The sequence below is a fragment of the Micromonospora halotolerans genome (assembly GCF_032108445.1).
GTDB lineage: Bacteria > Actinomycetota > Actinomycetes > Mycobacteriales > Micromonosporaceae > Micromonospora > Micromonospora halotolerans.
Genome location: NZ_CP134876.1, coordinates 4466814 through 4524484 on the forward strand (window position 1 = coordinate 4466814; position 57671 = coordinate 4524484).

Annotated in this window: 49 protein-coding genes and 1 tRNA gene (2 of these 50 cut by a window edge); 35 read left to right on the forward strand and 15 right to left on the reverse strand. The window is 74.2% G+C overall.

Translation table 11 applies throughout. The features are described from left to right. Both RMN56_RS21170 and RMN56_RS21175 read left to right on the forward strand, forming a co-directional pair. Positions 1-137, forward strand: partial view of an anthranilate synthase component I gene (locus RMN56_RS21170; protein WP_313719250.1) — the 3' end only. The gene continues 1417 nt to the left of window position 1, outside the view; 137 of the gene's 1554 nt are visible here — the last part of the coding sequence; its start codon lies beyond the left edge, outside the window; it ends in the stop codon at positions 135-137. Beyond that, the gene (locus tag RMN56_RS21175) at positions 134-697 is read left to right on the forward strand and encodes a Trp biosynthesis-associated membrane protein (protein ID WP_313719251.1); all 564 of its coding nucleotides are present in this window, start codon (positions 134-136) and stop codon (positions 695-697) included. The genes RMN56_RS21170 and RMN56_RS21175 overlap by 4 nt, the downstream gene beginning before the upstream one ends. 19 nt (positions 698-716) lie before the next feature. Here RMN56_RS21175 and RMN56_RS21180 read toward each other — a convergent pair whose 3' ends face one another. Beyond that, positions 717-989, reverse strand: a complete 273-nt coding sequence (locus RMN56_RS21180) for a hypothetical protein (protein ID WP_313719253.1) — start codon at positions 987-989, stop codon at positions 717-719. A 490-nt stretch (positions 990-1479) separates the two neighbouring features. Between RMN56_RS21180 and trpC the strand changes: the two genes are divergently transcribed. Genes trpC through trpA form a run of 3 tightly spaced genes read left to right on the forward strand, consistent with a single transcriptional unit; the run spans position 1480 to position 4365 of the window. Then, the gene (trpC, locus tag RMN56_RS21185; RefSeq protein WP_262282596.1) at positions 1480-2283 is read left to right on the forward strand and encodes an indole-3-glycerol phosphate synthase TrpC; all 804 of its coding nucleotides are present in this window, start codon (positions 1480-1482) and stop codon (positions 2281-2283) included. A 41-nt stretch (positions 2284-2324) separates the two neighbouring features. Beyond that, the gene (gene trpB, locus RMN56_RS21190; protein ID WP_313719255.1) at positions 2325-3557 is read left to right on the forward strand and encodes a tryptophan synthase subunit beta; all 1233 of its coding nucleotides are present in this window, start codon (positions 2325-2327) and stop codon (positions 3555-3557) included. A gap of 4 nt (positions 3558-3561) precedes the next feature. Next, a complete protein-coding gene (gene trpA / locus RMN56_RS21195; RefSeq protein WP_313719257.1) occupies positions 3562-4365 on the forward strand; it encodes a tryptophan synthase subunit alpha in 804 nt (267 codons plus the stop codon). A 97-nt stretch (positions 4366-4462) separates the two neighbouring features. Here trpA and RMN56_RS21200 read toward each other — a convergent pair whose 3' ends face one another. Beyond that, a complete protein-coding gene (locus tag RMN56_RS21200; RefSeq protein WP_313719259.1) occupies positions 4463-4990 on the reverse strand; it encodes an NUDIX hydrolase in 528 nt (175 codons plus the stop codon). A 102-nt stretch (positions 4991-5092) separates the two neighbouring features. Here RMN56_RS21200 and lgt point away from each other — a divergent pair, with 102 nt between their 5' ends. Continuing rightward, positions 5093-6298, forward strand: a complete 1206-nt coding sequence (gene lgt, locus RMN56_RS21205; RefSeq protein ID WP_313719260.1) for a prolipoprotein diacylglyceryl transferase — start codon at positions 5093-5095, stop codon at positions 6296-6298. An 11-nt stretch (positions 6299-6309) separates the two neighbouring features. Continuing rightward, the gene (locus tag RMN56_RS21210) at positions 6310-7497 is read left to right on the forward strand and encodes an FAD-dependent oxidoreductase (RefSeq protein ID WP_313719261.1); all 1188 of its coding nucleotides are present in this window, start codon (positions 6310-6312) and stop codon (positions 7495-7497) included. Positions 7498-7558: 61 nt separating this feature from the next. On the opposite strand, the gene RMN56_RS21215 is transcribed toward RMN56_RS21210, so the two are convergent. Then, on the reverse strand, positions 7559-8404 hold the full coding sequence (locus RMN56_RS21215; protein ID WP_313719262.1) for a GNAT family N-acetyltransferase: 846 nt from the start codon (positions 8402-8404) through the stop codon (positions 7559-7561). 146 nt (positions 8405-8550) lie between these two features. On the opposite strand from RMN56_RS21215, the gene gltB reads away from it, so the two are divergent. From gltB to RMN56_RS21230, 3 genes are all read left to right on the forward strand, one after another. Beyond that, positions 8551-13215 carry a glutamate synthase large subunit gene (gltB, locus tag RMN56_RS21220; protein ID WP_376787213.1) on the forward strand — a complete coding sequence of 1555 codons (4665 nt, stop codon included), beginning with the start codon at positions 8551-8553 and terminating at the stop codon, positions 13213-13215. Further along, positions 13208-14716, forward strand: coding sequence for a glutamate synthase subunit beta (locus RMN56_RS21225; protein ID WP_313719263.1), 1509 nt, complete (start codon positions 13208-13210; stop codon positions 14714-14716). The genes gltB and RMN56_RS21225 overlap by 8 nt, the downstream gene beginning before the upstream one ends. Before the next feature lie 213 nt (positions 14717-14929). Beyond that, complete coding sequence (locus tag RMN56_RS21230) at positions 14930-16489, forward strand: MFS transporter (RefSeq protein ID WP_313719265.1); 1560 nt, start codon at positions 14930-14932, stop codon at positions 16487-16489. Between the two features lie 231 nt (positions 16490-16720). Here RMN56_RS21230 and RMN56_RS21235 read toward each other — a convergent pair whose 3' ends face one another. Next, entirely contained in the window at positions 16721-18256 is a 1536-nt protein-coding gene (locus tag RMN56_RS21235) for a M1 family metallopeptidase (RefSeq protein WP_313719267.1), read from the reverse strand. A 202-nt stretch (positions 18257-18458) separates the two neighbouring features. Between RMN56_RS21235 and RMN56_RS21240 the strand changes: the two genes are divergently transcribed. Beyond that, positions 18459-19244 carry an SGNH/GDSL hydrolase family protein gene (locus RMN56_RS21240; RefSeq protein WP_313719269.1) on the forward strand — a complete coding sequence of 262 codons (786 nt, stop codon included), beginning with the start codon at positions 18459-18461 and terminating at the stop codon, positions 19242-19244. 76 nt (positions 19245-19320) lie between these two features. Here RMN56_RS21240 and RMN56_RS21245 read toward each other — a convergent pair whose 3' ends face one another. Then, entirely contained in the window at positions 19321-20781 is a 1461-nt protein-coding gene (locus RMN56_RS21245; protein WP_313719270.1) for an MFS transporter, read from the reverse strand. A 263-nt stretch (positions 20782-21044) separates the two neighbouring features. Here RMN56_RS21245 and RMN56_RS21250 point away from each other — a divergent pair, with 263 nt between their 5' ends. Together RMN56_RS21250 and RMN56_RS21255 are read left to right on the forward strand one after the other, a co-directional pair. Then, positions 21045-21638, forward strand: a complete 594-nt coding sequence (locus tag RMN56_RS21250) for a TetR/AcrR family transcriptional regulator (protein WP_313719271.1) — start codon at positions 21045-21047, stop codon at positions 21636-21638. A gap of 85 nt (positions 21639-21723) precedes the next feature. Continuing rightward, the gene (locus RMN56_RS21255; protein ID WP_313719272.1) at positions 21724-24396 is read left to right on the forward strand and encodes a type 1 periplasmic-binding domain-containing protein; all 2673 of its coding nucleotides are present in this window, start codon (positions 21724-21726) and stop codon (positions 24394-24396) included. 49 nt (positions 24397-24445) lie between these two features. On the opposite strand, the gene RMN56_RS21260 is transcribed toward RMN56_RS21255, so the two are convergent. Continuing rightward, positions 24446-25867, reverse strand: coding sequence for an alkaline phosphatase PhoX (locus tag RMN56_RS21260; protein ID WP_313719273.1), 1422 nt, complete (start codon positions 25865-25867; stop codon positions 24446-24448). A 192-nt stretch (positions 25868-26059) separates the two neighbouring features. On the opposite strand from RMN56_RS21260, the gene RMN56_RS21265 reads away from it, so the two are divergent. The 3 genes from RMN56_RS21265 (at position 26060) to RMN56_RS21275 (ending at position 29904) form a co-directional block, all read left to right on the forward strand. Continuing rightward, positions 26060-28576, forward strand: a complete 2517-nt coding sequence (locus RMN56_RS21265; protein WP_313719274.1) for an FtsK/SpoIIIE domain-containing protein — start codon at positions 26060-26062, stop codon at positions 28574-28576. Continuing rightward, on the forward strand, positions 28573-29487 hold the full coding sequence (locus tag RMN56_RS21270; protein ID WP_313719275.1) for a hypothetical protein: 915 nt from the start codon (positions 28573-28575) through the stop codon (positions 29485-29487). Before RMN56_RS21265 ends, RMN56_RS21270 begins: the two co-directional genes overlap by 4 nt. Before the next feature lie 153 nt (positions 29488-29640). Next, the gene (locus RMN56_RS21275; protein WP_313719276.1) at positions 29641-29904 is read left to right on the forward strand and encodes a DUF6244 family protein; all 264 of its coding nucleotides are present in this window, start codon (positions 29641-29643) and stop codon (positions 29902-29904) included. Between the two features lie 22 nt (positions 29905-29926). On the opposite strand, the gene RMN56_RS32880 is transcribed toward RMN56_RS21275, so the two are convergent. Next, on the reverse strand, positions 29927-31276 hold the full coding sequence (locus RMN56_RS32880) for a pentapeptide repeat-containing protein (protein ID WP_313719277.1): 1350 nt from the start codon (positions 31274-31276) through the stop codon (positions 29927-29929). Between the two features lie 209 nt (positions 31277-31485). On the opposite strand from RMN56_RS32880, the gene RMN56_RS21285 reads away from it, so the two are divergent. Beyond that, on the forward strand, positions 31486-32313 hold the full coding sequence (locus RMN56_RS21285; protein ID WP_313719278.1) for a lipase family alpha/beta hydrolase: 828 nt from the start codon (positions 31486-31488) through the stop codon (positions 32311-32313). A 50-nt stretch (positions 32314-32363) separates the two neighbouring features. Here RMN56_RS21285 and RMN56_RS21290 read toward each other — a convergent pair whose 3' ends face one another. Both RMN56_RS21290 and RMN56_RS21295 read right to left on the reverse strand, forming a co-directional pair. Beyond that, positions 32364-33941, reverse strand: a complete 1578-nt coding sequence (locus RMN56_RS21290) for a GMC family oxidoreductase (protein WP_313719280.1) — start codon at positions 33939-33941, stop codon at positions 32364-32366. A gap of 76 nt (positions 33942-34017) precedes the next feature. After that, positions 34018-34884 (reverse strand): aldo/keto reductase, encoded by an 867-nt coding sequence (locus tag RMN56_RS21295; RefSeq protein WP_313719281.1) that lies wholly within the window; start codon positions 34882-34884, stop codon positions 34018-34020. Between the two features lie 194 nt (positions 34885-35078). Here RMN56_RS21295 and RMN56_RS21300 point away from each other — a divergent pair, with 194 nt between their 5' ends. From RMN56_RS21300 to RMN56_RS21330, 7 genes are all read left to right on the forward strand, one after another. Then, positions 35079-35444 (forward strand): YciI family protein, encoded by a 366-nt coding sequence (locus RMN56_RS21300; RefSeq protein ID WP_313719282.1) that lies wholly within the window; start codon positions 35079-35081, stop codon positions 35442-35444. Positions 35445-35538: 94 nt separating this feature from the next. Further along, a complete protein-coding gene (locus RMN56_RS21305; RefSeq protein WP_313724817.1) occupies positions 35539-35940 on the forward strand; it encodes an FAD-binding protein in 402 nt (133 codons plus the stop codon). Between the two features lie 168 nt (positions 35941-36108). Continuing rightward, positions 36109-37557 carry a pyruvate kinase gene (gene pyk / locus RMN56_RS21310; protein WP_313719283.1) on the forward strand — a complete coding sequence of 483 codons (1449 nt, stop codon included), beginning with the start codon at positions 36109-36111 and terminating at the stop codon, positions 37555-37557. Next, positions 37554-38438: an acyl-CoA thioesterase gene (locus RMN56_RS21315; protein WP_313719284.1), complete on the forward strand. Its 885-nt coding sequence runs from the start codon at positions 37554-37556 to the stop codon at positions 38436-38438. The genes pyk and RMN56_RS21315 overlap by 4 nt, the downstream gene beginning before the upstream one ends. 70 nt (positions 38439-38508) lie before the next feature. Next, on the forward strand, positions 38509-38979 hold the full coding sequence (locus RMN56_RS21320; protein WP_313719285.1) for an RrF2 family transcriptional regulator: 471 nt from the start codon (positions 38509-38511) through the stop codon (positions 38977-38979). A gap of 153 nt (positions 38980-39132) precedes the next feature. Beyond that, positions 39133-40125, forward strand: a complete 993-nt coding sequence (locus RMN56_RS21325; RefSeq protein WP_313719286.1) for a sulfite exporter TauE/SafE family protein — start codon at positions 39133-39135, stop codon at positions 40123-40125. A 394-nt stretch (positions 40126-40519) separates the two neighbouring features. Further along, complete coding sequence (locus RMN56_RS21330) at positions 40520-42778, forward strand: rhamnogalacturonan lyase family protein (RefSeq protein WP_313719287.1); 2259 nt, start codon at positions 40520-40522, stop codon at positions 42776-42778. Between the two features lie 167 nt (positions 42779-42945). On the opposite strand, the gene RMN56_RS21335 is transcribed toward RMN56_RS21330, so the two are convergent. Beyond that, positions 42946-43956 carry an LLM class flavin-dependent oxidoreductase gene (locus RMN56_RS21335; protein ID WP_313719288.1) on the reverse strand — a complete coding sequence of 337 codons (1011 nt, stop codon included), beginning with the start codon at positions 43954-43956 and terminating at the stop codon, positions 42946-42948. 45 nt (positions 43957-44001) lie between these two features. Next, positions 44002-44481 carry an Lrp/AsnC family transcriptional regulator gene (locus RMN56_RS21340; protein WP_091320593.1) on the reverse strand — a complete coding sequence of 160 codons (480 nt, stop codon included), beginning with the start codon at positions 44479-44481 and terminating at the stop codon, positions 44002-44004. Positions 44482-44564: 83 nt separating this feature from the next. Here RMN56_RS21340 and RMN56_RS21345 point away from each other — a divergent pair, with 83 nt between their 5' ends. After that, positions 44565-45740: a trans-sulfuration enzyme family protein gene (locus RMN56_RS21345; RefSeq protein ID WP_313719290.1), complete on the forward strand. Its 1176-nt coding sequence runs from the start codon at positions 44565-44567 to the stop codon at positions 45738-45740. 5 nt (positions 45741-45745) lie between these two features. Here RMN56_RS21345 and RMN56_RS21350 read toward each other — a convergent pair whose 3' ends face one another. Next, the gene (locus tag RMN56_RS21350; protein WP_313719291.1) at positions 45746-46495 is read right to left on the reverse strand and encodes a helix-turn-helix domain-containing protein; all 750 of its coding nucleotides are present in this window, start codon (positions 46493-46495) and stop codon (positions 45746-45748) included. 32 nt (positions 46496-46527) lie between these two features. Next, positions 46528-46604: transfer RNA gene (locus RMN56_RS21355), tRNA-Leu, on the reverse strand. A gap of 104 nt (positions 46605-46708) precedes the next feature. Between RMN56_RS21355 and RMN56_RS21360 the strand changes: the two genes are divergently transcribed. The 10 genes from RMN56_RS21360 to RMN56_RS21405 all read left to right on the forward strand — a co-directional run bounded on the left by RMN56_RS21360 (position 46709) and on the right by RMN56_RS21405 (position 56433). Further along, a complete protein-coding gene (locus RMN56_RS21360; RefSeq protein ID WP_151465483.1) occupies positions 46709-47329 on the forward strand; it encodes an ANTAR domain-containing response regulator in 621 nt (206 codons plus the stop codon). A gap of 53 nt (positions 47330-47382) precedes the next feature. Beyond that, entirely contained in the window at positions 47383-48567 is a 1185-nt protein-coding gene (locus tag RMN56_RS21365; RefSeq protein ID WP_313719292.1) for a hypothetical protein, read from the forward strand. A gap of 256 nt (positions 48568-48823) precedes the next feature. Beyond that, a complete protein-coding gene (locus tag RMN56_RS21370) occupies positions 48824-49984 on the forward strand; it encodes a branched-chain amino acid ABC transporter substrate-binding protein (protein WP_313719293.1) in 1161 nt (386 codons plus the stop codon). A gap of 105 nt (positions 49985-50089) precedes the next feature. After that, positions 50090-51040, forward strand: a complete 951-nt coding sequence (locus RMN56_RS21375) for a branched-chain amino acid ABC transporter permease (RefSeq protein WP_313724818.1) — start codon at positions 50090-50092, stop codon at positions 51038-51040. Continuing rightward, entirely contained in the window at positions 51037-52176 is a 1140-nt protein-coding gene (locus RMN56_RS21380; protein WP_313719294.1) for a branched-chain amino acid ABC transporter permease, read from the forward strand. The genes RMN56_RS21375 and RMN56_RS21380 overlap by 4 nt, the downstream gene beginning before the upstream one ends. Beyond that, positions 52169-53014 (forward strand): ABC transporter ATP-binding protein, encoded by an 846-nt coding sequence (locus tag RMN56_RS21385; protein WP_376787214.1) that lies wholly within the window; start codon positions 52169-52171, stop codon positions 53012-53014. The genes RMN56_RS21380 and RMN56_RS21385 overlap by 8 nt, the downstream gene beginning before the upstream one ends. Further along, on the forward strand, positions 53004-53714 hold the full coding sequence (locus RMN56_RS21390; protein WP_313719295.1) for an ABC transporter ATP-binding protein: 711 nt from the start codon (positions 53004-53006) through the stop codon (positions 53712-53714). Before RMN56_RS21385 ends, RMN56_RS21390 begins: the two co-directional genes overlap by 11 nt. Positions 53715-53737: 23 nt before the next feature. Beyond that, complete coding sequence (locus tag RMN56_RS21395) at positions 53738-54646, forward strand: ABC transporter substrate-binding protein (protein ID WP_313719296.1); 909 nt, start codon at positions 53738-53740, stop codon at positions 54644-54646. 3 nt (positions 54647-54649) lie between these two features. Further along, positions 54650-55627, forward strand: coding sequence for an amino acid ABC transporter permease (locus tag RMN56_RS21400; RefSeq protein ID WP_313719297.1), 978 nt, complete (start codon positions 54650-54652; stop codon positions 55625-55627). Then, a complete protein-coding gene (locus RMN56_RS21405; protein ID WP_313719298.1) occupies positions 55624-56433 on the forward strand; it encodes an amino acid ABC transporter ATP-binding protein in 810 nt (269 codons plus the stop codon). The genes RMN56_RS21400 and RMN56_RS21405 overlap by 4 nt, the downstream gene beginning before the upstream one ends. Positions 56434-56530: 97 nt before the next feature. Here the strand turns inward: RMN56_RS21405 and RMN56_RS21410 are convergent, their stop codons facing one another. Further along, positions 56531-56986: a DUF6069 family protein gene (locus RMN56_RS21410; RefSeq protein ID WP_313719300.1), complete on the reverse strand. Its 456-nt coding sequence runs from the start codon at positions 56984-56986 to the stop codon at positions 56531-56533. A gap of 81 nt (positions 56987-57067) precedes the next feature. Beyond that, positions 57068-57671, reverse strand: the 3' portion of a protein-coding gene (locus RMN56_RS21415) for an RNA polymerase subunit sigma-70 (protein WP_313719302.1). 410 nt of this gene lie beyond the right edge of the window; only the last 604 of its 1014 coding nucleotides appear in the window; its start codon lies off the right edge, out of view — the gene reads right to left on this strand; the stop codon is at positions 57068-57070.

The window sequence follows — 57671 nt, forward strand, 5'->3', positions numbered from 1 at the left end:
GCCGGGCCTACGTGCAGGCCGGGGCGGGCGTGGTGGCCGATTCCGATCCGGCCGCCGAGGACCAGGAGACCCGCAACAAGGCCGCCGCCGTGCTCGCCGCGATCGCGGCCGCCGAGACGCTGCGGGCCGCGCGATGAGCGCGTCGACCGGCGCGCCCGCCACCCGGGGCCGGCGCGAGCTGACGTACGCGGTGCTGCTCTGCCTGGCCGGCGCGGGCCTGGCGTTCTGGGCGGTGACCCGGACGTGGTCGGTCGAGCTGACCGCGCGCGGCTCGCTGCCGCCCGGCCGGCACACCCGCACCGGCGCGGAACTGCTGCCCTGGGTGTCCGCGCTGGCCCTGGTGGGGCTGGCCGGCGGCGGCGCGGTGCTGGCCACCCGGGGGCCGGTCCGGCGGCTGCTGGGCGGCCTGCTGGCCCTGCTCGGGCTGGGTGTGGCGGCCGGGGGCGGCTACGGGCTGACCGAGTCCGGGGTGAGCCGGCAGTGGCCGGCCCTGGTGCTGGCGGGCGGGCTGGTCCTGGTGGCCGGCGGGCTGCTCACGGCGCTGCGCGGGGGCGGCTGGCCCGCGATGGGCGCCCGCTACGAGCGGCGGGCGGCGCGGCCGGCGGAGCCCGCCGGCGAGGACCGGCCGGCGGTCGAGCGGGGCACCCGGGACGCCTGGGACGCGCTGGACCGGGGCGAGGACCCGACGGTCCGCTGACCGTCCGGCGCCCGCCGGGTCAGCTCACCGGCTGGGCGTCGCGCGCGTCCCGGCGCTCACGGGCCGCCGCGCGGGCGGCGGCCAGCTCGGCCACCAGGCGCTCCAGTTCGCGGCGCTGGGCGGCCCGGGCCCGGTCGGCGCAGACCGCCTCCCAGGCGTTGCCCCGGGCGGTGCGCGTCCGGCCGTCGCCGGCCATGGCTTCGAGCGTGTGCACCACGCCGACGGCGAGCGCCGCGACGTTCCGGGAGATGGTCGTGAATCCGAGGCTCTGGTTCGGCCCGTTGGCGCTCATGGTCACCCCGCACGAGATCGTTGGCGACGGTCGGCAGCCGCCTCATCGAGTCTGCCCGAGGAAGATGCTGTCGGGCTCACGTTTCGCCGCCGTGAAACGCAGGTCAACTCTGCGGCAACCGGCCCGACCTGGGGAGGGCCGTTCGGCCTTGAGCTTGCTCACAACATCGACGGTCGTCGCCGCCCTGCACGTGGCGGGCCGCCATGGTGAGATAGGTCATGGGCGACGGTCGATGTGGCGGCCGGGGGCGCGGGACGCGCCCGGGTGACGCCGGTCGATGGGCGCCGTGGCGCTGCGTGACACCGTGTTCACCCGAAGTCGGTCATCATGCCACAGGCCGTTTCGTGAGGAGCGCCATACCCCCGGGCACTTGCTTCCCGGTGGCGCCACCTAGCATCGGCCCATGACACCCGGAGAGGGGAGTCCGTTGGTGACTGCTGAGCATGCGCACGCGGAGGGGGACGAGGCCGGTCCGGCGGCGTCCGTAAGCGTGCTCGACGAGATCCTGGCCGGCGTGCGCGAGGACGTGGCCCGGCGGCAGGAGCAGGTTCCGCTGGAGCGGATCCGCGAGCTGGCCGCCGCCGCGCCGCCGCCGCTGGACGCGTACGCGGCGCTGCGCCGGCCCGGCGTGGCCGTGATCGCCGAGGTGAAGCGGTCGTCGCCGTCCAAGGGGCGGCTGGCCGAGATCGCCGACCCGGCCGACCTGGCCGGCGACTACGCCGCCGGTGGCGCCCGGGCGATCAGCGTGCTCACCGAGGGCCGCTGGTTCGGCGGTTCGCTGGACGACCTGGCCGCGGTCCGCGCCGCGGTGAACGTGCCGGTGCTGCGCAAGGACTTCGTGGTCTCCAGCTACCAGGTGCACGAGGCCCGCGCGCACGGCGCCGACCTGGTGCTGCTGATCGTCGCCGCGCTGGAGCAGAACGTCCTGGTCGGGCTGCTGGAGCGGATCGAGTCGCTGGGCATGTGCGCGCTCGTCGAGGTGCACAACGAGGAGGAGGCCGACCGCGCCATGGAGGCCGGCGCGCAGGTGATCGGGGTCAACGCCCGTGACCTGCGTACCCTTGAGGTCGACCGCTCGGTGTTCGAGCGGATCGCGCCCGGCCTGCCGAGCAACGTCGTCAAGATCGCCGAGTCCGGCGTGCGTGGCCCGCACGACCTCATCCGGTACGCCTCGGCCGGCGCCGACGCGGTCCTGGTCGGCGAGGGCCTGGTCACCCAGAAGAGCCCCCGCGAGGCGGTGGCCGAGCTGGTGAACGCCGGCAACCACCCGGCCACGCCCCGCCCGGTGCGCTGACCCCGCGCCGGGCCCAGAGACGTCTCGAGAGGACTCCCGCGATGAGCACTGACGCCGCGGCCCCGGCCGGCCAGCTTCCCGACGCCGCCGGTCACTTCGGCCGGTTCGGTGGCCGATTCGTCCCCGAGGCCCTGGTCGCCGCGCTCGACGAGCTGGACGCGGCGTACCGGAAGGCGATGACCGACGAGAGCTTCCTCGCCGAGTTCGACGCCCTGCTGCGCGACTACGCCGGCACCCCCTCGCTGCTCTACGAGGCCCGGCGGCTCTCCGCCCAGATCGGCGCCCGGGTCCTGCTCAAGCGGGAGGACCTCAACCACACCGGCGCGCACAAGGTCCGCAACGTGCTCGGCCAGGCGCTGCTCACGAAGCGGATGGGCAAGCGGCGGGTGATCGCGGAGACCGGCGCCGGCCAGCACGGCGTGGCCACCGCCACCGCCGCCGCCCTGTTCGACCTCGAATGCGTGGTCTACATGGGCGAGGTGGACACCGAGCGGCAGGCGCTCAACGTGGCCCGGATGCGGATGCTCGGCGCGACCGTCGTCCCGGTCACCACCGGCTCGCGCACGCTCAAGGACGCGATGAACGAGGCGATGCGCGACTGGGTCGCCAACGTCGACAGCACGCACTACCTGATCGGCACCGCCGCCGGCCCGCACCCGTTCCCCGAGATGGTCCGGGACTTCGTCCGCGGCATCGGCGTCGAGGCCCGCCAGCAGTGCCTCGACCTCACCGGCGCGCTGCCGGACGCGGTCGCGGCCTGCGTGGGCGGCGGCTCCAACGCGCTCGGCATCTTCCACGCCTTCGTGCCCGACACCGGCGTACGCCTCTTCGGCTTCGAGGCCGGCGGCGAGGGCGTGGCGACCGGCCGGCACGCGGCGAGCATCACCGGCGGCTCGGCCGGCGTCCTGCACGGCACCCGGACGTACGTCCTGCAGAACTCCGACGGCCAGACGATCGAGTCGCACTCGATCTCCGCCGGCCTGGACTACCCGGGCGTCGGGCCGGAGCACGCCTGGCTGCACGACAGCGGCCGGGCCACCTACCTGCCCGTCGACGACGACGAGGCCATGGCCGCCTTCCAGCTGCTCTGCCGCACCGAGGGCATCATCCCGGCGATCGAGAGCTCGCACGCGCTCGCCGGCGCCCGGAAGATCGCCCCGCAGCTCGCCGCCGAGCTGGGCCGGGAGCCGGTCATCGTGGTCAACCTCTCCGGCCGGGGCGACAAGGACGTGCACACCGCCGGCGCATACTTCGGCATCCTCGACAAGGAGTGAGAGCGTGAGCCGGATCGGGGTCGCCTTCGACAAGGCCCGGGCCGACGGGCGGGCCGTGCTGGTCGGCTGCATGCCGGCCGGCTTCCCCACCGTCGAGGGCAGCATCGCCGCGATGACCGCCATGGTCGAGGCCGGTGTCGACGTCATCGAGGTGGAGATTCCCTACTCCGACCCGGTGATGGACGGCCCGGTCATCCAGAAGGCCAGCGACATCGCCCTGGCCGGCGGCGTACGCACCGCCGACACCCTGCGCGCCGTCGAGGCGGTCGCCGCGACCGGCGCGTCGGTGGTCACGATGACCTACTGGAACCCGATCGAGCAGTACGGCGTCGACGCGTTCGCCCGCGACCTGGCCGCGGCCGGCGGCACCGGCCTGATCACGCCGGACCTGATCCCCGAGGAGGCCGGCGAGTGGCTGGCCGCCTCCGAGGCGCATGGCCTGGACCGGACGTTCCTGGTCTCCCCGTCGTCCACCGACGCCCGGCTGAAGATGACCGTCGGGCACTGCCGCGGCTTCGTCTACGCCACCGCCATCATGGGCGTCACCGGTGCCCGGTCGCAGACCTCCGAGGCGGCCCCGGTCCTGGTCTCCCGGCTGCGCGAGGTCACCGACCTGCCGGTGGGCGTCGGGCTGGGTGTGGGCACCGGCGCCCAGGCCGCCACCGTCGCCGGGTACGCCGACGCGGTGATCGTGGGCAGCGCCCTGGTCCGCTGCGTGCTCGACGCCCCCGACCAGGCGGCCGGCCTGACCGCCCTGCGCGCCCTGAGCGCCGAACTCGCCGAGGGCGTCCGCAACCCGGCCCGCTGACGGCGCTCACCGGCCCACCCAGGGTCGGCGTGGCATCCGGGGCGGTCCGCGGCCGGTCTGCACCCCCGGTGGTGCGGCGCGGCACCCGGGGCGGGTGTCAGCGCCGCGTGCCCAGCTCGCCCGCGGACCGCTGTTCGGGCGGGACACCCGCCTCACCGCCCGGACCGACCTGGCCCGGCAGCGTGTCGCGGAGGACGCCGGAGCGGCCGGCCAGGGCGTCGGCGACGGCGGCGCGGGTGGTCGGGGTGAGCGCTTCGGGCAGCGCCTCCGGCGGGTGCCAGTCGAGATGGCAGCCGCCCGCCGGTGCCCCGGCGGGCGTGGTGGCGAGCGTCCGGGCCCGGAACACGTGCACCAGCACGTCGGGCAGGGCGCCGCAGTGGCCGGCGGCGGGCGGGGGAGCGGCGGGGTCGCCGAGCCGGTAGAGGCCGACCAGGTCGACCAGCTCGACCTCCCAGCCGGTCTCGGCGCGGATCTCGCGTCGCGCGGCGGCGGGCGGGCTCTCGTCGCGGCGCAGCCGCCCGCCGGGCAGCGCCCAGCGCCGGCCACCGCCGGACTGCCGGCAGAGCAGCACCCGGCCGGAGGGGTCGGTGACGACCGCCGCGACCGCCCAGGTGAGCGCGCTCATGGACAAAGAGCCTACGGCCGCGCAAACCAGAAGTCATCCGACCCGCGAACCCGGGCCACCGGGGTGCCGCGAGCACGGTCCGCACCGGTACCGTGTGCACCCGTGACCCTCGCCCCGATGACCCCACTGGCGGCCCTGCCCAGCCCCAGCACCGCCGTCTGGCAGCTCGGTCCGGTTCCGATCCGGGCGTACGCGCTCTGCATCATCGTCGGCATCGTGGTGGCCTGCGTGGTCACCGAGTACCGGCTGCGCCGCCGCGGCGTCGCCCCCGGCGCCGTGCTCGACATCGCGGTCTGGGCGGTGCCCGCGGGCATCATCGGCGCCCGGATCTACCACGTGATCACGTCGCCCGAGAAATACTTCGGCGCCGACGGCCAGCCGCTCAAGGCGTTCGCCATCTGGGAGGGCGGCCTCGGCATCTGGGGCGCGGTGGCCGGTGGCGCGGTCGGCGCCTGGTTCGCCGCCCGGCAGCTGGGCATCCCGTTCGCCGTGGTCGCCGACGCGCTGGCGCCGGGGCTGCCGCTGGCCCAGGCCATCGGCCGGTTCGGCAACTGGTTCAACAACGAGCTCTACGGCGGGCGTACGAGCCTGCCCTGGGGTCTCGAGGTCCACGTCATGGACCCGGACAACCCGGGGCACGCGCTGCGCGACGACGCCGGCAATCCGGTCCTCCAGCCGGGGCTCTACCACCCGGCCTTCCTCTACGAGGCGCTCTGGAACATCGGCGTCGCCGCGCTGGTCGTGGTCCTCGACCGGAAGCTGCGGCTGGGCCGTGGCCGGGCCTTCGCGCTCTACGTGATGGGCTACACGGCGGGCCGGTTCTGGATCGAGCTGATGCGCACCGACGAGGCCAACCACATCCTCGGCCTGCGGCTCAACGTGTGGACCGCGGCGCTGGTCTTCCTCGGCGCGCTGGTGTACTTCCTGCGGGTGCGCGGGCCGCGCCAGTACCTGATCCCGGTCGGCGCGCCGGCCACCCCGGTCCCGCCCGCCGGCGGCGACGTGTCCCAGGTCGACCTCTCCGGGCGGGAGGCCGGGGCGCAGCCGGTCGCGCCGGAGGGCTACCGGGTGGTGACCGAGGAGCAGTTCCGGACGTACCGGGAGACCGGAGCGGTCCCCGCCGAGGAACCGGCGGCGGCCGACGAGGCCGGCCGGGACGAGGCCGACGAAGCCGCCACCGACGCGGAGCGCACCGAGCGCGAGCCGGCCGGCGAGGATCGGGCCGACGAGGACGGGACCGACGAGGACCGGGCCGGCGACGACCGGGCCGGCGCCGGCGGCGCCCGCCCCGCCGACCGGGACAGCTGAGCGGGGGAGTCATGCGGAGCGCGGTGGTGGTCGGCGCCGGCCTCGGCGGGTTGGCGACGGCCGGTGCGCTGGCCCGGTCCGGCTGGCGGGTCACCCTCCTCGAACGGGCCGACCGGGTCCGTCCGGAGACGACCGCCGTGGTGCTCTGGCCCAACGGGGTACGCGCGCTGCGCGCTCTGGGCCTCGGCGCGGGGCTGGACGCGATCGCCACCCCGCTGCCCGACGGCGGCGTGCGCCGCCCCGACGGGCACTGGCTGGTGCAGCCCCGCCCCACGCCCGCGGAGCGGATGCCGGTGGTGGTGCACCGGGAGGACCTGCACGACGCGCTGATCGCCGGCCTGGGCGACCAGGTGGAGCTGCGCACCGGGGTGCACGTGCGCACGGTGCGGGCGGTGCCCGGCGAGCGCCCCGCGGTCGGCGACGGCCGGCACACCGTCGAGGCGGACCTGGTGGTCGCGGCCGACGGCACCGACAGCGAGATCCGCCGGCAGCTCGCCCCGGAGACGGCCGTGGTCAGCTCCGGCTGCGCCGCGTGGCGGGCCGTCATCCCCTGGTACCGGGCCCCGCAGCTCCCCGCCGACCAGCCGGTGCACGGCGAGACGCTGGGCGCGGGCTACCGCTTCGTGGCCGCCTCGCTCGGCGACCGGGGCACCGCGGGCGCCTCCCGCCGGGGCGGCATCTACTGGGTGGCCACCGCCGCCGGCGCGCCCCGCCCCGAGCCGCCGGAGACGCAGCTCGCCCTGCTCAAGCGCTGGTACGCGGGCTGGCCCGCCCCGATCGCCACCCTGCTCGACGCCACCGACCCGGCCGACCTGGTGCAGCAGGAGATCCGTGAGCTGCGCCCGCTGCCCCGGGCGTACGGGTTCCCGGCCGGGCCGGGCGGTGTGGTGCTGCTCGGCGACGCGGCGCACGCCATGCCGCCGCACCTGGGGCAGGGCGCCTGCCTGGCCTTCGAGGACGCGGCCACCCTGTCGGCGCTGCTGCGGGAGTCCCGGCTCCCCGACGCGGTGGCCGGCTACGACCGGCTGCGCCGGCCCCGCGCGGCCACCATGGTGCGGCAGACCCGCCGCATGTCGGCGGTGCTCCAGACCCGGGGCCGGCTGGCGCTGCGCGCCCGCGACGCCGCGCTGGGCACGATCAGCCCGCGGCTGCGCAACACGGCCGCCACCGCCGCCGCCTCCTGGCACCCGCCGGCCTGACCGGTCGACGCCCTGGGGCGCGGCACGGCGCCGCCCCGGAACGGCCCGCGCGGAGCGGGCGTCAGCCGACCACGGCGGTCGGCTCGGCGATGCAGGCGGTGCCGACGCGGCGGAAGCCGACCCGCAGGTAGACCCGGGCGATCTCCTCGCTGCCGGCGGAGAGGAAGACCAGGTCGGTGCCGGCGGCGCGCAGCCGGTGGGCCAGGGTGGCGGTCACCGCGGCGCCCAGGCCGCGCCGGCGGGCCGCCGGCAGGGTGGCCACCCCGGCGATCTCCGCCACGTCGCCGACCCGCATGGCCATCCCGCTGGCCAAGGGCCCCTCGTCCGGCGTGCCGGCGAGCACCGAGATGCGCCGGCCGTCGACGATGCGGACCGCCTCCTCGTCCAGCGCGGCCACGTCCAGCCGGGAGACCGCGGCGTCCCGCTCGGCCGGGCCGGCCTCGCCCCGGGCGGTGCCGCCGTGCGAGAAGCCGACCGCGGCGACGGCCCGGCGCAGGGCCACGTCCGCCGCGAAGCTGGGATCGCGGGGGTCGAGCACCCGCACCGGTACGTCGCTGAGCGTCGCCGGGTCGGGCAGGCGGTCGGGCTCCAGCACCATGAGCGGCGCCTCGAGCACGCTGAGCCCCGCCGAGCGGGCCACCGCCAGCAGGTCCGGGGTGACCTCGTGCACCCACTCGAACGCCTCCGGCAGGCCCAGTTCCCGCTGCCGGGCCCGGACCGCGGTCACGTCGGCGAGCGCGGGCGGCTCGGTGGCGTCCAACCGGGGGCGGGCGTAGAACGGCCAACCGGCGCCGTCCCGGACGAACAGCACGAGCCCGCCGTGTTCCTCCGTCCGGGACCCGTCGCGGGGCACCGCGTCGTAGAAACGCTCCAACCGGTCGAGCACGTCAGTGCGTACGGCATCCACCGCGCGAGACTACATGTCCCAGATGCTGGAAGTGTGATCAATCTGAACTGGCCTTGTGCCGGACGCCCTAACGTAGACTCAATAAAACCCCCGAGGGCCGACGTCGTCCCCACCGTGTTTGAACCTGAGTGACGACAGGAGGCCCGGTGGCCTTTCCGTACCCTCTCCGCCCCCAGCCGGCCCGGCCGAGCATGGGGCTCTACGACCCCGCGCACGAGCACGACGCCTGCGGTGTGGCCTTCGTGGCCGACCTGCACGGGCGGCGCTCGCACGAGGTCGTCGCGAACGGTCTCGGGGCGCTCTGCCGGCTGGACCACCGGGGCGCCCGGGGCGCGGAGCACAACACCGGTGACGGCGCGGGCATCATGATCCAGGTGCCGGACGCGTTCCTGCGCGCGGTCGTCGAGTTCCCGCTGCCGCCCGCCGGCCAGTACGCCACCGGCCTGGTCTTCCTGCCCGACGACGACGCGGCCGAGGCGCGGGCCCGCCGGGTGGTGGAGAAGTACGCGCTGGTCGAGGGCGCCGACATCCTCGGCTGGCGGGACGTGCCGACCGACCCGTCCGGCCTGGGCGAGACCGCCCTCGCGGCGATGCCCCGGGTCCGGCAGCTCTTCCTGGCCGCGCACCGGCTCACCGACGGGCCCGCCGGCCCGGCCGGCTCCCCGCTGAGCGGGCTCGACCTGGACCGGGTGGCGTTTTGCCTGCGCAAGCAGGTCGAGCGGGAGACCGCCGAGCGGGGCGTGCCGGCGTACTTCCCGTCGCTGTCCGGTCGGACCATGGTGTGGAAGGGGATGCTCACCCCGGACCAGCTCCCGGCGTTCTACCCGGAGCTGACCGACGAGCGGGTGGTCAGCGCCATCGCGCTGGTGCACTCGCGGTTCTCCACCAACACGTTCCCGTCCTGGCCGCTGGCCCACCCGTACCGGTTCATCGCGCACAACGGCGAGATCAACACGATCCGCGGCAACCGGAACTGGATGCAGGCCCGGGAGGCGCTGTTGCGCAGCCCGCACCTGCCCGGCAACATCCGCCGGGTCTTCCCGGTCTGCACCCCGGCGGCCTCCGACTCGGCCAACTTCGACGAGGTCCTCGAACTGCTGCACCTGGCCGGGCGGAGCCTGCCGCACGCGGTGCTCATGATGATCCCGGAGGCCTGGGAGAACGACCCGGACATGCGCGCCGACAAGCGCGACTTCTACCGGTTCCACGCCAGCCTTATGGAGCCGTGGGACGGCCCGGCCTCCGTCGCGTTCACCGACGGCGAGATCGTCGGCGCGGTCCTGGACCGCAACGGGTTGCGGCCGGGCCGCTGGTGGCGCACCGCCGACGGCCTCGTGGTGCTGGGCAGCGAGGCGGGCGTGCTCGACCTCGACCCGGCCACCGTGGTCGCCAAGGGCCGGCTCCAGCCCGGCCGGATGTTCCTGGTCGACACGGTCAACGGCCGGATCGTGCAGGACGACGAGATCAAGACCGAGCTGGCCGCCGCCCGCCCGTACGGGGAGTGGCTGCACGCCGGCATCATCGAGCTGGACGACCTGCCCCCGCGCGAGCACATCGTCTACACCCACGACTCGGTACGCCGCCGGCAGCAGACCTTCGGCTACACCGAGGAGGAGCTGAAGATCCTGCTCGGCCCGATGGCCCGCAACGGCGCGGAGCCGCTCGGCTCGATGGGCACGGACACCCCGATCTCCCCGCTGTCCACCCGGCCGCGGCTGCTCTACGACTACTTCCACCAGCTCTTCGCCCAGGTCACCAACCCGCCGCTGGACGCCATCCGGGAGGAGCTGGTGACCAGCCTGGCGTCCACCATCGGCCCGGAGGGCAACCTGCTCGACCCGGGTCCGGCGAGCTGCCGGCAGATCGTGCTGCCGTACCCGGTGATCGACAACGACGAGCTGGCCAAGATCCTCTCCATCGACGAGGACGGCGACCTGCCCGGCTTCAAGGCGGTCCGGGTCTCCGGGCTCTACCGGATCCGCGACGGCGGCGCCGGCATCAAGGCCCGGCTCACCGAGATCTGCCGGCACGTCTCCGAGGCCATCGAGGACGGCGTACGCATCCTGGTGCTGTCTGACCGGGACTCCAACGCCGACCTGGCCCCGATCCCGTCGCTGCTGCTCACCGCCGCGGTGCACCAGCACCTCGTGCGGGAGCAGACCCGCACCCAGGTGGCGCTGATCGTCGAGTCGGGCGACTGCCGCGAGGTGCACCACGCGGCCGTGCTGATCGGCTACGGCGCGGCGGCGGTCAACCCGTACCTGGCCTTCGAGTCGGTCGAGGACATGATCTCCACGGGCGCGCTGGTCGGCATGGAGCCGGGCACGGCGATCCGCAACTACGTCAAGGCCCTCGGCAAGGGCGTCCTGAAGATCATGTCGAAGATGGGCATCTCGACGGTCTCGTCGTACTGCGGCGCGCAGGTCTTCGAGGCGGTCGGCCTGGACACCCGCCTCGTGCAGCGCTACTTCCGGGGCACCCCGAGCACGATCAGCGGCATCGGGCTCGCCGAGATCCACGCCGAGGTGGCCGCCCGGCACGCGCTGGCCTGGCCGCCCGCGGGCGCCCGGGCGAGCGACCGGCTGGACGTCGGCGGCGAGTACCAGTGGCGCCGCGAGGGTGAGCTGCACCTGTTCAACCCCGAGACGGTCTTCCTGCTCCAGCACGCCACCCGCAGCCGCCAGTACGACGTGTTCCGGCAGTACACCGCCAAGGTCGACGAGCTGGCCGCCCGGGCGGGCTCGCTGCGCGGGCTGTTCACGCTGCGCACCGGGGTGCGCCCGCCCGTGCCGCTGGACGAGGTGGAGCCGGCCAGCGAGATCGTCAAGCGGTTCGCCACCGGCGCCATGTCGTACGGGTCGATCTCGGCGGAGGCGCACGAGACCCTGGCCATCGCCATGAACCGCCTCGGCGGCAAGTCGAACACGGGCGAGGGCGGCGAGGACGTCGCGCGGCTGCACGACCCGGAGCGCCGTTCGGCGGTCAAGCAGATCGCCAGCGGCCGGTTCGGCGTCACGAGCGAATACCTCGTCAACGCCGACGACCTGCAGATCAAGATGGCCCAGGGCGCGAAGCCCGGCGAGGGTGGCCAGCTGCCCGGCAACAAGGTCTGGCCGTGGATCGCGCGGACCCGGCACGCCACCCCGGGCGTCGGCCTGATCTCCCCGCCGCCGCACCACGACATCTACTCCATCGAGGACCTGGCCCAGCTCGTCCACGACCTGAAGTGCGTCAACCCGGCCGCCCGGGTGCACGTGAAGCTGGTCAGCGAGGTCGGGGTGGGCACCGTGGCGGCCGGCGTGGCGAAGCTCAAGGCCGACGTCATCCTGATCTCCGGGCACGACGGCGGCACCGGCGCCTCCCCGCTCAACTCGCTCAAGCACGCCGGCACCCCCTGGGAGCTGGGCCTGGCCGAGGCGCAGCAGACGCTGCTGCTCAACAAGCTCCGCGACCGGGTCACCGTGCAGGTCGACGGCCAGCTCAAGACCGGCCGGGACGTGCTGGTCGCGGCGCTGCTGGGCGCCGAGGAGTTCGGCTTCGCCACCGCCCCGCTGATCGTCGAGGGCTGCGTGATGATGCGGGTCTGCCACCTCGACACCTGCCCGGTCGGCATCGCCACCCAGAACCCGGTGCTGCGCGAGCGCTTCACCGGCCGGCCCGAGTTCGTGGAGAACTTCTTCCTGTTCCTGGCCGAGGAGGTCCGGGGCTACCTGGCCGAGCTGGGCTTCCGCAGCATCGCCGAGGCGATCGGGCACACCGAGCTGCTCGACGTGGCCGGCGCGATCGACCACTGGAAGGGCCACGGGCTCGACCTCAGCCGGGTGCTGCACCTGCCCGAGCTGCCCGAGGGCGCGGCCCGGCGCGGCATCCGGGCCCAGGACCACGGCCTGGAGCTGGCGCTGGACAACGAGCTCATCGCCCTGGCCGAGCCGGCGCTGCGCGACGGCACCCCGGTCCGGGTCGAGGTGGCCGTGCGCAACGAGCATCGCAGCGTGGGCGCCATGCTCGGTGGCGAGGTGACCCGCCGCTTCGGCGGCACCGGGCTGCCCGACGACACCGTCGAGTTCCTGCTGCACGGCACCGCCGGCCAGTCGTTCGGCGCGTTCCTGCCGCGCGGGGTCACCCTGCGGCTGCACGGCGACGCCAACGACTACGTCGGCAAGGGACTCTCCGGCGGGCGGCTCGTCGTCCGCCCGGACGCCGCCGCGCCGTTCGCCGGCGCGGACGCCGACCCGGGCGCGCGCGCCGAGGACCAGATCATCGCCGGCAACACCATCCTGTACGGCGCCACCGGCGGTGAGGTCTTCCTGCGCGGCCGGGTGGGCGAGCGGTTCGCGGTGCGCAACTCCGGCGCGGTGGCCGTCGTCGAGGGCGTCGGCGACCACGGCTGCGAGTACATGACCGGCGGCACGGTGGTGGTGCTCGGGCCGACCGGGCGCAACTTCGCCGCCGGCATGTCCGGCGGCACGGCCTTCGTGCACCGGCTGGACCGGCGGCTGGTCAACGCCGAGCTGGTCGACCTGTCGCCGCTGGGCGTCGAGGAGCGGGAGCGGCTGCACGAGCTGGTCCAGCGGCACTTCGCCGAGACCGACTCGGCGGTCGCCGAGGAGCTGCTCAAGCGCTGGCCGGAGGCGGTGGAGGAGTTCACCGCCGTGGTGCCCCGGGACTACCGCCGGGTGCTGGAGATCATGCGGGCCGCCGAAGCCGCCGGCCACGACGTCGACGACGCGGTGATGAGCGCCCTCGCGCCATCCGCCGCGCCGGTGCCGCCCGCCCCGCGGGCGGTCGCCCAGGAGGTGGCTCGTGCCTGACCCGAACGGTTTCCTGCGCTACGACCGGCGGTTGCCCGCCCGCCGCCCGGTCCCGGTGCGGATCATGGACTGGCGGGAGGTCTACCCGCCTGCCGGCGAGGAGCTGATCCGGGAGCAGGCCACCCGCTGCATGGACTGCGGCATCCCGTTCTGCCACGACGGCTGCCCGCTCGGCAACCGGATCCCGGACTGGAACGACCTGGTCCGCACCGGCAACTGGGACGCCGCGGTGGAGTCGCTGCACGCCACCAACAACTTCCCCGAGTTCACCGGCCGGCTCTGCCCGGCGCCCTGCGAGGCGGCCTGCGTGCTCGGCCTGGGCGGCCAGCAGCCGGTCACCATCAAGCAGGTCGAGGTGGAGATCGCCGACGCCGCGGTGGCCCGGGGTGGGCTGCGCCCGCAGCCGGTGCCGGCCCCGACCGGGAAGTCGGTCGCCGTGGTCGGCTCCGGCCCCGCCGGGCTCGCCGCCGCGCAGCAGCTCGCCCGCGCCGGCCACGCCGTCACCGTGTACGAGCGGGACGACGCGCTCGGCGGCCTGCTCCGCTACGGCATCCCCGACTTCAAGCTGGAGAAGCGGCACATCGACCGGCGGCTGGCCCAGCTCGCCGCCGAGGGGGTGCGCTTCCGCACCGGGGTGGACGTCGGCGTCGACGTCACCGCCGAGCAGCTGCGCGCCGAGCACGACGCCGTGCTGCTCGCCTGCGGCGCGCTGCAGGGCCGGGACACCCCGGAGACGCCGGGGCGGGCGCTGCGCGGCGTACACCAGGCCATGTCGCACCTGGTGGCCGCGAACCGCGTCGTCGCGGCGGCGGGTGAGGGCGGCCCGGCCCTGGCCACGCTCCCGGACGGCACGCCGATCGACGCCGCCGGCAGGCACGTGGTGATCATCGGTGGTGGCGACACCGCCGCCGACTGCCTGGGCGTGGCCCACCGGCAGGGCGCGGCCGGCGTGCACCAGCTCGACCTCTACCCGGAGCCCCCGGCCGACCGGGACGCCGAGCGCGACCCGTGGCCCACCTGGCCGTGGGTGCTGCGCAGCTACCCGGCCCACGAGGAGGGCGGCGAGCGGGTCTTCGCCGTGGCGGTGCAGGAGTTCGTCGACGACGGCACCGGCCAGGTCCGGGCGGTCCGGATCGCCGAGGTGACCGTCGAGAAGGTGGACGGCCGGCGGATCGTCACGGCGCTGCCCGGCTCGGAGCGGGAGATCCCGGCCGACCTGGTGCTGCTCGCCATCGGGTTCGAGGGCACCGAGGAGCAGCCGCTGCTGGGCCAGCTCGGGGTGACCCGCAACGGCCGGGGCGCGGTCGACGCCCGCCCCGACTGGCAGACCGGCGCCGACGGCGTGTTCGTCGCCGGGGACATGCACCGGGGCGCCTCGCTCATCGTGTGGGCCATCGCCGAGGGTCGGGCCGCCGCCGCGGCCATCCACGCCCACCTGGGCGGGGCCGGCACCCTGCCCGCGCCGGTCGACCCGGCCCGGCAGCCGCTCGCCGCCCGCTGACCCGGCGCGTCACCGACACCCCGGTCCGGCCCGGATCGGGGTGTCGTGGCATCCGGGTCCGGTTCGTGCCCGGAGTGCCCGGGCCGCCCTACCCCGTTGGTGAACCCTCTCACCAACTGTCGTCGGGAGGTTTGACCGCGGCCAGACTTGTGCGCTGGCCGGACCCGCGGGGGTCCGGCTTCGTCGTGTCACCGTCTGGACGGGGAAACACTCATGGCCCTCGGCGCCACGTTCGCCGCGCTGCGCCACCGCAACTACCGGATCTGGGCCGCGGCCGGATTCGTGTCGGTCATCGGGACCTGGATGCAGGTCCTCGGCGTCAACTGGTACGTGCTGGCCGAGACCGGGTCGGCCACGTCGATGGGGTTCACCGTCCTGCTCCAGGCGTTGCCCACCCTGGTGCTGAGCGTCTGGGGTGGCGCGCTGGCCGACCGGCTGCCCGCCAAGCCGCTGCTGATCGGCGCCCAGGCCGCCCACGCGCTGCTCGCCGCCGGGCTGGCCGTGGTGGCCGTCACCGGCGCCGGCGGTCTCCCGGCGATCTTCGCGATCTCGCTGGCCACCGGCGCGGTGTCGGCGATCGAAGGGCCGGTGATGGGCCGCTGGGCCTCCACCCTGGTGGACCGGGAGAGCCTCGGCAACGCCCTGGCGCTCGGCTCGCTCACCAACTCCGCCGGGCGGATCCTCGGCATGAGCCTCGGCGCCGTCGTGGTCGCCGCGGTCGGCCCCGCGCTGCTCTTCGCCGCGAACTCGGTCAGCTTCGTCGCGGTCGTCGTGGCGCTGTTCGCCGTACGCGAGGGGGAGCGGCACGCCGGCGAGCCGGCGGCGGCCGACGCGGCCGCGGCCGACGGCGGCATCCGGGCCGGTTTCCGCTACCTGAGGCGCCAGCCGGTGGTGCTGGTCGCGCTCGCGCTCTCCGTCGTGCTCGGCAGCCTGGGCCGCAACTACCAGGTCACCATGGCCGCCATGAGCGACGGCCCGCTGCACGGCGGCGCGTCCGGCTACGGCCTCCTGTCCACCGTCTTCGCCGTCGGCACGGTGCTCGGCGCCCTGTTCGCGGCGCGCCGCGCCGACCTCGGCTACGCGGTGCTGATCGGGGCCGGCCTGCTCGCCAGCGGGCTGCAGATCGTCGCCGGGCTGGCCCCGGGCACGCTGAGCTTCGCCGCGGTGATCCTGCCGGTGGCCGCCGCGGCGGTGGTCATCGACACCACGGTCGGCGCCCGGGCCCAGCTCGACACCGACTACGCCATGCGCGGCCGGGTGCTGGCCGCCCTGGCCGTCACCGGCTCGGTCTCCGCGGCCGTGGGCGCCCCGCTGCTCGGCTGGCTCGCCGAGCACGCCGGCCCCCGGCAGACCCTGGTGCTGGCCGGCACGGTCACCGCGGTCGCCACCGCGGCCGCCGGGGTGACCCTGGACCGGCTGCGCGAGCGCCGGCTGGGGCACCGGCTCACCCGGGTGCTGGCCGCGCCCGCCGCCCGCCCGGTCCGCCGGGTCGCCGCCACCGCCGCCCGGGTCGTCCGCCCGGCCGGCGCGGGCCTGGGCGCCGTCCACGCCGCGGTGCTGCCCCGGCCGACGGTCCTGGCCGGCGCCTCCCCGGTGGTGCTTCCCGGCGCCCCGGCCGGCGCGCGTCCCGGCGCCGGCCGGCTCCGGTCCAGCCGGGCGGCCCGCGCGGCCCAGGACTGCGCGGCCTGCGCGCCCCACCGGGGCCGGCGCCGCTCCCGCTGGACCGATCTGCGGTCGCCGTACGCGCACCGCGACGGCTGCCCGGCCGCCTGACCCGGCACGGCGCACGGGACTGGTCGAGACCGGCGAACGCACGGGACATCCCCTGGTTCTGGACGCTGGTCGACCTCTCCTTCGCGGTCGGCGCGTTCCCGCCGCTCTGGTTCGCGTACCGGCACATCCGGGCCGTCGAGGCGGCGGCGCCGACCACGGTCACTCCCGTGCCGGCCTGACCGGCCGGGGCCCGCTCCTGGCCGCGTGGAGCGGGCCCCCGACCGGTGCCGGTCAGTGCTTGAGCAGCCGGTGGGCCTCCCGGATCTTCGTCCACGACTTCGGCTGCGCCGGGGCGAGCGCCGTGCGGGCCGTGGTGGCCACCTCGGGGCGCCCGGCGGTGAACAGCCAGGTCGTGAAGACCGCGTCGAGGTCCCGGCCGGAGATCCGCTCGGCGAGCGCCTGGAACTGGGCGATGGTGCCGTTGCCGTAGCGGTGCTCGGCGGTCCAGGCCGGCAGGATCCGGAAGAACGCCTCGTCGCCCACGGCCAGCCGGAGCTGGTGCAGGGCCATGGCGCCCCGGTCGTAGACCGCGTCGTCGAAGATGGCGCCGGCCCCGGGGTCACCGGGAAGGACCTGCCAGAACTCCGAGTCGGCCGGGTAGCTGGCGTAGGTGAAGTCGAACAGCTCCTGGGCGGTGCCCTCGCCCTGCTCCTCCGACCAGAGCCACTCGGCGTACGAGGCGAAGCCCTCGTTCAGCCAGATGTTGCGCCACTCGGCGACCGAGACCGAGTCGCCGAACCACTGGTGGGCGTTCTCGTGCACCACCACCGACGTGTTGGCGCCGCGCCGCCAGAAGCTGGGGCCGTAGACGGGGCGGCTCTGCGTCTCCAGGGCGAAGCCGATGCCGTCGATCGGGCCCGCCACGCCGCCCTGCGCCTCGAACGGGTACGGCCCGAACACGCCGCTCTCCCAGTCGACGATCTCGGCGGTGCGTTCGATGCTGGCCCGGGCGGCCGGCCCGAGATCGCCCAGCGTGGTGCTGTACGCGTTGGACACCGGCTGCCCGTTCGGCGCGGTGTCGGTGACGATGTCGTACTGCCCGATGGCGAGGAACGCCTGGTAGGTGGCGCCCGGTTTCACGCTGCGCCAGCTCCACCGGGTGCGGTTGCCGGCCTCGGGCAGCGGGGCGCGCGGCTGCACGCCGTTGCTGACCACCTCGAGGCCGGTGGGCACGGAGACGGAGATGTCCCAGGTGGCCTTGTCCTTCGGGTGGTCGTTGCTGGGGAACCACCACCAGGCCGACTCGGGCTCGTTGACGGCGAGGGCGCCGTCGGCGACCCGGGTCCAGCCCGTGTAGCCCTGGACCAGCGTCTCGGACGGGACGCCGGCGTATTTCACCACGACGGTGAGCTGCTGTCCCTTGAGGACCGGCCGGGGCGCGGTGACCACCAGCTCGTGCGCGCCCTGCCGGGTGAAGCCGGCCGACCAGCCGTTGACCCGGACCGACTCGACGCCGAGGACGAAGTCGAGGTTGAACCGGGACAGGTCCTGGGTGGCGGTGGCCAGGATCGTGGTGGTGCCGCTGAGCCGGTCGGTGGCCGGTTCGTAGCGCAGCCGGATGTCGTAGTGGCCGACGTCGTAGCCGCCGTTGCCGTAGTCGGGGAAGTAGCTGTCGCCCAGCCCGGGGCTGCCCGGGGTCGGGGCGGCCGCCGCGGGCTTCGGCCGGCCCCAGCCCGGTAGGGCGGCCTGGCCGGGGGCGCCGGTCACGATGGTGCCGGCGGTGGTGACGGTCAGGGCGGCGATGGCCGCCGTGAGAGCGCGTCGCACGAGGTGGACTCCCTCCATCGGGGTAGTACGCACCGCCCAACCTAATCGACGTCGATGAACCCGTCTCCCCCGGAAGGCCTCCCGGCGCTATTCAATTTATGCCGATGTTTCGATACCATTACCGACTAGTAACAAGCACCGACCCCCTGGCCACGCGCGCGGTCTACGGGCTCCACCACCCCTGTCCCGTGGAGGTCCTGTCATGTCCCGTCGCGTCCGCACCGCCCTGGCCGCACTCCTCGCGGCCGTCCTCGGCGCCGTGCTCGTCCCCGGCGTCGCCCGGGCGGCCACCGTCAACTACGTCGCCCTCGGTGACTCCTACTCCTCCGGCGTCGGGGCCGGCCCGTACGACCTGTCCACCTGCCTGCGCAGCCAGAAGTCGTACGCCCCGCTCTGGGCCGCCGCGCACGCGGTCACCAGCTTCAAGTTCCCGGCCTGCGGCGGGGCGGTCACCGCCGACGTCATCGGCAGCCAGGTGAACTCGCTGAGCACCGGCACCACCCTGGTCACCGTGACCATCGGCGGCAACGACGCCGGCTTCGCCGACGTCATCACGAGCTGCCGCTTCGGCAGCACGTCGAGCTGCGAGAACGCCGTCAACGACAGCCGGGCCTTCGCCACCACCACCCTGCCCGGCCGGCTCGACAACACCTACGCCGCCATCCGGAACCGGGCGCCCAACGCCCGGCTCGTGGTGCTCGGCTACCCGCGGCTGTTCGAGACCGGCTACTGCGGCCTGCTGGCCATGAGCACCTACAAGCGGACCATCCTCAACCAGGCCGCCGACCTGCTCGCCACGGTCATCGCCGACCGGGCCCGGGCGGCCGGGGCCACCTTCGTCGACGCCCGGCCGTTCTTCGCCGGCCACGGCGTCTGCGCCGCCGACCCGTGGATCAACGACGTGTCCGGGCTCATCGAGGCGTACCACCCGGACGCCGACGGCTACCGCCGCGGCTACCTGGCCGCACTGACCGCCGCGATCGGCTGATCCGACGCGACGGGCGGCCGGCGGTCCGGGATGGACCGCCGGCCGCCCGCCGGTGTGTGAGAGGTGTCCGGCCCGGTCAGCGCGCCGTCACCAGCTCGCCGGTCAGCTCCGGCTCGGTGCTCCGCGCCGACGGCTGGCCGCGCCGTCCCCGCACCGCCCGGCGACCGGAGGGGACCGCCAGGGCGGCCAGCGCGGCGGCCAGGGAGATGCCGGTCAGCAGCAGGAAGCCCATGGTGAACCCGGCCTCCCGGGGCAGCCCGGTCGCCTGCGGGTGGGCGGTGATCACGCTGCTGGCCACCGCGGCGCCGATGGCGCCGCCGATGGTGCGGATGTTGGCGTTCATGCCGGTGGCCACACCGGTCTGGCGGGCCGGCACGCTGGCCACGATCAGGTTGGCCATCGAGGCGAAGGCCAGCCCGATGCCGACCCCCACCAGGCCGCCGGCCACGCCGATCTCCCAGCGGGTGTCGTGCGCGACGGTCAGCATCGCGGCGGCGAGCACGTTGAACACGGCGCCCGTGGTCAGCTGCGCCTTGGCGCTGAACCGGGCCGCCAGCCGGCCGGCGACGAGGCCGGCCACGAACATGCCGACCAGCATCGGCAGCATGAGCAGCCCGGCCTGGGTGATGCTCGCGCCGAAGCCGTACCCGGCGCTGCTGGGGATCTGCACGAACTGCGGCAGGAAGGCGTAGACGGCGAACATCGAGGCGCCGTAGAGCAGGGCGACCAGGTTGGTCGTCCAGACCGCGGGCAGGCGCATCATCCGCATGTCGATGAGCGGGTTCGCCGCGCGGGTCTCGGCCACCAGCCAGCCGGCCAGGAGCACCCCGGCGAGCGCCAGCAGGCCGATCACCCGGCCGGACGTCCAGCCCCAGGCGGCGCCCTTGCTCACCGGCAGCAGCAGCGCGACGAGCCAGCCGGACAGGAGCAGGGTGCCCGGCCAGCTGATCCGGCCGGGGGTGCGCACCGGCGACTCGGGTACGAACCGGTGCGCCGCGACCGCGGTCAGGCCGACGACCACCATCGGGATCCAGAACAGCCAGCGGTAGCCCAGGGTGGCGACGATCGGTCCGGCCAGCACGACGCCGAGGCCGCCGCCGGCGGCGACGATCGCCGAGATCGCCGCGACGGCCGAGCTGACCCGGGCGGCCGGGAACTCGTCGCGGATGATCCCGAAGGAGAGCGGGAACACCGCGCCGCCGATGCCCTGGACGACCCGGGCGAGGATGAGCATGCCGATGTTCGGGGCGACGGCCGCCAGCAGGCAGCCCAGCGCGAGCGCGGCGAGCGAGACGACCAGGGTCCGCTCCTTGCCGACCATGTCGCCGACCCGGCCGAGGACCGGGGTGAAGATCGACGCGGACAGCAGGTAGGCGGTGAGCACCCAGGTCACGGTGTTCTGCGAGGTGTGCAGGTCGTGCTGGATGGTGGGCAGCACCGGGGTGATCAGCGACTGGAGCATCGCGAAGAAGCCGGCGCCGGCGGCGAGGACGAGGAAGGTCAACCGGCGCGAGTCGCGCCGGACGGTGTCGATCACGGAAATGGCTCCCGTTCGTGGGACGAGGGTGTTCCGGGCGGGCCGCTCGCGCGAATGGGCGACGGTGGCGGCCCAGGGGGTGTCTCAGCGGGTTGCGGGCATGGTGGGACCTCCCGGGTCCGATGTCTGGTTCGCCGACCGCGGCGGGTGGGATCGGCGGGGAAAGCCGGAGTAAGCTATCCGGAGGCAAGGCTCCGGTCAGTTCCGGAGGGGTGCCTCCACTAACGTAGCGGAGGGGTGCCTCCGTTTGCAAGGGGAGAGGGGTGACGCCCGTCATGGCCAGCGCGGACCAGCTGGGCGAGGTCTTCGCCCGGCGCCCGAAGCGGGCCGATGCCCGGCGCAACTACGAGGCGCTGATCGCCGCCGCCCAGGAGGTGTTCGGCGAGTACGGCGCCGGCGCGTCCCTGGAGGAGATCGCCCGGCGGGCCGGCGTGGGCATCGGCACGCTCTACCGGAACTTCCCGAAGCGGCGCGACCTGTTCGAGGCGGTCTACGTCGAGGAGGTGCGCGCGCTCAGCGCCTCCGCCGCCGACCTGGCGGACCGCCCCCCGTGGGAAGCCCTGGTCGCCTGGCTGCACCGGTTCGTCGCCTACGTCGGCACCAAGCGGGCCCTCGCCGAGGAGCTGGTGCACGACTCCGAGGTGTTCCGCAGCTGCCGCACCGAGATCTACGCCGCCGGCGAGCCGCTGCTGCGCCGCGCCCAGGAGGCCGGGGTGGCCCGGCCGGACGCCACCTTCGACGACGTGGTGCGGCTGGTCAGCGGCATCATGGCGTACCAGTTCTTCGAGCCGGCCCAGCGCGACCGCGTGCTGACCATCGCCCTGGACGGCCTGCGCCACCCCGCCACCTCCCGCTGAGGGTCCAAAAGGGACGGCAGGGGTATCCCCGCGTTGCGCCGGACGTCGACAATGGTGCGACACCCGCCGTCACCCGGAGGAGACCATGCGCGAACCGGCGACCCGGTCCCGGCCGGCCCGGGAGAAGCTCCCCGCGGGCGGCCTCGAACTGCTCTCCCTGCTGGCGCGACTGCTCCGGCGACCCCGCCGCGGCGACCGCCGGCTGCCCCTGCTTTGGCTGGTCCGCCCGGCGGAGGACGGCGTCGTGGGCGCCCTGCTGCGCCGCTTCGTCGGCCGGGGTGACCGGCGCCGCGTGCCGCACGCCGTGCTGGACCTGACCGCCCGGCCGGGGCCCGACGACGTCGCGGGAGTGCTGCGCGAGCTGCACCGGCAGCTCTCCGTGGAGGCGTTCGGTGCGGCCCGGCTGCGGTTCCGGCACTACCCCCTCGCCGACTGGCTGATGCACCAGACCCTGGCCGTCGACGTGGACGCCGCGGACGGCGGCCGGGCCGCGCTGGTCCACCGGCTGCGCGACTGGCGGGGCCGGCGGGCCGGCGACGACCCCCAGGTGGGCGGCGGGTCGGCCGTCGGCACCGCGCTGCAGGTGCTGCTCTGGCTGCTGCGCCGGGCGATGCCGAGCGTGCTCTTCCGGATCGCCGTCTCCGGCCGGGTGCCGGTGTTCGGGCGGCAGTACCGGTGGTTCATGCGCCAGCAGTACCTCGCGCCCCGGCAGTCCGTGACGTTCCTCGGCTTCGCCGAGCGGCTCACCGCCGGCTGGCGCGACGGCGAGCACCCGGCGCAGGTGCAGAAGCTGCTGTTGCACGCGTTCCTGGAGGACCTGCGGCAGGCGTACCGGAGGCGGTTCTGGCGGCCGGGTGACTGGCGGCGCACCGCGTACCCGGTCCTGCTGCTCGACGGGGTGAGCCCGGACAACGTCGGGCACACCCTGGTCCGGCTGCTCGACGAGGTGCGCAACGAGACCGGCCGCAACGACCCGTTGCTGGTGGTGGCGGTCGCCACCGGGCCGCCCCCGGAGCGGGCCGCCACCCGGCCCGTGGCCCAGGCCGAGGAGGCGTACGAGGAGTGGGCCGAGGCGCTGCCGGAGATCCGGCGGCTGCGCCGCGCGGGCGCCTGGCTCGTGGTGCTGCGGATCGACGGCGACGACGTCGGCGCCCCGGTGGGCGTTGCCCCGCCCGGGCTGGTCGCGCCGGAACCGCCCTGGTGGTCGCGGCGGTTCCTGCCGGCCGCGGTGGTCCTCGTGCTGCTGGCCGGGGTGGCCGTGTGGGCCACCGGGCGGTGGGCACCGGACTGCCGCCCGTGGCCGACCGACCGGGTGAGCGTGCGGCTGGTCGACGGCGAGTGCGTCGGCTACAGCGATACCTCCGGCCAGGTCTTCAACAGCGAGCCCGGGCAGGACCGCCTCCGCGCGGTGCAGCGGCGGATCTTCGCACAGAACCGGGCCGCCGAGGAGGTGTGGCGGCGCAGCGACCACCGCCGGCCCTACCTGACCCTGGTCTACCTGGGCAGCCTCACCGGCAACCGCACCCGCGCCGACGAGGAGTCGTACGTCTCCGAGCGCGAGGAGCTGGAGGGCATGGCGACCGCCCAGTACGCGCTGCTCAAGGAGTCGGCGGCGGCGGACGACGCGGCGCTGCTGCACATCGTGGTGGCCAACGCTGGCCGGCAGATGCGGCACGCCGGCGACGCGGTCCGGCTGCTGGAGGGGCTGGCCCGGGACGATCCCACCGTCCTCGGCGTGGTGGGGCTGGTGGACAGCCGCACCAGCACGGCGTCGGCCCTGCGGGAACTCAACCGGGTCGGCCTGCCGGTGCTCGCCCCCACCCTCTCGGCCGACCGGATGGACGCCAACTCGAGCCTCTACCTGGCCATGTCGGCGCCCAACCGGGAGCAGGCCCGGATGATCGAGACGTACGCCCGGCAGGTGCTGCGGGTGGGTGAGGCGCACGTCTACTGGACCACCGGCGAGGGCAGCTCGCTGGACCAGGATCTCTACGTGGCCACCCTGGTCGACGGGCTGCGGGAGCGGTTCGGCCCCCGGCTCACCCGGCTCGACGAGTGGCGCAGCGGGCGGCGGATGACCCAGGAGTGCGGCTACCGCGGGATGCTCTTCTTCGCCGGGCGCTGGTCGGAGTTCGACGGGTTCCTGCGGGCGCTCAAGGAGTGCGGCGCCGACCCGCCCCGCCACCTGGTCGCCGACGACTCGGTGAACCGCTACATGGCCAACCCGGGGCTGCGGGCGAGCGCCCCGGGCAACCTGCCGGTCACGTACGTGTCGAAGGCCGCCCTGGCGACCTGCACCGCGCTGCGGGCCGCGCAGGCCCGGCGCGACGACGCCCGGGGCAGCTTCCTCACCTGGATCGGCGCGGACGACCTGCTCGACCCGCCGCGCTGCCGCGACGGCGCCGACGCGCCCGTCGGCGAGCGGGTCAGCCTCGCCTACGACGCCTCGATGATGGTGGTGCGCGCCCTGGAGAGCCTCGCCGCGCGGCTGCGGCACGCCGACACCGGCCGGCGCTGGGACCCCCACGCGGTCAACCCGGTGGGGGTCCACGCCGAGGTGCTGCGGCAGAACGCCGCCGGCGGCTACCCGGGGGTGGGCGGCCTGGTCCGGTACGCCCCGGACTCCGGCGAGCCGGTCGCCAAGCGGCTGGCGCTGCTCACCGTCGCCCGGGTGCCCGACGTGGCCACCCCGCCGGTCGAGGTGTTCGCCTGCGGGGTGGCCGACGGCGGCCCCGACCCGGGCTGCCGCCCCGGCTGACGCCGCGACGGCCGGCGGCCCCCAGGCGCCGCCGGCCGTCGCCGTCGGATCAGGACGCGGCGAGATCCGCGTTGCTCGGCCGGCCCCACGGGCCGGTGATCGCGAAGACGTAGCCCGGGGACTGGATGTTCGCGAACAGGATCTTCCCGTCCGCGCTGAACGTCGGGCCGGTGAACTCGCTGTCGTTGAGCTCGTTGCGCGCCAGCGGGTACGCCTTGCCCTGCTCGGTCACCCCGACCAGGTGCGACACGCCCTCGCCGTCCTCGGCCAGGATCACCCCGCCGTACGGGGAGACGGTGATGTTGTCCGGCCCGTCGAAGTTGCCGTTGTCGGCCTCCGGGTCGGTGTTCACCCCGAAGATGGTCTTCAGCGTCACCGTCTCGGTGCGCGGGTCGTAGAACCAGACCTGGCCGTCGTGCTCGTTGACGCTGCCGTCGTCGTGCCGGGCGAAGCTGGCCACGAAGTACGCGCCGCCGTCGGCCCACCAGGCGCCCTCCAGCTTGCGGCTGCGGGTCACCTCGTCGTCGGTGAACTGCTTGCGCACCGAGACCGTCTTGGCGTCCCGGTCCGGCACGTCCACCCACTGCACCTTGTAGCGGGTGCCCGGCGTGGTGGCCTCCGACAGGTCCGCGACGTGCTGGCCGCCCCGGAAGCAGCTCATCGCCTGGAGGCGGCCGGCGGTGTCCCCGTCCGGGCGCTGGGCGAGCGCGCGCAGCGCGCCCTTGCCGGCCCGGAAGCCGGCCGGCGGGGTCCAGCGGAAGTAGAGGCCGTTGGGGCCACCCGCGTCCTCGGTCAGGTAGATGGCGTGGGTGTACGGGTCCACGGCCACGGCCTCGTGCGAGTAGCGGCCGAGGAACTTCAGCGCCACCGGGTTCTGGTTGGCAGCCCGGTCGTGCGGGTCCACCTCGAACACGTACCCGTGGTCCTTCAGGTACTGCCCGCCGGCCTTCTGCTCGGTCTCCTCGCAGGTCAGCCAGGTGCCCCACGGGGTGATGCCGCCGGCGCAGTTGTTGTGCGTGCCGGCCACGCTGACGTACTCGCGCAGCCGCCGGCCGCGCCCGTCCACCTCGATGGTGGTGGTGCCGCCACGCGCGCCCGGGTCGTAGGTCAGCCCGGCCAGCGCCGGCACCGGGAACGGCTCGCCGCCGCCGATCTCGTGGTTGTTCACCAGCACCGACCCGTTGGGGGAGCGGAAGCAGCCGGTGCCGTCCGCGTCGCTCGGGGTGGCCTGGCCGGACTCCAGCAGGGTCACGCCCGCCTGGGCCACGATGGTGTACGAGAAGCCCGGGGGCAGGGCCAGCAGGCCGGCCGGGTCCGGCACGAGGTCGCCGTAGCCGACCGCCGGGCGGCACGCGGCCCGGGCCGCCGCCGGACCGGCGATGGCGTCCAGGCTGCCGGCCACCACGATGCCGAGACCGGCGGCCGCGCCACCGTGCAGCACGGCCCGGCGGGAGATGGGGGAGGAGGTCACGTCGTCGCCTTCCTGTTCACAGCGTTGCTTCGGAACAGAGGCAAGTCGGGCCCCGGAAACGGCGTCCGGCGCCGACCGCCACCGGGGGATGAACAGTGGACCAACGTCGGGTGCGCGCCGCGCACTGTGCCGGGTCGCCGCGCGTCCGTTAGGGTTCCCCCGATCGGGTACGGCGGCGTCGGAGGGCGGACGGTGGGCAGGCTCGCGACGGCGTACCGGCAGGCGGTCGCCCTGCACCGGCAGGCCCTGCGCCGCTGGGAGACCGCCCGGCGGGCGCTGGCCGCCGCCGGTCCGGCGCCCGTCGGCAGCCCCGAGCTGGTCGCCCGCCTGGCCCGGCTCGGCGGCGAGCTGGCCGGTCCCGTGCCCGGCACCGCCCGCGCCGCCACCCACCCCGTTCCGGTACGCCTCGGCGAGGCGACCACCGTGGACGGCGGCTTCCCCGTGCTGGTGCCGCTGGGCGCCGGCGCCCACCTTGCGATAGACACCGACGCGCGGGACCCCCGGGTGGGCGAGCTGCTGCGGGCCCTGGTGGTGCGCCTGCTCACCGCCGCGCCGGCCGGCACGGTCCGGGTGGCCGGCATCGACCCGGCCGCGTTCGGCGCGGCGTTCCTGCCGCTGCGCCCGCTGCTCGACGCCGGCGCGCTGGGCCCGACCGCCACCACCGTCGCGGAGACGACCGCCCTGCTGGACGCGGCGGAACGGCACGCCCGGACCGCCCAGCGGGCCGCGCCCGAGGACCGGGAGCTGCTGCTGGTCGTCGCCGCGTCCGCCCCGCCGCCGCGCGAGCTGGCCCGGCTCGCCGCGCTCACCCACGCCGGGCCCGCCGCGGCGGTCTGCGTGCTGCTGGCCGGCCACCCGGCGGCCGGGCCGGCCGAGGCCCCGCCGCTGGGCGCCACCACCCAGCTCCGGCTCAACGAGCGGTACGCCCTGGTCGGCGACCCGCCCGGCCGGCCGTTCAGCGCCGACGGCAGCGGCCTGGCCGCCCCGGTCCTGCTCGACGGGGACCCGTCCCACGCCACCGTGACCGCGCTGGCCCGGCGGCTCGCCGAGGCCGTCCGGCGGGCCACCACGGTCAGCTTCGCCGACCTCCTGCCGGAGCGGCGCTGGGCCGAGTCGTCCGCCACCGGCCTGCGTACCGTGCTCGGCCGCGCCCGGGAACCGGTCACCGTGGCCTTCGACGACGCCACCCCGCACTGGCTGGTCGGCGGGCGCACCGGCGCCGGCAAGACGGTGTTCCTGCTCGACGTGCTCTACGGGCTGGCCGCCCGCTACTCCCCGGCCGAGCTCCAGCTCTTCCTGCTCGACTTCAAGGAGGGCGTCAGCTTCACCGAGTTCGTGCCCACCGAGCGGGACCCGTCCTGGCTGCCGCACGCCCGCGCGGTCGGCATCGAGTCCGACCGCGAGTACGGCGTGGCCGTGCTCCGCGAGCTGCGCGCCGAGCTGACCCGCCGGGCCGACCTGCTCAAGCGGCACGGCGTCACCAAGCTGGCCGACCTGCCGCCGAACGCCCGGCCGCCCCGGATCGTCACCGTGGTCGACGAGTTCCAGGTCCTGTTCGCCGGCAACGACGCGCTCGCCCGGCAGGCCGTCGACCTCATCGAGGAACTGGCCCGCAAGGGCCGCTCGTACGGCCTGCACCTGGTGCTGGCCAGCCAGAGCACCACCGGCATCGAGGCGCTCTACGGCCGGGCCGAGGCGATCTTCGGTCAGTTCCCGCTCCGGGTCGCGCTGCCCGGCGGGGGTGGCGTGCTCGACCCGCTCAACGACGCCGCGAAGGCGCTGACCCTCGGCACGGCCGTGGTCAACACCGCCGGAGGCACGGCCGGCGCGGACACCGACGTCCACTTCCCCGACGCGCACGCCGCCGCGGCCGACCTCGCCGCCCTGCGCCACGAGCTGTTCGCGGCCCGGCCGGCCGGCGCCCGCCCACCCGCCGTCTTCCGCGGGTACGAGACCCCCCGGCTCGCCGACGACCCCACCTGGGCCGGCCTGGCCCCGGGGGCCGACCCGCCGCTCGCCCTGGTCGGCCGCACCGTCGACGTGGCCGGCAGCACCGCCGCGTTCCGCCTCGACCCGGTGCCCGGCCGGCACCTCGCCGTGGTCGGCACCGCTGCCGCCGGCGCGGACGTGCTCCGCGCGGCCACGCTCGGCCTGGCCCGGCAGCACGCCCCCGGCACGGCCCGCTTCCTGTTCGTCCCCCTGGCGCCCGGCACCACCGGCACGGCCGACGACCTGGCCATGACCCTGGCCGCGGCCGGCCACCCGGTCCGCCGCCTCGACGCGGCGGCGCTGCGCGCCCACCTCGCCGAGCTGGCCGGCCCGCCCGCCCCGGAGTCGCGCCGGACCTACCTGGTCGTGTTCGGGATGGACGCCGCCGCGGGTGCGCTCGCCGCGGCCGATCCGGAGACGTTCCGCTCCGGCCACGACGACCTGCGGACGGTGCTGCGCCAGGGCCCCGCGCACGGCGTGCACCTGCTCGGCTGGTGGCGCGGGCTGCGCCGGCTCGTCGAGGACCTCGGCGGCAGCCAGAACCGCGACGACGTGGCCTGCCTGGTCGCGCTGAACGTGCCCGCCGCCGACCTGGGGCTGCACCTGGGCGTGCACGACCTCACCTACGCCCCGCGCGACGGCCGGGCCCTGCTGGTCGACCGCCACGAGCACCGCACCGCCCTGGTCGTGCCCTTCGTCGGCGACGGAGACGAGTCGTGACCGGGTTCGACGAGTACGCGGCCCTGCTCCGCGAACTCTCCACCCGGCAGCGGGGCGGCGAGCGGGCGGTCGCCGCCGAGGCCGAACGCCGGCGCGCCCTGCAGTCCACCGTCGACCAGCTCGGCCGGCGGCTCGCCGCGCAGGGGCAGCGCCTCGACCAGCTCGGGCAGGCCATCGACCTGCCGATGCGGTCGGTACCCGCCGAGGCCCCGGACGCGGCGACGGTCCCGGCCGGCGCCCCGTCCACGGCGGCGTCGGCCCAGCCCGCCGCGACACCGGCCGCGGGTGCGGCGGGTTCGGTCTCGCCGGTCCCGGGTCCGGCCGGGCCCGCGGCGGGACCGGTCGTGCCCGCGGCGGGAACGGCCGCGCCGGTGCCGCCCGGCGCGGAGGCGCCCGGAACCGGGGGCGGGGTGACCGGCGGCGCAGCCGCCGCGCCGGGGCGGCCGGGGGTCGGGGCGTATCCCGAAGGGACGGTGCCCGGTCCGCGCGCGGGTGACCCGGCGACCGAGCTGGCCGCGGCCGCGCGGCTGGCCGACGAGGCCGACCGGCACGGGCAGCAGGCCGAGGCCCTGGCGCGGAGGCCCGTGCTGCTGCCCACCTGGTCGGCGCCGGCCCGGGCGGTCGCCGTGTACGCGGCCTGCGCGCTGGCCGGCTCCCTGCTCATGCTGGTGGCGCTGATCGGCTCGCCGCTGCCGGCCACCGGGCTGGACCTGGTGGCCGCCGTCTCGTGCGCGGGAGTGCCGCTGCTGTCCTTCCTGGCCGGCCACCTCGTGCTCGGGCGCTGGGGCCGCCCGGTGCTGGGCGGCGACACCCCGCCGGGGCGGTACCTGCCGCTGGGCTTCGTGATCTGCGCGCTGGTCGCCCCGTCGCTGTTCTGCCTCTACCTGGTGGTGTTCCGGCTGCTCAGCTGATCAGGAGGTGGGCCGGACGGGATCACGCCGCGACACGAGGCTCTGCCGGCCGTCGCGCCCCGCCCGGCCGGTGGGTGCCGCAGCGTGCGGTGGTCGCGGGGCACGCCGTCGTCTCGTAGGCTGCGGTCGACCCGGGCGACGTGGGGAGGGCGCGTGAGCGCAGCGGACATCATGGCGAGGCTGGCGGCGGCGGCCCAGAAGCTGGACGAGGCGAAGGCCCGGACGGCCGCCGCGGCGCAGGACGCCGCCGAGGCCCGGGCTCTGGTGGCGGGCGCGCTGGAGGGCGTGGCGGCCGGGCCGCTGCTCAACATGATCGACGCTTACCGGCAGGCGCTCACCCAGGCTGCGCAGGGCGGCGAGCCGGCCCGGCAGCACGTGCAGGAGACGATCGCCAAGGTCCAGGCGCTGGGTAGCTGAGAGCGCCCACCCCCGCCGGTGGTCAGGGGTCGGTGAGGACGAGCCACTCGTCGTCGCGCCGGCCGACGGTGGTGTCCGCCGGCCAGTCGTGGGTCACGGACGCCGACGCGCGGGCCTGGTCGACCAGCGGCCGGCGGGCCAGTGTCGCCCCCTCGAAGCTGGCCCGGCCGTGGAACACGGCCCGGCCGAAGTTGGCGGCCCCCTCGAAGCGGGCCCCCTCGAACCAGGCCTCCGCGCCGAACTCGGTCCAGCGGAACAGCGCCAGGTCGGCGAACCGGGCCCGGCGGAAGCCCGCGTACGCCGCGAAGGTGGTGTGCTCCATGGACAGTCCGGCCAGGAACGCCGCCTCGCGGAAGGTGGCGCTTCCCGCGAACCGGGCCCGGTCGAAGCTGCTGGGCTGCCGCAGCGTGGCGCCGCGGAAGGAGACCGGCCCGAAGCTCGTCCCGCGGCAGGACAGCGTGCCGCCGAGGTCGGCCCGGTCGAAGCTCACCGGGCCCGCGAAGCGGGCGTCGTCCAGCACGAGTTCCGCGTCGCCGGTGAGGTCCTCGAAGATGGCGTCGGCGAACTCCGCGGTCAGCCGGAGCCGGCCGCGGACGACCGCCCCGGCGAAGCTGGTGGTGCCCGTGCAGACCGCGCCGGTGAGGTCCAGGTCCACGAGGGTGCAGCCGGCGGCGTCGAAGTCGTGCAGCCGGGCGCCGGTCAGGTCCAGCGCGATGCCGGGCCACCAGTCGTCGCCGTCGGCGCGCAGGTGCCGGGCGAGCATCCGCTGCGCCGTGCGGCGCACCTCGGTCTCGCGCGGGTCGTCGGGCGCCGGCATCCGGAGGTACGCGCAGAGCACCGCCACGATCGTCGGCCGCTGTTCCGGGTTGTCCTGACCGAGCCGTTCGAGGGCGTGCAGGCCGCCGAGGCGTACCGCGGGGTTGTCGCTGCCGACCAGCTCGATGGCCCGGACGTACAGCTCGGTGAGCCGCCGCTCGGCGGCGTCGTGTTCGACGGCGGCGGCCTGCCGCTCCTGGTGCCGCTGACCGGCGTAGGCGACCGCCTCGGCGTGCGCCTGCACCCGGTCGCGGTGCGCCTGGTCCCGGGCGGCCACGGCCTCCTGGTGCCGCTGCCCGCGCTCGTTGATCCACTGTCGACGGGCGGCGAGCAGCAGCGCCAGCCCGCCGCCGGTGCCGGCGACCACGGTGAGACCGGTGCGGATGGCGTCGACGCGCAGCGTGGCCCGGGTGTCCGGTTGGGCGGCCCGGTCGGCCTCGCCGAGCAGCCAGTCCAGGACCAGCCAGCCGAGCAGGACGGCCAGCAGCAGCCCGAGCAGCGCCAACCACCACGGCATCACCCGGAGCGGTTTCTCCGGCGGCGGTGGGGTGGACACGGCGCTCAGCATGCCATTTGGGCGGGCGGGCCGGGGGACCGCCGGACGCCGGATACGCCGGTTTGTGCCCCCTGCGGAACATCGGGTTACCAGCGCGTAACTTTCCATTGACGTCTGTGAAATCGGACACGCATCATCGTTTCCACGATCGATCGGATCCCCCCACCCGTCTCCCGGAAATCCGGGGCCTCCCACCGGAGGTGCAGCCCATGCTGCTCCGAACGATCCTGGCCGCCACCGCCGCCGTCACCGCCCTGCTGGTCCCGGCCACCGCCGCCCACGCCGAGCCCGCCACCCAAACGGCCACCACCACCGAACCCACCGCCGCCGGCAACGCCGAGGCCACCCGGGCCGACGCCGCCGGTCTCGCCGCCGCCGGCGCCGACCCGGTCGTCGTGGTCGGCGGGCTGATCGGAGTCTCCATCGCCTACGAGCCGATCGCCGCCCGGCTGCGCGCCGACGGCTACCGGGTCTCCATCTACCAGTTGCCGAACCTCGGCTTCGGCGACATCCGCGAGTCCGCCCGGGCCCTGTCGTCCTATGTCGACCAGGTCCGCTCCGCCACCGGGGCGGCCAAGGTGGACCTGGTCACCCACTCCGAGGGCGGCCTGGTCTCCCGCTGGTACGTCACGTTCCTCGGCGGCGCCGCCAAGGTCGACCAGTACGTCAGCCTGGGCAGCCCGCAGCAGGGCACCTACGTCGCCAACATCGTCAACTTCCTGGGGCTGGGCAGCTGCGCGGGCATCGTCGCCTGCCAGCAGATGTCCATCGGGTCCAGCCTCCTGGCCGACCTCAACGGCGGCGACGACACCCCGGGCGCGGTCCGCTGGACCACCGTCCGGACCTGGCAGGACGAGCTGGTACGCCCGGTCGACAACGCCTCCCTCGCCGACGGCGCCACCAACGTCCTGGTGCAGGCGTGGTGCCCGCTGCGGATCGTCGGCCACCTGGGCCTGATCCTCGACGGCACCACGTACAGCGTCGTGCGGCAGGTGCTCGCCGGCGCCGCGATCCGCCCCAACTGTTTCGCGCTCTGAGACCGGTTCCCGGCTCGACGGTCGCCGCGCCGGCGGCCGTCGAGCCCCGGTCAGTCGGTGGTCCGGCCGAGGATGAGGTCGGCCGCCCGCCAGGCCAGCGCGGTCACCGGTGCGCTGGTCCAGCCGGACACCATCGCGGGCAGCACCGACGCGTCGACGACCCGCAGCCCGTCCACCCCGCGCACCCGGAGCTGCGGGTCGACCACGTGGTCGTCGCCGGTCCCCATGGCGCAGGTGCCGATGGCGTGGTAGCCGCAGTAGCCGTGCGTCCGGCCGGCCTCGATGATCTCCTCGTCGGTCTGGGCCGCCGGCCCGGGCAGGGTCTCCGCCGCGATCCGCTTGGCGATCGGCCCGGTGGCGAACAGCTCCCGGACGAGGCGCACCGCGTCCACGGCGACCCGCCGGTCGTGCGCGGTGGCGAAGTAGTTCGCCACGATCGCGGGTGGGGTGCGGGGGTCGGGGTCGGTGACCGCGAGACTGCCCTCGCTGTCGGGGCGGGTCACCGTGCCCAGGCACAGCAGGCCCGGCTCCCGCTCCAGCTCCAGCGCCCGCCCGGGGCGCGGTGGCGCCGCCGAGAAGGGCGCCATCAACAGGTGCACGTCCGGGCGGTCCAGCTCCGGACGGGACCGGACGTGGGCCGCGACGTCCAGCACCGGAAGGGCGAGCGGGCCACCGCGGGTGGCCAGCCAGCGCAGGGCGGCCCGGGCCTGGCCCAGCGGGCTGCCCAACCGGGCGTTGTAGCCGCCGGGCTCGGCGAGCCGGTACTGCAGGGGGATCGGCCGGTGCTCGCGCAGGCCCGCCCCCACCCGGGGCCGGTCGAGCAGCACCGGGACGCCGGCCGCGCGCAGGGTGTCGGCCGGCCCGATGCCGGAGACCTGCAGCAGCTGCGGGGTGGCCAGGGCGCCCGCCGCGAGGATCACCTCGGCGGCCGCCCGGTGGTCGACCTCCCGGCCCCGGTGCGCGACCCGTACGCCGACCGCCCGGCCGCCCTCCACCAGCAGGCGCAGCGCGACGGTGTCGACGGCGACGGTCAGGTTCGGCCGCTGCCGCACCGGGTGCAGGAAGGCGTCGGCGGCGGTGACCCGGCGGCCGGCGTGGATGGTGGCCGTGACGTAGCCGATCCGCTCGCCGTCGTCGGCGTCGAGGTCGTCGGCGCGGCGCCAGCCCAGCTCCGCCCCGGTCTCCAGCATCTCCTCGCAGAGCGGGTCGGTGCCGGTGGCGACGGACAGGCGGACCGGGCCGTCGGTGTCGCGCGCCGGGTGGTCCTCCAGCTGCGCGAAGATCGGCCCCATGGTCGACCAGCCCCAGCCGAGGGGCGCCAGCGCGTCCCAGTCGGCCGCCGCGCCCCGGCTCCAGACCATGCCGTTGATCGCGGTCGAACCGCCGATCAGCCGACCACGCTGCCAGGTCTCGTGCCGCCCCGGTGCGATGGTCGCCGGATAGTGCCAGGCGGTGCGCGGGTCGTCCATGAGCCGGGCGAACGCCTTGGGCACGCGTACGAAGGGGCTGCGGTCCCAGCCGCCCGCCTCGATGAGCAGCACCCGGGTGCCCGGGTCCTCGCTGAGCCGGTTGGCCAGCACGCACCCGGCCGCCCCGGCACCGACGATCACGTAGTCGAAACCGTCCACTCCGGACCCCCGCTCGTCCCGGGCGTGAGAATCCTCCTGACGGTAGCGGTTCGATCACGCTTCGGAAAGGGGCCGCTCAGGTGGCCTTGGCGAGCGCCTCGAACTCCTCGTCAGTGAGCCGCACCTCGGCCGCCGCGACGTTCTCCTCCAGGTGCGCCACGGAGGACGTACCCGGAATGGGGAGCATGACCGGCGACCGGCGCAACAGCCAGGCGAGGGCGAGCTGCGCGGGCGTCGCGCCGTGGTCGGTGGAGATCGCGTCCAGCGGGCCGCCCGGCCGGGCCAGGTTGCCGGTGGCGATCGGGAACCAGGGGATGAACGCCAGGTCGTTGCGCTCGCAGTGCTCCAGCACGTCCTCGGCGCTGCGGTCGGCGAGGTTGTAGAGGTTCTGCACCGACACGATCGGGGTGATCCGCTGGGCCGCCTCGATCTGCTCGACGGTCACCTCGGAGAGCCCGATGTGCCGCACCTTCCCCTCCTGCCGCAGCAGCGCCAGCTCGCCGAGCTGGTCCTCCAGCGGCACCTTCGCGTCGATCCGGTGCAGCTGGTAGAGCGGGATGCAGTCCAGGCCCAGGTGGCGCAGGCTCAGCTCGCACTGCTGGCGCAGGTACTCGGGACGGCCCACCGGCCGCCAGTCGCCCGGCCCGGAGCGGGTCAGCCCGGCCTTGGTCGCGATGACCAGGTCCTCGCCGTACGGGTGCAGCGCCTCCCTGATCAGCAGCTCGCTGACGAAGGGGCCGTAGGAGTCGGCCGTGTCGATGAAGGTGACGCCCAGCTCGTACGCGCGGCGCAGCACCCGCACCGCCTCGGCCGGGTCCTTCGGGTCGCCCCAGACCCCGGGGCCGGTGAGCTGCATGGCCCCGTAGCCCAGCCGGTCGACCTGAAGGTCGCCACCGATCCGGTAGGTGCCCGAGGCCTTCGCGGGCCCGGTGCTGGTCGCCATGGCGGTCCTCCTGCGCGTCGTCGTCGGCGGCGCTCGCCGCCCCGACCGGGAGTCTTTCCCGCGAATCGCCGCCGCCAACGTCCCGGGACGGTGTTTCCCCGGCCGCCGGCGCGGGGCGGGCAGTTTGCGGCGAGCGACCCCGGGAGCCGGGCCCGCCGTGCGACGCTGGGCGCAACGGTGGTCTGGAGGTGCGCATGGCCGCGACGCCACGGCTCGACTTCGCGCTCGACACGTACGAGTGCATCGTGCTCTACCCGGGGCCGTCGGGCCGGGCGCTGCCGGACGAGACCGTGCAACGCCTCCAGGCCGAGCACATCCAGCACATGCAGGCGCTGCAACGGCGGGGCATCGTCCTGGTCGACGGCTCGGTGGACGGCCCGGCCCGCGAGCCCGACCCGCCGATCGGCTTCGGCCTGGCCCGCACCGGCTCGGTCGACGACGTGCGCAGCGTCATGGAGGCCGACCCGGCCGTGCAGGCCGGGCTCTACCGGGTCGAGGTGCTCACCTTCCTCTGCCCGGCCGGCTCGCTGGAGTTCCCCCTCGTCAAGGCGCAGAGCTGACTGTCGTCCGGGCGACCGCCTGCTCACCCCCGCCGACGCCGGGTTCCCCGCCGCCGTCCGGCTCTGGAACGGCGCCCCCGCCGGCACGCCCGCGCTGGTCGCCCGCGTCCGGGACGCCGGCGAGGTCGCCCTGGCGGTCCGCGTCGCCGGGCGCTGCCGGCTCCCGCTGTCGGTCCGCGCCGGCGGCCACGACCGGGCCGGCCGGGCGCTGCGCGCCGGCGGGCTGGTCGTCGACCTCACCGGCCTGCGCCGGGTCGACTTCGACCCCGGCACCGGGGTGGTCACCGTGGGCGGCGGGGCGACGGCCACCGACGTGCTGGCCGCCCTGCGACCGTACGACCGGGTGGTGGCCGCCCGCGTGGTGCGCGCGGTCGGGCTGGCCGGGCTGACCCTGGCCGGCGGCTACGGCCCGCTCTGCGGCCGGCACCGGCTGGCGACGGACGCCGACGCCGGGGTGGCGCCGGTCGATCTCCGGGAGCGCTCCGCCGAGGGATGAACGCGAGCGGTACGATTTCCGCCGCGCGGTCGCCGATGCCCGCCACACACGACGTCCCGGTGCGGTGCCACACCGCCCGCCGGCGCGGGTCTCGCGCGTCGTTGGACAACTGTTCCGCAGTCCGAAAGGGGCCGGCCGGCAGGTCGACCCGGAGGAGAGACTAGCCTGATGGGCGTGACACGCCGCGCGAAAATCGTCTGCACACTCGGCCCCGCCACCTCGTCCCCCGAGCGCATCCGGGGCCTGGTCGAGGCGGGCATGAACGTGGCGAGGCTGAACTTCAGCCACGGCAGTCACGAGGACCACGAATCCGTCTACCGGCTGGTCCGCGAGGCGGCCGAGGCGGCCGGGCAGCCGGTCGCCGTGCTCGCCGACCTCCAGGGTCCCAAGATCCGCCTGGGCAGGTTCGCCGACGGCCCGTACGAGTGGCGCACCGGCGACTCGGTGGTGATCACCGGCGACGACATCCTCGGCACCAAGGAGCGGGTCTCCTGCACCTACCGCAAGCTGCCGCAGGAGGTGAAGCCGGGCGACCGGCTGCTGATCGACGACGGCCGGGTCGCGGTCGAGGTCAGCGACGTCACCGGCAACGACATCCGCGTCCTGGTCACCGAGGGCGGCCCGGTCTCCAACAACAAGGGCGTCTCCCTGCCGAACGTGGCGGTCAGCGTCCCGGCCCTGTCGGAGAAGGACGCCGACGACCTGCGCTTCGCCCTGGGCCTGGGCGTCGACATGATCGCGCTCTCGTTCGTCCGCTCGCCCGAGGACATCAAGCTCGTCCACTCGATCATGGCCGAGGAGGGCGTCCACCGCCCGGTGCTGGCCAAGGTCGAGAAGCCCGAGGCGGTCGACCACCTGGAGGCGATCGTGCTCGCCTTCGACGGCGTCATGGTGGCCCGCGGCGACCTCGGCGTCGAGCTGCCGCTGGACCAGGTGCCGCTGGTGCAGAAGCGCGCCGTGCAGCTCTGCCGGGAGAACGCCAAGCCGGTCATCGTGGCCACCCAGATGCTCGACTCCATGATCGAGAATTCGCGGCCCACGCGCGCCGAGGCCTCGGACGTGGCCAACGCGGTGCTCGACGGCGCGGACGCGGTGATGCTCTCCGGCGAGACCAGCGTCGGCAAGTACCCGGTGCTCACGGTCAGCACCATGGCGAAGATCGTCACCACCACCGAGGCCGGCTCGATCGGCGTGCCGCGGCTGCAGCACGACCCGCGTACGCACGGCGGCGCGCTCACCGTGGCCGCCTCCTCGATCGCCCGGGCCATCGGCGCCAAGGCCATGGTCGCCTTCTCGCAGACCGGCGACACCGTCAAGCGGCTCGCCCGGCTGCACTGCGACCTGCCGCTGCTGGCCTTCACCCCGGTGCCCGAGGTGCGCAACCAGCTCGCGCTCTCCTGGGGCGTGGAGACTTTCCTCATGCCGTTCGTGGAGCACACCGACGACATGTTCCGCCAGGTCGACCAGGCGCTGCTCGGGCTCAACCGGGCCAACCCCGGCGACTACGTGGTGATCGTGGCGGGCAGCCCGCCCGGCACCCCCGGCTCCACCAACACGCTGCGCGTGCACCAGCTCGGGTCGCTGGTCGACGCGGCCTCGGCCCGGGCTCTTCAATGAGTGGGAGTCCGGTGGCGACCGGGCAGGCCGCGGTGGACCAGCTCCTTGAGGTGCTGGACCTCGACCAGACCGGCGGGATGACCTTCCGCGGGATCAGCCCGCCGGTGGGCCCGCAGCGGGTCTACGGCGGCCAGGTCGCCGGCCAGGCCCTGGTCGCCGCGGGACGCACCGTCGACCCGGAGCGTTTCGTGCACTCCCTGCACGGCTACTTCGTCCGCCCCGGCGATCCCGTCGAGCCGATCGAATACCAGGTGGAGAACGTCCGGGACGGCCGCTCGTTCTCGGTGCGCCGCTCCGTGGCGCTCCAGCACGACAAGCCGATCTTCTTCATGTCGGCCTCGTTCCAGCGGCAGGAGGAGGGGCTGGACCACCACGCGCCGGTCCCGCCCGACGTGCCCGCCCCGGACGACGTCCCCACCATGACCGACCGGCTCTCCCGCTACCCGGAGCGGCTGGGCATCTGGGGCCAGATCCCGCGCCCCATCGACGTGCGCTACGTCGGTGAGCCCGGCTGGGTACGCCCCGGTGACCGTCCCGCCGAACCCCACCAGCGGGTCTGGATGCGCCTCGACGGCAAGCTCCCCGACGACCCGCTGCTGCACGCCTGCGCGCTCACCTACGCCTCCGACCTGACGCTGCTCGACTCGGTGCTGTCGGTGCACGGCGAGGTGTGGGGGCCCGGGGGAGTGGTGGGCGCGAGCCTCGACCACGCGCTCTGGTTCCACCGGTCGTTCCGCGCCGACGAGTGGTTCCTCTACGACTGCTGGAGCCCGTCCGCGTCCGGGGCCCGGGGCCTGGCCACCGGCCGGATGTTCACCACCGACGGCCGGCACATCGCCAGCGCCGTGCAGGAGGGGCTGCTGCGCCGGGTCGGCGCCTGACCGGTAAGCGTGACCGTTCGGCCGAGGGTCGGGAGACCGGGCGGCTGACCAGGGGACTAACCTTGCCGGCATGCGCCTCTCCGCTCGGGTCGACTACGCCCTCCGCGCGGCCGCCGAGCTGGCCTCGGTCGCCGACGGCGCGACCGCCGGGCGGAGCCGGCCGGTGACCGCCGAGCAGATCGCCCGCACCCAGGACATCCCGCCGAAGTTCCTGGAGAGCATCCTGCTCCAGTTGCGCCGCAGCGGCATCGTGCACGCCCAGCGCGGCCCCGAGGGCGGCTACTGGCTGGCCCGGCCCGCGGCGGAGATCTCCCTCGCCGAGGTGATCCGGGTCATCGACGGCCCGCTGGCGCACGTCCGCGGCCAGCGCCCGGAGCAGCTCGGCTACCAGGGCGCGGCGCGCGCCCTGCAGGACGTGTGGATCGCCCTGCGGGCCAGCGAGCGGGAGATCCTCGAACTGGTCACCATCGCCGACGTGGCCAGCGGCAGCCTGCCCGGCCGGATCAACGACCTCGCGGCCGACCCCAGCGCCTGGAGCTGACGCTCCCCTCGGCGGCCCCGGCACCGCCGTCCCGCGCGCCCGCCGCGCCGTCCGGCGCGTTCCCACCAACCGGATGGGGGACTTGACCGGAGCGCTCTCGTACCGCATTGTCGACCAAGTCGATAGGAGATACCGAAAAGTCAGGGGGCGCTCGTGCGCAAGCTGCTGGTCCTCGCCCTCGTCGGGCTCGCCGCGCAACTGGTCGACGGCGCGCTCGGCATGGCGTACGGGCTGACCTCCTCGACCCTGCTGCTCTTCGCCGGGGTGGCCCCGGCCGCCGCCTCCGCCTCGGTGCACCTGGCCGAGATCGGCACCACCCTGGCCGCCGGCGTCTCACACTGGCGGTTCGGCAACGTCGACTGGCGGGTGGTCAGCCGGATCGCGCTGCCCGGCGCGGTCGGCGCGTTCGCCGGCGCCACCTTCCTCAGCTCCATCTCCACCGAGTCCGCCGCCCCCTGGATGGCCGCCATCCTGTTCAGCCTCGGCGCCTACCTGCTGGTCCGCTTCTCGCGGCCGCTGCGCGCCAACCGGGCCGCCGGCCGGCTGCGCAGCCGCTTCCTCGCCCCGCTGGGCCTGGTCGCCGGCTTCGTCGACGCCACCGGCGGGGGCGGCTGGGGCCCGGTCGCCACCCCGGCGCTGCTGGTCTCCGGCCGGATGGAACCCCGCAAGGTGATCGGCTCGGTCGACACCTCCGAGTTCCTGGTGGCCGGCGCGGCCAGCGTCGGCTTCCTCATCGGCCTCGGCTCCGAGGGCTTCCTGCTGCCCACCGTGGCCGCGCTGCTGATCGGTGGCCTGATCGCCGCGCCGATCGCCGCCTGGCTGGTCCGCATCGTCCCGGCACAGCTGCTCGGCGCCGTCATCGGCGGGGTGATCGTGCTGACCAACACCCGCACCCTGCTGCGCGCCGGCGAGCTGGGCGGCCCGGTGCCCGCCCTGGCCTACACGGTGCTCGGCGCCGGCTGGCTGGTCGCCCTGGTGCTGGCCACGCGGGCGCTGCGCCGCACCCGCCGGGCCCGGGCCACCGCCGAGGCCGCCCTCGCCGCGCCGACCGCCGACCGTCCCGCCCCGGCCGTCACCCCGGTGGCCGAGGCCACCACCGGCGCGCCGGAGGAGTCCCGCCGGCTCGCCGCTGCCGTCGAGGCCTGACCCACCCGCGGGTACGCCCTCGGCGGCGCCCGCCCACGCGACGCCCTCGGTCCGTGGGCGTCTGCCCGCCTGCCGCCGTCCGTCCGCGGGCGTCTGCCCCGACGCCGTCCGTCCGCGGGCGTCTGGCAGCCCGACGCCGTCCACTCGCTCGCCCGGCGCCGTCCACTCGCTCGGCCGCCACCGCCGGGCGCCGGTGCGCCGCTGGTACCCGTACCCGAGCGCGCGGTTGTGTCGCGGGAAAGCGTTGTCCTACCCTGACGGGGCGCGGAGCCTCAGTACCGGCGTCGATCGATGACGCCTCCCCGTCACGTCAAGCGCGGGCGTACCCACTCCGCCGGTCCGGGCAGGCCGGCGCGTCCGTCGCGTGCCTGACCTCCGCGAAAGGCATCCCCACGTGCACCCCTTCATCCCGCGCCGCCGGACCGCGCTGCTCGCCGCGGCCTCGGCCGCCATCCTCGTGGCCGGCGCCCTCGGCACGGTGAGCGCCGCCGCGGCGGCCACCGGCTGCCGAGTCGACTACCGGATCACCAACCAGTGGGGCGGCGGCTTCGGCGCCGACCTCACCGTCACCAACCTCGGCGACCCGGTGACCGGCTGGACGCTCACCTGGAGCTTCACCGCCGGCCAGCAGGTCACCCAGGCCTGGAACGCCACGGTCAGCCAGTCCGGCGCCCAGGTCACCGCCCGCGACGCCGGCTGGAACGCCGGGCTCGGCACCGGCGGCACGGCCACCTTCGGCTTCAACGGCTCCTGGAACGACGCCAGCAACCCCGCACCGGCCACCTTCGCGCTCAACGGCACCGCCTGCACGGGCGCGACCGCGCCCACCAGCGCCCCGCCCACCAGTCCGCCGCCCACCTCGCCGAGCCCGACACCGACCCCGACGCCCACCACCCCGCCGGCCGGTGCGAAGCAGATGGAGAAGCTCGACCGGGGGCTGGTCAGCGTCCGCTCGGGCAGCGGGAACCTGGTCTCCTGGCGGCTGCTCGGCACCGAGACCGCCGGGGTGTCGTTCAACCTCTACCGGGGCGCCACCCGGGTCAACAGCACCCCGATCACCGGCGCCACCAGCTGGCTCGACAGCGGCGCGGCCGCCGGGTCGGCGTACACCGTGCGGGCCGTGGTGAACGGCGCCGAGCAGGCGGCCTCCACCCCGGCGCTGCAGTTCCCGAACGGCTACCTGGACGTGCCGATCCAGGCCCCGCCCGGCGGCACCACCCCGACCGGGGAGGCCTACACCTACTCCGCGAACGACGCCGGCGTCGGCGACCTCGACGGCGACGGCCGCTACGAGTTCGTCCTCAAGTGGGACCCGTCCAACGCCAAGGACAACTCCCAGTCCGGCTACACCGGCAACGTCTACCTCGACGCCTACACCCTCGCGGGCGCCCGGCTGTGGCGGGTCGACCTGGGCCGCAACATCCGCGCCGGCGCCCACTACACCCAGTTCCAGGTGTACGACTACGACGGTGACGGCGACGCCGAGGTGGCCGCGAAGACCGCCGACGGCACGCGATCCGGCACCGGCCAGGTGATCGGCTCGTCGTCCGCCGACCACCGCAACTCCAGCGGCTACGTGCTCGCCGGACCCGAGTACCTGACCATGTTCGACGGCCGCACCGGCGCCGCGCTGTCCACCGTCGACTACGACCCGCCGCGCGGCACCGTCTCCTCCTGGGGCGACTCCTACGGCAACCGGGTCGACCGCTTCCTCGCCGCCACCGCCTACCTCGACGGGCAGCGCCCCTCGCTGATCATGGCCCGTGGCTACTACACCCGCGCGGTGATCGCCGCCTGGGACTTCCGCGACGGCACCCTCCGCAAGCGGTGGACCTTCGATTCGAACGCCAGCGGCAACGGCGCCGCCGCCGGCCAGGGCAACCACAACCTGTCGGTGGCCGACGTGGACGGCGACGGCCGCCAGGAGATCGTGTACGGGGCCGCCGCCATCGACGACAACGGCCGGCTGCTGTGGTCCACCGGCAACGGCCACGGGGACGCGATGCACGTCGGCGACCTCGACCCGGCCCGCGCCGGGCTGGAGGTCTTCAAGGTCGACGAGGACGGCAGCAAGCCCAGCTCCTGGATGGCCGACGCGCGCACCGGACAGGTGCTCTGGCAGACCGCCCCGAACGGCGACAACGGCCGCGGCGTCTCCGACGACGTCTGGGCCGGCAGCCCCGGCGCCGAGTCCTGGTCCTCCGCCGTCGACGGCCTGCTCAACACCCGGGGCCAGAACGTCGGCCGCAAGCCGTCCTCGGCGAACTTCCTCGCCTGGTGGGACGGCGACCCGGTGCGCGAACTGCTCGACGGCACCCGGATCGACAGGTACGGCACCGGCGGCGACACCCGCCTGCTCACCGGCAGCGGCGTCGCGGCGAACAACGGCACCAAGGCCACCCCGGCGCTGTCCGGCGACATCCTCGGTGACTGGCGGGAGGAGGTGGTCTGGCGGACCAGCGACAGCACGGCGCTGCGCATTTACAGCACTCCCACGCCGACCGGCCTGCGCCTGCCGACGCTCATGCACGACCCGCAGTACCGGGTCGCCGTCGCCTGGCAGAACACCGCCTACAACCAGCCGCCGCACCCCGGCTTCCACCTCGGCGACGGCATGGGCACCCCTCCCGCGCCGAACATCTACCTTCGCTGAACACGCAGGCACCGGGTCGCCGGCCGCGGAATCCGCGGAGCCGGCGACCCGGTGCACCACACCGCAGCACCCCCGACCCGTCCCGACCGGGAATGCCGTACCACCACCGGCACCAAAGCTATGCGCTCCGCGCGACGGTGGGGTGACGTGGCTATGACGAGCGTGTTTCAGCCCTTCCGGCGCAGGCCACCGGCCACCTTCTCGGCGATCAGCTCGAACGAGCGCACCCGGTCGGCCACGTCGTAGACCATCGTGGTCAGCATCAGCTCGTCGGCGCCGGTGCGCTCCAGCAGCCCGCCGAGCTGCCGGGCCACCGTCTCCGGCGAACCGGTCGCCTGGCCCTCCCGGCGCTGCACCACGAACTCCCGCTCGAACTCCGAGTACGGGTAGGCCGCCGCCTCCTCCGGGCTGACCAGGGGCTCCGGCCGACCCGACCGCAGCTTCAGGAAGGACAACCCGGCCGGACCGGCCAGCCACTCGGCCCGCTCGTCGGTCTCCGCGCAGACCGCGTTGACGGCCACCATCGCGTACGGCCGCTCCAGCCACTGCGACGGCCGGAAGCTCTGCCGGTAGAGCTGGAGCGCGGGGATGGTGTTCTGCGCGCTGAAGTGGTGCGCGAAGGAGAACGGCAGCCCGAGCAGCCCGGCCAGCTGGGCGCTGAACCCGCTCGACCCGAGCAGCCACACCTCCGGCGACTGCCCGCGGCCCGGGGTCGCGGTGATCGGGCCCGGCTCCGCCCCGCTGAAGTAGTTCATGAGGTCGGCCAGCTCACGGGGGAAGTGCTCCGCCGACAGCCCCTCCATGCTCCGGCGCAGCGCCAGCGCGGTCACCTGGTCGGTGCCCGGCGCGCGGCCGATGCCCAGGTCGATCCGGCCCGGGTGCAACGCCTCCAGGGTGCCGAACTGCTCCGCCACGACCAGCGGCGCGTGGTTGGGCAGCATCACCCCGCCGGAGCCCAGCCGGATCGTCGAGGTGTGCGCCGCCAGGTGCGCCAGCAGCACCGCCGGCGCGGAGCTGGCGATCGCGGGCATGTTGTGGTGCTCGGCCACCCAGAACCGGCGGTAGCCCAGCTCCTCGGTGCGGCGGGCCAGCTCGGTGGTGTGGCGCAGGGCCTCACCGGCGTTGCCGCTGGCGGCCACCGGAGCAAGATCAAGAACAGACAGGGGTACGTCGATCACGACAGTGATCAACCCGCGGGACGCCGGATTTGTTCCCCCGGTGCGTCAGCCCATGCCGCGCGCCTGCTCGAAGATCAGACTCGTCTGGGTGTGCTGCACCGCCGGATCCACCGCCAGATGGTCCAGCACGAAGTCCCGCAGCGCGTCCCCGGACGCCGCCCGCACGTGCAGCACGTAGTCCTCCGCGCCCGCCACGTGGAACACCGACACCACCCCCGGCAGCCGCACCGACCGGGCCCGGAACGCGTCCACCGCCGCCCGCTCGTGCGCCGCCAGGCGCACCGACACCAGCGCCTGCAACGGCAGCCCCACCGCCGCCGGGTCCACCTCGGCGTGGAACCCCCGGATCGCCCCGCACTCGCGCAACGCCCGCGTCCGCGTCAGGCAGGTCGACGGGGCCACCCCCACCCGCTCGGCGAGGGCGTTGTTCGGCAACCGGCCGTCCGCCGCCAGCTCGGCCAGGATCGCGCGGTCGGTGTCGTCCAGCGCCGCGAACGGCCGTACATCATTCGGTGCGACAGGCATGCGGACATCCTTCCCCGAACTTCCCTCCCTAGGAAGGGCCCGGGGCAGAATCTTCTTCGCTCCTCTTGCCTGGCGGCGACCTCATGTTCGACGCTTCCGCCATGACAACCGTGGACACCGCAGCCGTGCACGCCGGGCGCGAGGACCTCGCCGGCCTCGGCGTCCACGTGCCGCCCATCGACTTCTCCACCACCAACCCGCTGCCCTCCGTGGCCGACGGCGGCGACGCCTACGAGACCCTCGCCACCGGCGGCACCCTCCCCGCCGGCGGCAGCGCCGTCTACCAGCGGCTCTGGAACCCCACCGTCGCCCGCTTCGAGACCGCCCTCGCCCAGCTCGAAGGCACCGCCGAAGCCGTCGCCTTCGCCAGCGGCATGGCCGCCCTCACCGCCACGCTGCTCGCCGCCACCCGCGACGGGAAACGGCACGTCGTCGCCGTCCGCCCCCTCTACGGCGGCACCGACCACGTGCTCGCCACCGGCCTGCTCGGCACCGAGGTCACCTGGGCGCGGCCCCACGAGGTCGCCGCCGCGATCCGCCCCGACACCGCCCTGGTCGTCGTCGAGACCCCGGCCAACCCCACCCTCGACCTGGTCGACATCGCCGCCCTCGCCACCGCCGCCGGCGACGTCCCGCTGCTCGTCGACAACACCGTCGCCACCCCGGTGCTCCAGCAACCCGCCCGGCACGGCGCCGCCCTCGTGCTGCACAGCGCCACCAAGAGCATCGGCGGCCACGGCGACGTCCTCGCCGGCGTCGTCGCCTGCGCCCCCGAATGGGCCGCCCGGCTGCGCCAGGTCCGCGCCGTCACCGGCGCCGTCCTGCACCCGCTCGGCGCCTACCTCCTGCACCGCGGCCTGCAGACCCTGCCGCTCCGGGTCCGCGCCCAGCAGGCCGGCGCCGAGAAACTCGCCGCCTGGCTCTCCGACCACCCCGCCGTCGCCCGGGTGCACCACCCCAGCGTCGGGGACCCCGCCGGACTCGTCGGCCGGCAGATGGCCGGCCCCGGCAGCCTGCTCGCCTTCGAGGTGCGCGGCGGTGCCCCCGCCGCGGCCGCCGTCGCCGGGGCCTGCCGGCTCATCACCCACGCCGTGTCGCTCGGTGGCGTGGACACCCTCATCCAGCACCCGGCCTCGCTCACCCACCGGCCGGTCGAGGGCGACGCCAAGCCGTGCGGCGGGCTGCTGCGCCTCTCCGTCGGGCTCGAGGACCCGGAGGACCTGCGCGCCGACCTGGCGCAGGCGCTGGCCGTCATCTGACGGGGTCAGGACTTCGGGCCGACGTGGCGGTCCAGCGCCGCCACCGCGTCCCGCCGCGCCACCGACAGCGAGTTGCGGCGGTTCATCCGCCAGGCGATGCCGAGCAGGTCGAGGCCCCACTGGCAGAGGCCCATGATGTCGGCCGACTCGTTGGTGAACAGGTAGCGCGGGTAGACGTATTCCTTACCGCGGACCACGACCCGGTTGGCGATCCGGCAGCCGTCGGAGTGGAACAGGCCGCGGAGGAAGTCGCCCGGGTGCGCCTCGACAATGGTTCGCTGCCAGTCGGCCAGGACGATCGGGCGCTCGTGTTTCTTGCCGGGCCCGTGCTGAGGGAACAGACACGGCCAGTGGGTGCCGTAGCTCTGGACATTGACGGAGCCCCGTTGCGGGACGCGCTGCACCTTCTCCGCCAGCACCGCCCGCATGGCATCGTCGCAGGCGCTGATCAGGCCGGGCCAGCTGTTGCTGCAAGAGATGCGGAGCACCGGCACTCGCGCGGTGGTCACCAGATGGCCGTCGCCCAGGTAAAGGCCGAGGAGGTAGGCGTAAGCGGCGGGATCTGTCGGAACATCGACATCCTTGCGACAGCGGAAACATCGCAGCGCGGTGCCCTGAACCGCAGGGGAGGGGCGGTCCCGGCACCAGTGCCACACGGTGCGGTAGTTGAGGCCGACGCTGCGGGCCGCCTCGGCGATGGTGGCCCCGGACAGCAAAGCCTGCCGTGCTCGGGCGCGTATCTCGGGTGGATGCACCGTGTCATCTTCGAACGCCCGTACGACACTTTTGGTGTCCCCGGTGGGACTCGAACCCACACTGTCGGAGGTTTGAGCTCCGCTTCTCTGCCGATTGGAATACGGGGACAGGCTCGCCCGACGCTCTCGCGTCGTGGCATAGGTTACCCACTACGCTAAGGGCGGCGACACCCGGCAGGTCGGGTGTCGGGCTCAGACTGGTGGGAGTGGCTCGTGGCCGAGATGCAGGCGGATGCCGAGCGCAAGCGCGTTCTGATCGCCGAGGACGAGGCGCTCATCCGGCTGGACCTGGCTGAGATGCTGGTGGAAGAGGGCTACGAGGTGGTCGGCGAGGCCGGCGACGGCGAGACCGCCGTCAAGCTGGCCGAGGAGCTCAAGCCCGACCTCGTCATCCTCGACATCAAGATGCCGATCATGGACGGGCTGGCCGCCGCCGAGCGGATCGCCGGCGCCCGGATCGCCCCGGTGATCATCCTGACCGCGTTCAGCCAGCGCGACCTGGTCGAGCGGGCGCGCGCGGCGGGCGCGATGGCCTACCTGGTCAAGCCGTTCCAGAAGAGCGACCTGGTGCCGGCCGTGGAGATCGCGCTGTCGCGCTACTCGGAGATCGCGGCGCTGGAGGCGGAGGTCGCCGGCCTCACCGACCGGCTGGAGATCCGCAAGACCGTCGAGCGGGCCAAGGGCGCGCTCATGACGACGTACGGGATGACCGAGCCGCAGGCGTTCAAGTGGATCCAGCGCACGGCCATGGACCACCGGATGACCATGAAGGAGGTCGCCGAGCGGATCCTCGCCGAGACCGCCGGCGGCGAGGTGGCGCAGCCGGCCTCCTGACCGTCAGGTCTCGGGCCCGCCGGGTACGGCGGCCGATCGATAAGATCGGATCCATGCCGCTCCCGCACCCGAGGTCGGTCCTCGCCGTGGTGGCCGGTGTCGCGGTGCTGTTGGCCGCCTGCCGGTCGGTGCCCGAGCGGCCGGCCGAGCCGGCGCCGGTGCGCCCGGCCTGGCGGGCGGTCGAGCTGCCCGTTCCGGCGGGCGCCGCGGGGCGGCCGCTGCTGCGTGACGCGGCGCACTGCGCGGGCCGCTGGTATGCGGTCGGCGGGCTCGTGGACGGCGCGGGGGAGACCCGGCCGGCGGCGTGGTCCAGCTCGGACGGGCTGTCCTGGTCGGCGCTGCCGGTGCGGGCGCAGACGTTCTACGGCCGCCAGCACGTGCTCTACGCGGTGGCGTGCCGCGACGACGGGATGGCGGCGCTCGGGGCGAAGACCGGTGGCGTGCACGGCAATCCGCGTACCGGATCCTGGTCGTGGCGTCCGGGCGGGCCGTTGCGGGAGGTGCCGGCGGGGTTCGAGTTGTTCGGCGGGCCGCGCGCGGTGAGCGCGGGGCGGCTGGCGGCCGGGCCGGGGGGCTGGTTGATCGCTGGGGCGCGGACGGACGGGGCGGCGGTGTGGACGTCGCCGGACGCCGGCGGGTTCGTGGTGCGCGAGGGGCTGCCGGAGCTGGCCGGCGACGGCCGGGGGCGGACGGCGGCGTACGACGCGGCGGCGGTGGGTTCGGGCTGGCTGGTGGTGGGGTCGCTCTTGCCTGCGGGTGGCACGGCATTGACTCCGCTGGCCTTCTCGTCGGTGGACGGCCGGTCGTGGCGGCGGGCGGCGCTGCCTGCGGACTCCGGCGGGGCGGCGGAGCGGGTGGTGCTGCGGGACGGCGAGCCGACGGCGGTGGGTCCGGTGCGCGGCGGCTTCGCGGTGTGGCGGGCGCCAGCGGGCCGGCCGGAGCAGTGGCGGCGGGTCGGCGGGTTCGGCGCGGCCGGTCCCGGTGTGCTGTCGGTGACGGGCCTGGTGGCCTCGGGCGGGCGGCTGGTCGCGGCGACCGGGGACGGCGCCGATCGGCGGCTGTGGGTCTCGGGTGACGGCGGTGTGTCGTGGCGGCCCGTGATCGTGCCGGCGGCGGTGCCGGACCGCGGTGACGCCGCCCTGGCGGTGGCCGCCGGCGGTGCCGGGCTTCTGGTGGTCGCCGACGACGGGGAAAGCTCCCGTGCCTGGTGGGCGATGTTGCCGGACGTCGATGAGTAGCGGGTGGCAGCGGGTTGACCCGTTACCGATGAAACCTCGGTGAAAGTTCCCCGGCGCCTTCTGTTCTTACGGGAACCGTCGGGAATCCGCCACGGCGTGTAACGGTTCGGTCAACCCCGCTTTCCAGGTCTTACGCCACCGCTCGGGGTGGGATAACGTCCCGGCCCAGACCGGCGACGACGGTCTGGTTCGTCCGCCCTGCAAGTGCCAATCAGCAGCGGGTGGTTCGGACCATGGACGGAGGAGGGTTCGGGCCTTGAGGCAGAAGCTCGCACGCGTGATCGGCGGGGTCGCCATGCTGGCGCTCGTTGCCGGCGGTACCGCTTGTTCCAGCGGCAGCGACGAGGAGGCGTCCGGGGGCAGCGCCTGCGGGAGCAAGATCGCTTTCTTCGGCGCGCTGACCGGTAGCTCGGCCGCGCTGGGCATCAATGAGAAGAACGGCGCCAAGCTGGCGGTCGAGAAGTACAACAAGGAGAACGCCGACTGCAAGGTGGAGCTCGCCGAGCTCGACTCGCAGGGCAGCCCGGACCAGGCGCCGGGACTGGCCCAGAAGGCGATCGACGACACCAAGATCCTCGGTGTCGTGGGTCCGGCCTACTCGGGTGAGTCGGAGGCCGCCGGTCCGCTGTTCAACGAGGCCGGTCTGGTCACCATCACCCCCTCCGCGACCAACCCGACCCTGGCCAAGAAGGGTTGGAAGACCTTCTTCCGCGCGGTCGGCAACGACCTGAGCCAGGGCCCCGCCGCCGGCGTCTACATCAAGAACGTGATCAAGGCCGACCGGGTCTACGTCATCGACGACCAGTCGGCGTACGGTGCGGGTCTGGCCGACGAGGTCAAGAAGGTGCTCGGCAGCTCGGTCGTGGGCAGCGACAAGGTCCAGGGCGAGGGCAAGCAGACCGAGTTCTCCGGTGTGGTCACCAAGGTCAAGGCCGCGAACGTCAAGGCGGTCTTCTACGGCGGCTACTACCAGGAGGCCGGCCTGATCCGCAAGCAGCTCACCGCTGCCGGCGTCACCGCCCCGCTGGTCGCCGGCGACGGCGTGAACGACGGCGCCTACATCACCTCCGCCGGTGCGGCCGCCGCCGAGGGCACCATCCTCACCTGCCCCTGCCAGCCGTCCACCGAGGCCCGCGGCACCTTCGGCGCCGACTACAAGGCCCTGCACGGCACCGACCCGGGCACCTACAGCGACACCGCGTACGACGCGGCGAACATCCTGCTGGCGGGCATCAAGGCCGGCAAGACCACCCGTGCCGGCCTGCTGGAGTTCGTGAAGGGCTACAGCGGCGAGGGCGTGGCCGCCAGCTACAAGTTCGTCGAGGGCGGCGAGCTGGACCCGGCGCAGGTCAAGGTGTGGGCGTTCAAGGTGCAGGGCGGCAAGGTCGTCCCGGACCAGGAGATCCCCAAGGCCTGATCGGTCGATCGCTGTGACTGGCGATTGAGTAGTGATCGCGGGTGCGGCCGGGAGCTGGCTCCCGGCCGCACCCCTTTTTCTCTTGAGCGACGGAGCGTCCCTCCCTTGAACTTCGACGGACTGTTCTCCAACTTCGGGGAACTCACCACGACCGGCCTGACACAGGGTGCGATCTACGCCCTGGTCGCGCTCGGCTACACGCTGGTCTACGGCGTGCTCAGGCTCATCAACTTCGCCCACTCCGAGGTGTTCATCGCGGGCGCGTTCGCCGCGATCTGGACCTGGAACGGTTTCGGTCTCGACCAGAACTCCCAGGTCAGCGGCGTGGGCTCGATCCTGTTCTATCTGCTGGTGGCGATGATCGTGGCCGCCATCGCCTCGGCCGGCACCGCTACGGTGATCGAGCGGGTGGCGTACCGGCCGTTGCGCAAGCGCAACGCGCCGGCGCTCGCGTTCCTGATCACCGCGATCGGTGCCTCGATCGCCATCTCCGAGGCGTTCGGCGTCTACACCCGCCGCCTGCCGGAGGGCGCGCCGCAGCTGGTCAGCGCGAAGCCGCTGTTTCACATCGCGGGCGTGCCGATCGACGCCGTGCAGCTGCTCACGATCGGCGCCGCGCTGGTGATGATGTTCGCGCTGGACCAGTTCATCAACCGCAGCCGCACCGGTCGCGGCATCCGGGCGGTGGCCCAGGACGCCAACACGGCGGCCCTGATGGGCGTCAACAAGGACCGGATCATCCTGATGGTCTTCATCGCGGGCGGCACCATGGCCGGCGTCGCGGGCCTGCTCTACGACGTGCGGATCCAGACGCTGACCTACAGCGTCGGCTTCCTGCTGGGCCTCAAGGCGTTCACCGCGGCGGTGCTCGGCGGCATCGGCAACCTGCGCGGCGCGCTGATCGGCGGCCTGCTGCTGGGCGTCGTGGAGAACTACGCCTCGGGCCTGTTCGGCAGTCAGTGGAAGGACTTCGCCGCCTTCGCGGTGCTGGTCGTGCTGCTGATGTTCCGCCCGACCGGTCTGCTCGGCGAATCACTGGGGAGGGCACGCGCATGACGACCACCATTGACCCGCCGGAGCGGCGGGAGACGGCGGTGGACAAGCTGCGACACGGCCGCGAGGCGATCTCCGAGCGCTGGCACCACGCTCCGCGCTGGGTGCGTTGGGTCCTGCTGGCCGCGGTCATCGTGTTCTTCTACGCGTTGCCGAACAAGGAGTTCTACCAGTACCTCGGGCCGATCCCGACGCCCGGGGCGAACTTCACCCAGGTGCTCTTCACCGTCTCGATCTATGTGCTGCTGGCGGTCGGGCTCAACATCGTGGTCGGCTTCGCCGGTCTGCTCGACCTCGGCTACTTCGGCTTCTTCGCGGTCGGGGCCTACACGGTCGCGGTGCTGACGTCGCCGAGCAGCAACCTCAAGACGCTGTGGCCGTGGCTGCTGGTGGTGCCCATCGCGATCGCCATGACCATGGTCTCCGGCGTCATGCTGGGCACGCCCACGCTGCGCCTGCGCGGCGACTACCTGGCGCTGGTGACGCTCGGCTTCGCCGAGATGATCCGGATCGCGGCGGTCAGCTCCCCGTTCCTCAAGGGGCAGCGCGGCTTCAGCGAGATCCCGCACCCGCCGGGCAAGTACGCCGACGGCCGGCCGTTCTTCGGCGTGCTCGATGCCCGCCCCTACTACTGGCTGGTGCTCACGCTGATCATCCTGGTGGTGATCGGGGTGCGGAACCTGACCCACAGCCGGGTCGGCCGGGCCTGGATCTCGATCCGCGAGGACGAGGACGCGGCTCAGCTGATGGGTGTGCCGACGTTCAAGTTCAAGCTGTGGGCGTTCGCCTCCGGCGCGGCGATCGCCGGTCTGGCCGGGGCGTTGTTCGCCGGTAAGCAGAACTTCGTCAACTCGCAGAACTTCGAGCTGCTCAACTCGATCATCATCCTGGCCGCGGTCATCTTCGGCGGCTCGGGCAACATCGTCGGCGCGATGGTCGGCGGCGGCCTGGTGGCGTACATGATCGAGCGGTTCCGCGGCATCGAGCTGTTCGGCATCGAGCTGTACGAGTACCGGTTCCTGTTCTTCGGCCTGGTGCTCGTGGTGATGATGATCTTCCGGCCGCAGGGCCTGATCCCGAACCGGCGACGAGCGGCGGAGTTCAAGGACCGTCGCAAGGAGGTGATCGTCGGTGAGTGACACCGAGCAGACCCCGGCCGTTCCGGCCCAGGCGGAGGCGCCCGCCGTCGAGACGGTGGACCCGCGCGAGCCGTTGCTGGAGGTCGACCACGTCACGCTGCGCTTCGGCGGCGTGGTGGCCCTCAACGACGTGGACTTCACCCTCTACAAGGGCGAGATCCTCGGGCTCATCGGGCCCAACGGCGCGGGCAAGACCACCTGCTTCAACGCTATGACCGGCATCTACCAGCCCTCCGAGGGTCAGATCCGGTTCCGGGGCGAGAAGGTCAGCGGCAAGAAGCGCCACCAGATCACCCGGATGGGCATGGCCCGGACGTTCCAGAACATCCGGCTCTTCCCGGAGATGACCGCGCTGGAGAACGTCCAGGTCGGCGCGGACACGCACCACAAGACCAGCGTGATCTCCGCGTTGCTGCGGCTGCCGCGGCACTGGAAGGAGGAGCGCGAGGGGCGGGAGAAGGCCGAGCGCCTGCTGGAGTTCGTCGGCATCCGGTCCCGGATGCACGAGTTCGCCCGCAACCTGTCGTACGGGGAGCAGCGGCGGCTGGAGATCGCCCGGGCGCTGGCCACCGACCCGGTGCTGCTCTGCCTGGACGAGCCGGCCGCCGGCTTCAACCCGGCGGAGAAGGAGGAACTGCTCCAGCTCATCCGGCAGATCCGCGACACCGGCGTGACGGTGCTGCTGATCGAGCACGACATGCGCCTGGTGATGGGCGTGACCGACCGGCTCGTGGTCCTGGAGTTCGGGAAGAAGATCGCCGAGGGGCTGCCCGCCGAGGTGCGGGACAACCCGAAGGTGATCGCGGCGTACCTGGGGGTGCCGGACGATGCTGCTTGAGATCGAGGACGTGAGCCTGCTCTACGGGCGGATCCAGGCGCTGCACGGCATCAGCCTGACCGTGGACGAGGGCGAGATCGTCGCGCTGATCGGCGCGAACGGCGCCGGCAAGTCCACCACCATGCGGGCCATCTCCGGCATCCGGCCGGTCGCCTCCGGCTCGATCAAGTTCGCCGGTGAGGACATCACCAAGCTCCGGGCCGACCTCCGGGTCCGGCGCGGGCTGTGCCAGGCCCCCGAGGGCCGGGGCATCTTCCCCGGTATGACGGTGCTGGAGAACCTCGACATGGGTGCCTACACCCGGCGGGACAAGGCCGGCATCGCGCAGGACCTGGCGCGGGTGCTGGACCTGTTCCCGCGGCTGGCCGAGCGGCGCAAGCAGGCCGGCGGCACCCTCTCCGGCGGTGAGCAGCAGATGCTCGCGGTCGGCCGGGCGCTGATGAGCCGGCCGAAGCTGCTGCTGCTCGACGAGCCGTCGATGGGCCTCGCGCCGATGCTCATCCAGCAGATCTTCACCATCATCACGGAGATCAACCAGCAGGGCACCACCATCCTGCTGGTGGAGCAGAACGCCCAGCAGGCCCTGGCGCGCGCGCACCGGGCGTACGTGCTGGAGACCGGCCGGATCGTCAAGAGCGGCACCGGCGCCGACCTGCTGCACGACCCCTCGGTCAAAGAGGCCTACCTCGGCGTGGCCTGACCCCCTCGACAAGGAGCACAACCATGCACAACCTCAATGTCGGTCGGCGGGCGGCCTTCGGCGTCGCCGGCGCGGCCGTCCTGCTGCTGTCGCTGGCCGCCTGCGGTGAGAAGGAGTCGGACCAGCCCGGCGCCGGCCCGTCGGTGACGGCCTCCGCCGACTCGAACCTGGCCGCCAAGGTGCCGGACGCCATCAAGGCCGACGGTGTCATCAAGGTCGGCACCGACTCGACGTACGCGCCGGCGGAGTTCCTCGACGCCGACGGCAAGACCGTCATCGGGTTCGACGTCGAGCTGTTCAACGCCGTCGCCCAGAAGCTCGGCCTGAAGGCGCAGTACGAGTCGGCGCCGTTCGACGCGATCCTGCCCGGCGTCGACTCCGGCAAGTACGAGGTCGGCGTCTCGTCGTTCACGGTGAACGCCGAGCGGCTCAAGAGCGTCAACATGGTCAGCTACTTCTCCGCCGGCACCCAGTGGGCGACGAAGAAGGGCAACCCGGCCGGCGTCGACGTGGAGAACGCCTGCGGCAAGAAGATCGCCGTGCAGGTCGGCACCGTGCAGCTCGACGACATCACCGCGCGGTCGAAGAAGTGCACCGACGCCGGCAAGCCGGCCATCAAGATCGACCAGTACCAGGCGCAGAGCGACGCGACCGCCGCCGTGGTCAGCGGCAAGGACGACGCCATGCTCGCCGACTCCCCGGTCGGCGCGTACGCGGTCAAGCAGAGCAACGACGCGCTGCAGCTGCTCGGCGACATCTACGAGTCGGCCCCGTACGGCTACGCGGTGAAGAAGGACCAGCAGGCCTTCGCCGACGTGCTCAAGGAGGCCGTCCAGGCGGTCATCGCCGACGGCAGCTACAAGGCCGCCCTGCAGAAGTGGGGCGTCGACGGCGGTGCCGTCACCACCGCTGAAGTCAACCCGTCGGTCTGACCGATGTCGGTCGACACTGAGACACCCGGACGGGCACGGCCGGAACCCATCAAGGCCGTGCCCGTCCGGCACCCCGGGCGCTGGCTCGCGGTGGCCGTGATCGCCGTGCTGACGGCCATGTTCGTGCACATGCTGGTCACGAACAAGGCCTTCAACTGGGCGTTCATGGTCGACGAGATGTTCCGGCCGCCGATCGTCGACGGCCTGCGTGGCACCATCCTGCTGCTCGTGACGTCGATGCTGATCGGTGTCGGACTCGGCATCGTCATCGCGATCATGCGGCTGTCGGAGAACCCGATCCTGCGCGGCGTCTCCTGGGTCTACACCTGGTTCTTCCGGGCGGTGCCCCGGCTGGTGCTGGCGATCCTCTTCGGCAACCTGGGCATCCTCTGGGCCCGCATCGAGTTCGGACTGCCCTTCGACCGGCAGATCGGTGCCCTGTTCGGCATCGACAACTTCGAGGCCCGGCTGTTCGGCTTCTCCGCCGTGGAGATCCTCACCGGCTTCGTCGCGGGCATGCTGGCGCTCGGCCTGTCCGAGGCCGCGTACATGGCGGAGATCGTCCGTGCCGGCATCCAGTCGGTGGACGAGGGCCAGACCGAGGCCGCCCAGGCGCTGGGCCTGAGCCGTGGGCAGATCCTGCGCCGCATCGTGCTGCCGCAGGCCATGCGGGTGATCGTCCCGCCGACCGGCAACGAGACGATCGCGATGCTCAAGGACACCTCTCTGGTCGCCTTCGTGCCGGTGTCGATGGAGCTGTTCTTCCAGCTCAAGGCGGTGGGCAACCGGACCTTCCAGGTCTTCCCGATGCTCGTGGCGGCCACCCTGTGGTACCTGGTGCTGACCAGCGTGCTGCTCGTCGGCCAGCACTACCTGGAGCGGCGCTTCGGCCGGGGCTTCGGGCGCAGCGCCGAGGCGAAGAGCACGCTCCAGGGCTTCGGTGTCTGGGGCCGCAACACCGGAGGGGCAGGGGGCGTATGACCGAGGTGACGGTGCCGGCCCAGGCCGGCAGGTCCGCGACGGAGTCGGGTCCGATGGTCCGGGCCGAGCAGGTGCACAAGTCGTTCGGGCCCCTGGAGGTGCTCAAGGGCATCGACCTGGAGGTGCGCGCCGGGGAGGTGTGCTGCCTGCTCGGGCCGTCCGGCTCCGGCAAGTCGACCTTCCTGCGCTGCATCAACCACCTCGAGAAGATCAACGCCGGCCGCATCTGGGTGGACGGCGAGCTGATCGGCTACCGCGAGCACGGCGGCAAGCTGCACGAGCTGCGGGAGAAGGAGGTAGCCGCACAGCGCCGGCCGATCGGCATGGTGTTCCAGCGGTTCAACCTGTTCCCGCACATGACCGTGCTGCAGAACATCGTCGAGGCGCCGGTGCTGGTGGGACGGGCCAGGAAGGCCGAGGCCCGGGACCGGGCCGCCCAGTTGCTGGAGCGGGTGGGGCTGGGCGACAAGCTCCAGGCGTACCCCGGTCAGCTCTCCGGCGGGCAGCAGCAGCGGGTGGCGATCGCCCGGGCCCTGGCCATGCAGCCGAAGCTCATGCTGTTCGACGAGCCGACCAGCGCGCTCGACCCGGAGCTGGTCGGCGAGGTGCTCGACGTGATGAAGGACCTGGCCCGCGACGGCATGACGATGATCGTGGTGACCCACGAGATCGGCTTCGCGCGGGAGGTCGGCGACTCGCTGGTCTTCATGGACGGCGGTGTCGTCGTCGAGCAGGGCGATCCGCGTGCGGTGATCGCGGACCCGAAGCACGAGCGGACCAAGGCGTTCCTGGCCAAGGTTCTCTGAGCCCGCCGCCGCGACGCCGGCCGGAGGACCTCCTCCGGCCGGCGTCGCGGGCGGTCGCCGCGGCCCCACCGGATCGGCACCCACCTGCGCCGGATCGTCAACCGGTCCGGGTGTGGAGGCTGCGCGCCAGGGTGGGGATCATCACCGCCGCGGGGACGAGGTGCAGCCCGAGCAGCGCGGCGGTGGTGGCGGTGTTCGCCCCGGAGAGGAGGGGCGGGACCAACGAGATCGCGGTCAGCGACACCGCCGTCCACACGAATCGCTGGGCCGGGCGGGCGCTCCACCGCAGGAGTGCGGCGGCGATGGCGATGCCCACGACCGAGAAGAAGCCGGTCACCACGGCGAACCCGGACAACGGGATCGCCTCGCCACCGTCGGGGATCTCGAAGTCGACGCCGACGGCCCGGGCGAGCGCGGCGGCGAGGGTGGTGGCCACCATCGCGGCGAGCGTGGCGACGAGGCCGGTGACGGCGAGCCCGCGGAGTCGGTGGCGGCGTCTGGTCCGGCCCGGTGCCGGACCTGCGACGCCCCCGGTGTCAGTCATGGTGCTCATGTCGTTCCTCCATCCATCGGAAACTGGCGTACGGGCCACCGCGACGCGCGCCACCGCGCGGCGCGAGCGTCCACACCGGGACTACTCCGTGCCGTCGGCCGGCAGGCGCTCCGGCAGCCCGAGCCGCGGGAACTGGTCGTCGTGGAAGATGGTGATCTCGGTGATCGCGCCGCCGGTGATGCGCAGGACGTCGATCGTCAGCGGCAGGTACGCGCCCTCCTGCTCCCGCCAGAGGTAGAAGGCGGCGGCGGGCTGCCGGTTGACGGACGTGCGGACGCAGCGCAGCCGCCCCAGGTCCGCGAAACCGTCCCCGATCCAGTCGTTCACCACCGCGTCGCGGCCGACGTGCAGGCCCGGGGTGGGCGGCATCGAGCAGCGGATGTCGTCCCGCAGCATGGCGGCGAGACCGTCGATGTCCTTGGCGACGCTCGCGTCGGTGAAGCGGCGCACCAGCTCGCGCGTCCCGGCATCCTCCTCGCCGCCGGTCCAGTCCTGCCGCTCGGCGGGCAGGTGCGCCCGCATGCCGGCGCGGGCCCGCTGCAGCGCGCTGTTCACCGAGTTGACCGAGTCGCCGAGCAGTTCGGCGACGTCCTTCGCCGGCCAGCCCAGCACGTCCCGCAGGATCAGCACGGCCCGCGGGCGCGGCGCGAGGTGCTGGACCGCGACCAGGTACGCCAGCTCGATC

Coding starts and splice junctions, on each gene's coding strand:
- RMN56_RS21175 (WP_313719251.1), top strand. CDS start 134: ATGAGCGCGTCGACCGGCGCGCCCGCCACCCGGGGCCGGCGCGAGCTG.
- RMN56_RS21180 (WP_313719253.1), bottom strand. CDS start 989: ATGAGCGCCAACGGGCCGAACCAGAGCCTCGGATTCACGACCATCTCC.
- trpB (WP_313719255.1), top strand. CDS start 2,325: ATGAGCACTGACGCCGCGGCCCCGGCCGGCCAGCTTCCCGACGCCGCC.
- RMN56_RS21200 (WP_313719259.1), bottom strand. CDS start 4,990: ATGAGCGCGCTCACCTGGGCGGTCGCGGCGGTCGTCACCGACCCCTCC.
- RMN56_RS21210 (WP_313719261.1), top strand. CDS start 6,310: ATGCGGAGCGCGGTGGTGGTCGGCGCCGGCCTCGGCGGGTTGGCGACG.
- RMN56_RS21230 (WP_313719265.1), top strand. CDS start 14,930: ATGGCCCTCGGCGCCACGTTCGCCGCGCTGCGCCACCGCAACTACCGG.
- RMN56_RS21240 (WP_313719269.1), top strand. CDS start 18,459: ATGTCCCGTCGCGTCCGCACCGCCCTGGCCGCACTCCTCGCGGCCGTC.
- RMN56_RS21255 (WP_313719272.1), top strand. CDS start 21,724: ATGCGCGAACCGGCGACCCGGTCCCGGCCGGCCCGGGAGAAGCTCCCC.
- RMN56_RS21285 (WP_313719278.1), top strand. CDS start 31,486: ATGCTGCTCCGAACGATCCTGGCCGCCACCGCCGCCGTCACCGCCCTG.
- RMN56_RS21295 (WP_313719281.1), bottom strand. CDS start 34,884: ATGGCGACCAGCACCGGGCCCGCGAAGGCCTCGGGCACCTACCGGATC.
- RMN56_RS21300 (WP_313719282.1), top strand. CDS start 35,079: ATGGCCGCGACGCCACGGCTCGACTTCGCGCTCGACACGTACGAGTGC.
- pyk (WP_313719283.1), top strand. CDS start 36,109: ATGGGCGTGACACGCCGCGCGAAAATCGTCTGCACACTCGGCCCCGCC.
- RMN56_RS21315 (WP_313719284.1), top strand. CDS start 37,554: ATGAGTGGGAGTCCGGTGGCGACCGGGCAGGCCGCGGTGGACCAGCTC.
- RMN56_RS21320 (WP_313719285.1), top strand. CDS start 38,509: ATGCGCCTCTCCGCTCGGGTCGACTACGCCCTCCGCGCGGCCGCCGAG.
- RMN56_RS21340 (WP_091320593.1), bottom strand. CDS start 44,481: ATGCCTGTCGCACCGAATGATGTACGGCCGTTCGCGGCGCTGGACGAC.
- RMN56_RS21345 (WP_313719290.1), top strand. CDS start 44,565: ATGTTCGACGCTTCCGCCATGACAACCGTGGACACCGCAGCCGTGCAC.
- RMN56_RS21365 (WP_313719292.1), top strand. CDS start 47,383: ATGCCGCTCCCGCACCCGAGGTCGGTCCTCGCCGTGGTGGCCGGTGTC.
- RMN56_RS21380 (WP_313719294.1), top strand. CDS start 51,037: ATGACGACCACCATTGACCCGCCGGAGCGGCGGGAGACGGCGGTGGAC.
- RMN56_RS21390 (WP_313719295.1), top strand. CDS start 53,004: ATGCTGCTTGAGATCGAGGACGTGAGCCTGCTCTACGGGCGGATCCAG.
- RMN56_RS21395 (WP_313719296.1), top strand. CDS start 53,738: ATGCACAACCTCAATGTCGGTCGGCGGGCGGCCTTCGGCGTCGCCGGC.
- RMN56_RS21400 (WP_313719297.1), top strand. CDS start 54,650: ATGTCGGTCGACACTGAGACACCCGGACGGGCACGGCCGGAACCCATC.
- RMN56_RS21405 (WP_313719298.1), top strand. CDS start 55,624: ATGACCGAGGTGACGGTGCCGGCCCAGGCCGGCAGGTCCGCGACGGAG.
- RMN56_RS21410 (WP_313719300.1), bottom strand. CDS start 56,986: ATGAGCACCATGACTGACACCGGGGGCGTCGCAGGTCCGGCACCGGGC.